The following is a 57,671-nucleotide window of genomic DNA, read 5'->3' on the forward strand; positions in this document are numbered from 1 at the left end:
CCTCTCAGGGTTAGTCGGGACCTAAGCCGAGGCCGATAGGCGTAGGCGATGGACAACAGGTAGATATTCCTGTACCACCTCATGATTGTTTGAGCGATGGGGGGACGCAGTAGGATAAGGAATGCGCACCGATGGACGTGTGCGCCCAAGCAGTGAGAAAGTCAGATAGGCAAATCCGTCTGGCAATTTCAAGCTGTGATGGGGAGGGAAATTGAGTACCGAAGTTCCGGATTTCACACTGCCAAGAAAAGCCTCTAGTTAGATCATAGGTGCCCGTACCGCAAACCGACACAGGTAGGCGAGGAGAGAATCCTAAGGTGAGCGGGAGAACTCTCGTTAAGGAACTCGGCAAAATGACCCCGTAACTTCGGGAGAAGGGGTGCTCCTTCATAGGAGGAGCCGCAGTGAATAGGCCCAAGCGACTGTTTAGCAAAAACACAGGTCTCTGCGAAGCCGAAAGGCGAAGTATAGGGGCTGACACCTGCCCGGTGCTGGAAGGTTAAGGGGACGAGTTAGCTCTTTGGAGCGAAGCTTTGAACCGAAGCCCCAGTAAACGGCGGCCGTAACTATAACGGTCCTAAGGTAGCGAAATTCCTTGTCGGGTAAGTTCCGACCCGCACGAAAGGTGCAACGACTTGGGCACTGTCTCAACGAGAGACCCGGTGAAATTATACTATGCGTGAAGATGCGCATTACCCGCGACAGGACGGAAAGACCCCGTGGAGCTTTACTGTAGCCTGATATTGAATGTTTGTGCAGCTTGTACAGGATAGGTGGGAGCCTTTGAAGCGTGAGCGCTAGCTTACGTGGAGGCACCCGTGGGATACCACCCTCGCTGTATGAACATTCTAACCCAGGACCGTGATCCGGTTCGGAGACAGTGTCAGGCGGGCAGTTTGACTGGGGCGGTCGCCTCCCAAAGAGTAACGGAGGCGCCCAAAGGTTCCCTCAGAATGGTTGGAAATCATTCGTAGAGTGTAAAGGCAGAAGGGAGCTTGACTGCGAGACCTACAAGTCGAGCAGGGACGAAAGTCGGGCTTAGTGATCCGGTGGTTCCGCATGGAAGGGCCATCGCTCAACGGATAAAAGCTACCCCGGGGATAACAGGCTTATCTCCCCCAAGAGTTCACATCGACGGGGAGGTTTGGCACCTCGATGTCGGCTCATCGCATCCTGGGGCTGTAGTCGGTCCCAAGGGTTGGGCTGTTCGCCCATTAAAGCGGTACGCGAGCTGGGTTCAGAACGTCGTGAGACAGTTCGGTCCCTATCCGTCGTGGGCGTTGGAAGTTTGAGAGGAGCTGTCCTTAGTACGAGAGGACCGGGATGGACACACCGCTGGTGTACCAGTTGTTCCGCCAGGAGCATGGCTGGGTAGCTACGTGTGGTAAGGATAAGTGCTGAAAGCATCTAAGCATGAAGCCCCCCTCAAGATGAAACTTCCCATCACTTCGAGTGAGTAAGATCCCTCAGAGACGATGAGGTTGATAGGTCCGAGGTGGAAGCGTGGCGACACGTGCAGCTGACGGATACTAATTGATCGAGGACTTATCTAAGTTCTTATATTGATGTCAAGTTACTCTTATTTAGTTTTTAGGGTACAAACCTAAATAACAAACAGACCAATTAGTCTGGTAGCGATAGCGAAGAGGCCACACCTGTTCCCATGCCGAACACAGAAGTTAAGCTCTTCAGCGCCGATGGTAGTTGGGGCTTTGCCCCTGCAAGAGTAGGACGCCGCCAGGCTGATTTTTGCTATCCAATTATTATTTTATATATTCCACAGTAGCTCAGTGGTAGAGCAATCGGCTGTTAACCGATCGGTCGTAGGTTCGAATCCTACCTGTGGAGCCATATGCTTCCATAGCTCAGTTCGGTAGAGCACTTCCATGGTAAGGAAGGGGTCAGCGGTTCAAGTCCGCTTGGAAGCTCTTTAGATAAACGCTTGTCCTGTATAGGATAGAGCGTTTTTTTGTGCTCTAATGTAATTAGCTCTCTGTGTTATGGCATAAAAACCACCCACGTTCATCAGGTATCTTCCATTAATGAACAAATTTCAATTCATTTATATGCATTTGGATTTTCTTCATCAAATCCTTCTCTTACTAAGCTACGGATTTCTTCTGTATCTCTATATATATTTTTTGGATTTCCTAAGTACTTACTTCGTGAGTTGTACGCCCATCAAACATCAGCTTCCTCTACTACAATTCATATAGAAATTTCACGCGTAATACATGTTAAATAGTCTTCTTATGCATTGAAAATCAAACTAGTGAACTTTCGAATTTTTTAAATTAGCTCTTATGTTAAAGAATGAAGATGAATATCGATAATATTACCGTTTTTTCAGAAAAATATTAAGTTAATTTTAAGTTAAATTTCTGTTTTAGTTTTATTAATTTCGAGGAGTTTATTCATGAGTAATTATTTTATTCGAGGCTTCTGTCCTATTCGTTAAAATAAAATTTTTTACCATTTTATTTGACAGAAAAATTAGATATTGGGTTAAAAATAGTTATAATTTATTATTTATATGATCGAAAAGTATCCTAATGAAATCTTTGTCTGTAAACATAAAATACTATATTTGGAAAAAATATGGAAATTGAGTCGTAAATACTATTTCCGTGTCGTTATATGCCGGTTATAGTGTAGGTGCAAGATATCAAGTGGTCAGCTAATTAGCGATTAGATTAAAAAAAAGGAGTGGTAGGTACCTAAATTGAAACGAAAAGAGTTCCAAACGATTTCAATCTTAATCAAGCATTACAGAACATTAAGTGTAATTGTCATTATTGGAAAATGGCGTTTTTAAAAGGTGCTTATATCAACTTTGTTTAGAAAAAGAGCCGGAGTGGAGGACAAAAGAAAACAATTTAAAATGATATAGAGGTGAAAACATGCTAGAAGAATTTTTAATCATTTTGCTATTAGCTTCATTAGCTATTTTCTTTGGAGTCAAAGATAAAATGATTAATGATAAAAATGTTGCAAGTATACCGGTCCGTATTAATGTAAATGGAATTAGAGGTAAATCTACTGTTACTAGACTAATAACAGGGGTTCTACAAGAAGCAGGTTATCATACTGTTGGCAAAACGACAGGAACTGATGCCAGGATGCTGTACTGGTTCGATTCCCAAGAGGCCCCTATTCAGAGAAGACTAGAAGGTCCAAATATCGGTGAACAAAGAAAAGTCATTTCTAAAGCTTCGGATTTAAAAGCTGATGCATTAGTAAGTGAGTGTATGGCAGTTAAACCTGATTATCAAATCGTTTTTCAAGATAAAATATTACAAGCAAACATCGGGTTAATTGTAAATGTTTTAGAAGATCATATGGACGTATTAGGACCGACATTAAAAGAAGTTGCAGACTCATTTTCTGAGGCAATCCCTCATAATGGTGATTTAATTATCAATGATAGTCCCTATGTACCTCACTTTAGACAGATGGCCAAACAACGAAATACAAAGGTGCATGTATGTGATACATCTATTATCTCGGAGGATTTTCTTAAAAAATTTGAGTATATGGTATTCCCAGAAAACGCAGCATTAGCAATTGCTGTGGCAGATGTTCTTGGTATTGATCATGAAACGGCTTATAGAGGAATGTTAAAGGCATGGCCAGATCCAGGTGCTATGCAGATTATTCCAATAGGTGATAAGAATAAACCTAGTTTCTTAGTAAATGGATTTAGTGCGAACGATCCAATGTCTACACTCAATATTTGGGAGCGTGTGAAGCAACTAAGTTATCCTACAGATGATCCCGTTGTTATCATGAATACCCGCTCGGATCGTTTAAATCGTACGGAACAATTTATCAAACAAGTGCTACCAAATATACAGGCAGAAACATTAGTTGTAATGGGGGATAGTACGGGACTTATTGTAGAGGAGTATAAAAAAGGAACATTTCCTGTTAAGAACCTTTTAGATCTAGAAAAGACAAGCACCGAAGAAATTGTACGGGTACTTCAGCCATACTTATCAGACAAGACGATCTATGGTATTGGAAATATCCATGGCGGGGCTGATGAATTAGTAACTCGTCTAGAACAAATGAAAATCGTAAAAGAATCTGCTTAGAGAAAGGAATTGAAAAATGTTTGTATTTGATACGGGAGATGTTTATTTAGCTATAGCTGCCGGAGTAATTCTGAGCTTGTTTTATACAGAAAGGACAGGAATTATTCCAGCTGGATTAATTGTTCCGGGTTATATTGCCATGATGGTTAACGCCCCTGTGAGTATTGTTGTTACATTTATGATTGCTTTTTTGACCTATTTAATAGTTATGAAAGTAATTGGGAAATTTACGATTCTATACGGAAGAAGAAAATTTACAGCTATGATTATCATGGGAATCATAATGAAAGCAATTTTCGATTTTGGTCTACCCGGTTATGCAATTCCTGAAGCAGTAGGTGGGTTGGTTGCTATAGGGATTATCGTTCCTGGATTAATTGCAAATACAATAGAAAAGCAAGGAGTCATACCAACAGTTGGAAGTACAGTATTGCTTAGTGGATTTACCTTAGGAACAGTTGTATTAACAAACTATATTTAAGGAGGAAAATGAAATGGAAGCTATTTTAGACAAACCAAAAAAGAAACAAAAGTCAGGACTGACACTAAAAGAATGGGTTTTAAGAACAACTAAAATGCATAAGAAAAGAACAAGTATGGATACAGTTATGGGATTAATTATAACTTCGGTTGTCTTTCTCTTATCGTTAGTGTGATATAAATGCAAAAGAAAGAACGTTTCTTAGAACATAAACGTTTTTACATGATTACTTTCGGTTTAGTGTTATTAGTATCTATTATAATCATTGGTGTTATAAACACGGGAAATGAAAATGAAGGCCAATCTACAGATGATGATGATTTCATTCTTCATAATTCGACTTCAGAGGAGAACGGTTCATATGGCGTGTCGTCTGACAGTTCGATTGCAACGGAGGTTGGGATGAAAGTAATGGAACAAGGTGGTAATGCTGTGGATGCTGCTATCGCAATTAGTTTTGTCTTAGGTGTAGCAGAACCTTATGGGTCTGGAATTGGTGGCGGCGGAACGATGTTGATTCACCCTAATAATAATCAAGATCCAATAGTCTATGATTACCGTGAAACTGCTCCAGACGATAGCTTGTCGTCAAGTGGTATTGGGGTACCTGGCTTTATTAATGGAATGTACCGCGTACATGAAGATTTTGGGACTAAAAATATGGAACAGCTCATTAACCCTTCCATTCATTTCGCTGAAAATGGCGTTACAGTTAGTGAAACCTTGCACAATGCATTAGAAGACGATGAAAGTCGTTTATCCGATTTAGATCATTTATTTCCAGATGGAGAACCGATTAAAGAGGGAGATTTATTAGTACAGGAACAACTAGCAGAAACATTAGAAGATATTCAAAGAGATGGTCCCAGCGCTTTCTACCAAGGAGATATTGCTAATGAAATTAATGAAGAAGAGGATGATATCGAAGAGGAAGACTTAGAGACATATAAAACAGAGGTAAAAGATCCTATTCAAGGGAAATTTGGTGGATATGATGTGTTGGCACCTCCCCCACCATCAGGTGGAGTCATGTTAATTCAGATGTTAGAAATGGCGGAGTCATTAAATATTGAAGAAACAAAAGGTTATCCGTTGGCTTTCTCTTTAAAAATGGGGTTAATCAATCGGATAAGTTACGGTGATCGCTTAGAAAACATCGGTGATCCTAACTTTATAGATATGCCGATGAAAGAATTAATTTCAAAAGATCACATTGATCATCTCGCCTCTAAAATTCAAGGACTTGAATTGTCGGAAGAGTATCGTAGAGATTTAGAGTCAGATGCTGATAAAGAGAATCATGCGAACACGACACATTTTGTTGTGGTAGACAAAAATGGGATGATGGTTTCCGTAACCAATACACTAAGTGATTTATTTGGATCAGGAGAATATGTTGATGGATTTTTCTTAAATAATCAATTGAAAAATTTTAGTAATAAAGAGGATTCACCAAACCTACCTGAGTCAGGTAAGCGTCCATTTAGTTACACATCGCCAACCATATTAACTAAAGACGACTCACCTGTGATAGGCATTGGAAGTGCTGGTGGAAGAAAAATCACAACAATGATTGCTCAACAATTAGTAAAAACAATCAAATTTAATGAACCAATCCAAGCGTCGGTGAATAGTCCGAGAACGTTTTTAGAATTTAATGAGGATGTGTTGCAAGTCGAACAAGATTCTATATTTTTAAAGAATCCTGAAGATGTAGGTCTTGATGTGCAATCTATTGACGACATGGCTTATCATGGGAGCGTTCAGGGATTAATTATTGATGGTGAGAATGGAAAAATACATGGCTTTAGTGACAATAATAGAGACGGCAAATGGATGTCTAAATAAGTCATGGAGCTTAATTATTTAAAAGTATAAAAAGACGTGCTCCATACAAAAAGAGCACGTCTTTTTATAATTTAAAGCACATAACGCTTTTTCAACTAGAAAACACTTCTAATAAATGACTGATTATTCATTCATTTTATGGTAGAGTTATAATAACCTGCTTTTTAATGGATTGGAGAGTGAACCAGTTGCTAGAAATATATGATAGAGAAAATATTACCTGTGTTGAAATGACTGCTCCTAAAATGAGTAAAGTATTTATATTTTTAGTTGATGGAATGTTAGTCGATACTGGACCACAACGATTTGAACCGGAGCTAATTGATTTTTATCATAACATAAGTTTTGATTCTGTAGTTCTAACGCATAATCATGAGGATCACACTGGTACAGCTCCCTGGATACAAGAGAACTTAAATGTACCAATCTATTTGCATCCTAAAGGAATCGAGCTCTGTTTTGAAGATACGCCTTACCCTAAATATCGTCAATTAACATGGGGAGGACGGGAGCCTTTTAAACCTGAAGCCGTAAAAAATACGGTTCAATCCCGCAATAAAGAATGGGAAGTAATCTATACGCCAGGGCATGCAAATGATCATATTTGCTTGCTGGATAAACAATCAGGAACGCTGTTCTCTGGTGATTTGTTTGTAACGCCAAAAACGAAAGTAATTATGAAGGATGAATCGATTCCTCAGATCATGAATTCAATTCGAACCATCTTAACTTATGATATTGGCTCCATATTTTGTTGTCATGCTGGATATGTTCCAGATGGAAAAGAGAAATTAAAGCAAAAATTAGCTCACCTTGAAAACCTCTATGAAGAAATAAAATATTTACATCAAAAAGGCTGTTCTATTAATGAAATACATTCGAAATTATTTCCAAAGAGTTATTCGATAATATCTGTATCTAATGGAGAATGGGATTCTTTGCACATTGTTACTTCTATTGTGAATGATCTAAGGCAATAAAATAACAAAGCCCCAGACTAGGGGCTTTGTTCAACTATATCCTTTTATGCTTCTTCATTATTACTTTCGTTCTTCTCTTCTGTTGTATTACCTTCTGCATTATTGGATTCATCTACGGCTGCAGCTTCATTATCTGGTTGATGATTAATTTTTGATGCTAAAGTTTGTATTGGAGCTTCAGTATCATTTGTATTATTTCCACCTGTAATACGATTCAACATCGCATTTAGATCCAATCCTGTCATTTGTTTTAAGCTATCTTGCATATTGGTCATCATTGATGTAACAGAATTTGGAATACGGTCCATACCTTTACCATCACCATTGTCTAATATGCGGATAGAGTCCACATTAGAAATTGGCTCTGATACTGCACGAGCAAATTCTGGAAGCATTTCAATAACCATTTCAAGTAACATAACTTCTTTATGTTCATCAATTGCTTTCGCGCGCTCTCGTATAGCTTGCACTTCAGCTTGGCTCTTCTTGGCAATAACTTCTGCATCTGCTTCCCCTGCACGTTTTTTCGCTTCAGCAGCAGCTTCCGCACGTTTTACTTCTTCATAGTAATCTGCTTCAGCAGCAGCTCTACGTACTTCTACTTCTTTTTGTTCTAAATCTACTTTACGTTGTCTCTCTAATAATTGTATGTCTAATTCTTCTTGTTTTTTCTGACGATCAACTTTAAGTCGTTCATTCTCAACTTCTAGGGAGCGCTCTGCTTGTTCTAAGGAGTAAGCAGCTTCTGTTTTCGCACGCTCTCTATCTGTTTCAGCTTTAATTCTCGTATCAGTAAGTTCTTTAGCCTTTCGAGATTCAGAGATACTGATTTCTTTTTCGTAACGTTCAATTTCCACCTGTTCATTCATTTGCGCCTTATGAATTTCTGTTTCTCTTCTATTGGTAGCTTCTGCGATTTCTGCATGCTTTCTAATTTGTGCCGTTTCCGGTCTACCTAAGTTAGTTAAGTAGTCACTGTTATCTACATCACGTAAATCAGTTAAGCCTAAACTAGTGATACGGAATCCCATATCATCTAATTGCTTTTGGGCGATTTCCGTAACTTGTTGGTTAAAGCTCTCTCGATCATTATTAATATCTTCCACCGTTAACTTCGCTAGAATAGCTCTCAAGTTTGCAGCGAGAACTTCTGTAATTTCCTCATCGATTTCATCTTGGTCTTTACCTAGAAATTGTTCTGCATATCTGGCTATACCTTCTAAAGAATCTGCTACTTTTAACATAGCTACAGCCTCTGCTTCAATAGGAACTCCTTTTAATGTATGTACGGTTGGGCTGGTTATTTGTAATTGAAATGCTGTTAAAGGTACTGGTGTAGATGTTTGGAACATTCTTAGGCGGTGTCCACCACCACGAATGACTTTCATATATCTACCTTCATCATCTTGAAAGATGTTTCTTTCTTTTTCTGGGTCTCCGAGCTTTGGACCTGTAATAATTAAAGCAACATTTGAAGGAACAGTCTTATAGCGAAGTTTCATATAAACAAACCACACAATACCTCCAATGATTGCTAAACCTAGTAATGCTAACAAAATCGTAATGATTAACATAGATTCCATCAAATCACTCCTAAAAAAATATATAGTATCTAACTAGTACTATTGGCACCTCTCTTTCTGTTCAGTTACTAACATTCACAATATCAAATGAATTCAATTATTTCTATAAATTATTAGAATTTATTTGAAAAATTTTGCTTATCTGATCTACTGTTGTTTTAGATGGTTATTATCACCGTAAATATGATTTTGTTGATAAATCTCTAGTCGTTTTGAAGCAAATGGCTCTGTAACGGTGAATGTTTTTGCTATTGATAAAGCATTCATGTTTTTTTGATGTTGTAACATAAATGTCGGTATACAAAAATGATAAGAAAAATTATTTGCTTGATGTTCTTGGAGTTCGAAAAACAAAGGGTGCATGGATAACTGATTCCCACAATGTCTTAAGTAATGACACACCTCATGACCAAATTCTTGCCATTGTTGTTCCTTCGTACCTCTACGAAGAATAATTTCATCATTAAATCGAAAAGAAACGTTTCCATAACTTACTTGAATACCTAAACGCTCTGCGATAGTGATCATATTTAACTGAGAAGGAGAAGATATTTTGATTGATTTATAAAGGTGCTGAATATAATCTTCTAGGTGTGAGTAATGCATGATTACCTCCAATTAGAGAACGTATGTTCTGTTTTATGGTATAAAAAAAGGTGCTTTTTCTTTTGGCACCTTTCAAGTATTACCTGAATTTGGTAATTATAGTATAAAGTCCTTCCGGGAAAATTGCAATAGAGGCGTATACGTTATTTTCTCTTTTGACTCTTTTTAAATTTGATGTAGTCATAAACATCTTGGATATCTTCCGAGGAAAAGCTAGCTAAATCATTAAACATTAAATCAGCTTCTGGGAAATCTTCTTGAATTTTTTCAAGGAAATGCTGCTTTTCATCGACAGTGTTTCGTTCAACTTCATCTGTTCGACCTAATAAGAAGTCAGTAGACACTTCAAAAATAGAGGCAAACTGACTTAGCTCTTCTCCGCGAACTGGTCTATCTCCTGCTTCAATTCGATTCATTACACTAACATTGATTTGAGCGATTTTTGCTAATTCTTTTTGGCTCCATTGTTTTGCTTCGCGTAATTGAATGATACGATCTCCGATACCCATTATTTTATACCACCTATACTTTCTGATTTGGAAATAATTATATCATAACACATAAAAAACAGCTAATTTGTTTCTTATTTAGAAATTTAGTTGTTGACATTTTTAATATAGAAATGTACTATGAATTTATAATTTCTAAAACAGAAATAACGAAGGGAGGATAAACATGCGATTAAAAGATATCCTCATTCGAGAAGATCAATTGCCTTATTCCACTAAAGAAGAGGACAAGCCTTTTATTATTGTCTATTCAAATGGCAAAACAAAGATGTCGTATTTACCGGATCATGGAGAGACAAAGATCATTACCCATCAAGGACAGGTGAAACGTGTTCGTTTTGATGAGGGAGAAGAATTTAAATAGTAAGTTGTGCTACCAGCTAACTGGAGGACATGAGTTAACGTTACTAACGTTGCTCATGTCCTTTTTCATTTTAAAGGAGGGATTATTATCATGAGGAAAAAACATGAAAATAAGAATTGGATAGATAGTTTATTAGCAGAGTACGAACATGGAAAGAAAGCATTGGAGAACATGAAGAAAGAATTAGATCCAGAAATTGAAATGGATCAAAAGGATATCAACGTACTTGATGAAATGATCAAGGATATGTCCTATGCCATGAATTGGATGCATATCGGTCGTGAACCGGACAGCTATGGGGGCATAGATAAACGCTCCGCGTATCAACGAAGGGTAATTTACGACATGGATTTATTACCATCATTAGAAATAGAACCAACAGAGAGAAAGCTTACGGAAAATGAGAAAGTGATGATTACGGAAATTTTATTGGTGCTATCTCCACGAGAAAGGCAGTGCTATCTGTTGCATATGGCGCAAGGATGGAGTATGGGGGAGATATCAGAGGAACTTAATATTGGGAAGTCTTCGGTACAACAATTTATTCAACGAGCGAAAAAGAAAGTCGCTTGTCGTACGAAAGACATACAAGCCCACCTATAGGATGAAGGGGAAATAAAAAAATGATTTGCTCTTCAAAATTAGATACTTATAGGAGGAATTTTAAATGGCAGAGATGTTACAAGGAAAAAACAAGGTATTATTATTTCGTTTACTAAATGAAAGTACAAATGAGGCTGCAAAGCTAGTGTTCCAAACTGAACATACATTTTCGTATTCCCGAGCGCTTGATCGTATTATCACAAAAGATGGAACGATTGTAAAAGTTGGGGAGCTTGAGTCTGAGGTGAGTATTGAAGCAATTCAGTCTAAAGATGATCCAGTACGCGAAATGTTAGAAAGTGCAGTGAAGAAAGGTGAAAAAATTGAGTTGTGGGAAGTAACAGTAGATGAATCTTTAAAAGAGGGAGATAAATATCCAGCTGTATATGCTCAAGGATACTTAGATTCGTGGGAGAGTGCTGCCAATGCTGAAGAACAAGCAACAGTATCGAGTAACTTCATTGTAGAACTAGAGCCTCAAGTTGGAATGGCAACATTAACTACTGAACAAGAAGAAGCAGTTCAGTACGTATTTCAAGATACTGTAGTAGAAGAAGGATCCGTAAATGAGTAAAAAATAATTGAGGGCACAATATGTGCTCTCAAATTCTTGTAAAAGGTGGTATTTCGTATGGAATTTAAAGTTAATAATAAAGAGTATGTATTGAAATTTGGTATAAAGTTCATTAGACAACTAGATGAAGTTTATAAAGTTGACTATCAAGGGTTGGAATTTGGAATGGGAGTGAATTTAGCTTATATCAATTTAGTACAAAAAAATCCTACTGTTTTAGTAGAAGTTATTAAAGCTGGGATTTCACATCACACTAATACTCCGAAACAATCGACAATTGAATCAGCTATTGAGGAATATGCAGAAATACATGATGGTTTGTCTACATTGTTCACTGAATTATTGGGTGAACTGGGAAAGTCGGTAATGGTCAAAGACACACTCAAAGACTTTCAGGAAAAAGCGGTAAAAAACAAGTAAGCGAAACATCAAGAGAAACGTATGAAACAATTATTATTAACTGTTTTCGATACCTTGGTTTTACATCATTAGCCGATATTGATTGTTTAACGATGTATGAATATACACTTAGGATGCGATCGTACTATTTAACTAGAGTGGATAAAGAGTATGATATGCATCTTCAAGCATGGTTAAACCATCAAGTTAAAGCCAAAAGAACAAAAGGATCCTCCAAAAACCCGAAACAGGAATATGTGTATAAAGGTTTTGGTGATTTCTTTAATTATGAAAAAAGGTTAGAAAAGGTTGATATCAGTCATAAAGATGTTACTACTGAGCAAAAGAAAATGGCAGTAGTCGCTGAGAGAGTTAATAAAAGAGAGGAGGTGCAATAAATGTCCGTTAATTTATCTATAGATCATTATTTAGAAATTACCGGAGTGAAAAGTTATGTGAACCAATTTAAAAATATGACTAACGAAGTTGGTACCCTAGGTAATCAACTTATTGATACTGGCAGTTCAGTAAAAGTACTTGTTGATAACTTAAGTGCAGCCAGTGGAGGAATTGGTCCGTTTAAGCAATTACAGGATTACCTACAATCTGACACAGTACAAAGTTTCGCAGGTGTGTTTACAGGATTGGTTGGTGCAGTTGATAATACTACTGCCGCAATCCAGTCGATGCAAGATGTAGCTCAGAGTATTCCTAATGCATTTAATTCGATTCAATCTACTGGGAAGAAGTTGTGGGGTGTATTAAAAGCAAATCCTATTCTTACAATTGTTTCTGTGATAGCTGGATTAATAGGTGTTCTTTTTCAATTATATCAAACCAATGAAACGGTTCGAGGAGCAATTGACTCTGCGTGGGCAGCTATTCAGTCGGTATTTACAGGTACGGTCGATTCCATGAGTAATATTGATATATCAGGTATTATTTCTACCATTGTCACTACTTTAACTACCATGCTCCCAGTTATGCTAGAAACAGGAATTAGTTTTTTACAAGGTTTTATTAACGGAGTGCTACAGCAAGCGCCTCTATTAATAGAGATGGTGATGAGCTTAATTCAAACCATTTTAAATACATTTACCACCATGATACCTTTGCTGATTGAAGTATTTTCAGGAGTGGTAACAACACTTATTGATTCTATTGTGATGATGTTACCATTACTAATTACGACGATAATTACGTTAATAACAACTATTACTGAAACAATCATCTTATATCTCCCTATGATTTTAAATATGGGAATTCAATTAATAAATGCAATTATTAATGGTTTAATAGTGGCTTTACCAATGATCATCCAAGCTGGTATTAGTATATTAACCTCATTAATAAACGGGATAACGACTGTTATACCACAATTATTAAATGTTGGTATGCAGCTTATAACTTCACTTGTTAATACTGTAGTCCAATTACTACCAAGTTTAATTCAAACAGGTATTCAGTTGTTAATGTCTTTAATACAAGGTGTATTACAAGTGCTTCCGTCCTTAATTAGTATGGGAATTCAACTAATTATACAATTAGCTAATTCAATTTTATCGATGCTACCTCAACTACTAAGTGCGGGTATACAAATCGTACTATCATTATTAAAAGGTATTGGTAGTTTACTTGTTCAAGTGTTATCGATTGGAAGGGATCTAGTTACTCGAGTGCTGAGCGGAATTGCTGAAAAAATAACGGGACTAGCTACCGCTGGAAAAAACATGGTATTTAAAGCAATTGAAGGTGTGAAAGAAGCATCGGATAGGTTTGTAACAGCAGGTAAGGATCTTATTTCTGGAATGATTACAGGTATAAAAGATAAAGCGAAAGATTTGGTTAGTACTGCGGTTCAAGCAGCCAAAGATGCAGTGAACGGTGTATTAAGTTTCTTAGGAATAAAATCTCCATCAAGGTTATTTATGGGCATTGGTGATGACACAATGGAAGGGTTTATTGTAGGAGTCAACCAAATGTCAGGTAAGCTAAGTAAAGCAATGGTAAATGTAACAAACGGTGCAACAAAGGCATTTCATGCAGAGATGAGCCCTAACTTGGATTTAGCGGGAGAAGTAAATAATGTACATCAATTTTCTAATCCTCAAAGTGTAGCAGTCCAATCGAATATCGAACAAGCTAATCAACCAGCGTATATTAATCTAAGGATTGGTAATAGCGATTTTCAATCCTTTGTGGAAGATATCTCAAATGTACAAGAAAGAAAAGCTTTTCGAACTAGAAGAGTATAAAAAGGGGGAAAGTATATGTATTTATTTACTGATACAACTCCTAGAGAGGAGCCTTTTATAGGCTCCTTTTCTCTACAAACCATTTTCAATAACATGAATATAGATCAATTATTATCAGATACACAAGGACGGTTTATAACTACTTCTATTTCAGGAAGAAATCTGACTTCAAAGTCTATAGAAACAAATGAGTTTTTAGGAATGCATGGTTTAAGAGAAGGAGATTTTAAATACGAACCAAGAGAAATAGTTGTAAGCTTTTTATTGGAAGATAAAACAAACTCAGGATTTCGCAATAAAATCAAACAACTCTATTCTATTCTGCAAGGTCAAAAAAGAAAGTTAAGATTTACTGATGAAAATGCCTATTATCTTGCTACATTTAAAGAAGCGGATATACCAGAGGAGAATTCAAATTCCATAGAAGGAAGTTTAATTTTCTTGTGTACAGATCCAGCGAAATATTTTGAACGTGTAGATATAGATATCAATCGGGGCAGTGATTTATATTCTATTGATTCAATAGAGCCAACATCTTGGGGAATAAAGGTTAATTTTACTGAGAATGTTAGCTATTTTTCATTCAATGAAAGTAAAGGACTGTATCTTTATTTAAACTATGAATTTATTGAAGGAGATGAATTGTCCATAGAATATGATAAAAGAAAAGTCTTACTGAATAGTGAACACGACTTAAGAAATACTGTTAGTGTACAATCGCATTTTCAGCAATTAGTACCTGGAGATACAGAAATTATTACAAGCCACGATTGTACATTAATTTATAATAAAAAAGATTATTCATAGAAAGGGGGGGGAGTCTATGAGTGAATTATTCATTTTTGATCAAAATGATCATTTAAAAACTATTATTTCAGAAGATACAGGTTTACTTCAAACTCGTTTCAGAGAGGAAGTTAATAAAATTCCGGATACACCATTTCAATTTGAAGTTGAAGCGAACGAAGGCATAACGAGATATATAAAAGAAGAAAATCAAGTCGTATTTCGTGATCAGAACGGTGATTATCGTTTATTTACTATAAAAGAGATAGATGATACTACAGAAATGGGAGTCTCCATTACTACTGCGACTTGTTCTTCTGCAATTATGGAACTAAATGAACATATTATAGAAAAGTTGAATCTAAAAAATCAGTCACTTACTGTAGCGCTTGAAAAGGTTTTTGAAGATACAAGATGGCAGTTCCAAGTTCATTCTATCACTACTGTTGCTAATTTAGACATTGAATATCAATCTTCATTAGAAGCTATGTTGATGATTGCTAATATATGGGGGATTGAATTTAAAGATACTATAAGTATTGATGAAAATAATAAGATTACTAGAAATATATCATTTCAGTATCGCCTAGGTGAAGATAATGGGCTTAGGTTCGAAATAGACTATAATGCTACCAATGTGAATCGGACCATTATTAGCTATCCGAAAACTGCCCTTTATGGACAAGGGGGAACGGTAGATGAGAAGATCATTGACTTTTCTAATGTAGAATGGAAAGTTGAAAAAGGTAATCCTGTCGATAAACCTATAGGTCAAAAGTGGGTAGGTGACCCACATGCTCTTAGTGAGTACGGTTTAGATAAAGATGGTATATTAATGCATAGACAAGGTGTTTTTAATGATACTGAAATTGAAAATCCTGAAGAATTGTTAGAAAAAACATGGGAAGCATTAATTCTAGTCCAACAACCAGAAGTGAATTATCAACTTAATGTAGACACTGCTGATGAATCCATCCGATTGGGCGATACCGCTATATGTATTGATCGTAATTTTGCAAGACCAATTGAAATACAAACAAGAATCATTGCTTTGGAATACGATGTCATTAGTCCTTCGAATACGGTTCAAATTGAAATGGGACAATTTTTAAACTTATACGATGACAGAATTGATAAAGTTATTGAAGATATAGACAGAAATCGAGAAAAGTGGGAAAGTGTTGGTACGATATCCAAAGATAGCTATCCAGATAATAAACCATCACCTCCAACGAATGTGGAAGCTTATGGAGCATTTAAGACTATTCAAATATATTGGGATTATACAGATGAAATATATGTTGACGCTTATGAGGTATATGGCTCACAAGTAAAAGAATTTGAACCAGATTCTCAACATTTATTGTGGAAAGGGAGTGTTTCTGCCTTTTCTCATATAGTTGAGACAGATCAGAAATGGTACTATTACGTTCGGGCTATTAATCATCATGGTACTGCTAGTGATTGGTCAGAACAAACGGAAGCAATCACGCATCGAGTAATTAGTGAAGATATACTATTTGGTGAAGGGCTAGCAGAAAGGATGCGTGAACTCCATAATATTAGTGATATTATCGGAGCTGGTGGAGTAAGTTTTGAACAGATATCCCAAGAAGCTAAAAATCTTGTTACTCAACAAGCAAAGCAATATACAGACAGTGAAATTACTCAAACTCGTGATGAAGTAATGGCGAATGTAAGTAACTTATCGAATGACTTGGAATATGTAGAAGGTCAACTAGTGGATAAAGTGAATATTAATGATGTTTATACGATTTCCGACATTGACAATATGATAAGTAATAAAGTGAGTTTAACGAGATATGAAACAGATCATGAGGGTGTTGTACAAGATTTAGAGCAACACTTTTCACTTATTGAACAAAATGAAATAGAAATTCGAAATAGAGTAGAGCAAACTATATTTAACAATGAGACTGGCGTTCTTAGGCAGTCTATTAGTGATGTGCAGCAATTAGCAGAAGGTATCGAAACAACAGTATCTAGTATTGAATTGGATGTAGCTGATAATCAGAATCGATTGAATCAAGCAGAATCGACTATTAGTCAATTATCAAATGAAATTGATTTGAAAGTAGACGTAGATAATATAGTTTCACAAATTAACCTCAGTCAAGAAGGAGTAAAAATAAAAGGTAATCTTATACATCTTGACGGTACCACATTAATTAATAATGGGGTTATCCAGAATGCTCATATTGCTAATGGAACTATTGAAAGAGCAAAACTCGGTACTGCTGTAATTGGTACTGGCCAAATTGAAAATGGTGCAATTACAAATGCAAAAATAGCTAATGCAACGATAGATAGTGCAAAAATAGCTAATATATCTGCTACAAAGATAACATCAGGGGAATTGAATGCAAATAATGTGCAAATTATGGGTGGAAGCGGTAATGATTATACAAGAATTCAAGGTAATTTATTAGAATCTAGAGGTAAGCATCAGAGAACTTGGAGAGATACAACGGTAACACATGATATTAAATTAAGGTTGGAAAATGGGTACTTTAGGGCGCGTAACGATACAGAAAATTGGTCACTGTATTTTAGTGACTGGGGGATTTCTACTTATGCTGATGCTTATGGAGACGATAAAGATGCATCTGGATTTATCGAATTTCACAGTGCTGAATATTCTCCCACTAAGTCTAAATCAGGACTTACTTTATATTCCATGGCAGGAAATATAGGATTAAGAACTGATAAGGGAAGTATACATTTGGATCCTAACAATCTTGTAATAGTAACAGGAACGAGTTTGAGATCAGCAGTTATTGGAGTACCTGATGATGTTGGACAGAATTTATATCTTGGAGTAAGTGGTACTGACAATGGAGAAGTCAGGGTTACGAATAAATTATTCTACAATAATGGGAACCCGAGTTATTATCCAATTCGAGCATCCTCATTTAAAGATCCAAGTGGAAAAACTGCATATATTAATGGTTCTGGGGGAGGAACTTTAAGTTCCGGAAGATATTTAAGTGCTGGTGGTTTACGTACAAATGCAACCAATCTATATCTGGGGGTACCGAGTGGAAGTGCTGACGGAAAAGTTAGGGTTACAAATAATAATGGATACAATAGTGGCAAGGGGATTGGGTATAGGCCAATACAGGCTTCTAAGTTTGAGACAGCTTCCAGTATTGTGCATAAGACTAATATTGAGGAGTTTAAGGGCAATGCATTAAAAGTTATTGAAGGTCTTAATGTAGTTAATTATGATTTTAAAGAAGATATTGAAAATAATATTCTTAATAATAGACAAATTGGACTTATAGCCGAACATAGTCCTAAGGTAGCTACAAATGATTTCTCCGCTATAGATATTTATAGCTTATTAATGTACTGTGTAAAAGCAATTCAAGAATTAAATCAGAAAATGTGAGATTGATTTTATAATAAAATATATTTGGAGTTGATTTTGATGTTAAGAATACAGAATAAGTATCTAAAAGGAACAGCGGAATTTCTTCAGAATAATTTATCATTAAAAGGTAAACAAAATATACATCGTATGCGACTAGTAAATGCCATGCTTGCTCATAACGAAAAAATTGCTGAAGAAGAACTTACTCTAATTAAAGAATACGCAGAAAAAAATGACGATGGAGAAATTATTAAGAGTGAATCAGATAGTGTGTTAATTAGTGATATGAATGCATTTAATCAACAATATAAAGATCTATTAGAAGAGTTTTATATATTGAACGACCCTAACTTAGAAGAGGCGATTCTTACAATAGCTGATTCTCTAAATAATTATGAAGAGTCATTATCGGGCAAAGAAGCCGAGATGCATTATTATTTATATAATGCTTTTAATGGAGAAATAAGTGGATTTAATGAGGAGGTTGCTTCTATTGAGTGAAATATATGAAAAGATTAAAGGTACAGCGGAAGAAATAAGAAATTATTTTATTGCTACTAGCCACCCTAGCATCATTGGAGATGGTATTAATGATGATACATTGGGAATTCAAGAACTATTAAATTATGCTAAAACATCTGAAGGGATTAGAATTGTTTTTCCTCCTGGCCACTACAGACTTACTGCACCTTTGAGGATATATAGTAATACTTTTATCGATGCGCAAAAAGGTGTGTATTTTAGTAAAGAGCACAACGGAGCTATATTGCTGAACTTGTTATCCACTGATGAAATGGAAGAGTACGGTGGAAATAGTAATATTACGATTAAAGGCGGCGAATGGAATGCGAATTATCCTAACTATACTGGAGGAACAAGTTTTGTTCTTGCTCATGCTAAGGGAATTCTTATAGAAGATGTTTCTCTGTTGAACCATGGAGGAGGTCACGCAATTGAATTTAACGCTATTTGTAATGGTATGGTATGGAACAGTAGGTTCTTAGGATTTGATGATCTAAATGGAAGCAGAACATACTCTGAAGCTATACAATTAGATTTGGCAAAGAGTCGAGGGGTTTTTCCTTGGGGAGGATCGAGTTATGATCATACTCCATGTAAGAACATTATAATCGAAAACAACTTATTTGATCGCTCCAATCAATTGGGAGGATGGGGGAGAGCGGTAGGTTCGCATTCTGCTACCTATGGTAAATGGCATGAAAATGTAATTATAAAAAATAATATAGTTAATAATTGTCTGCAGTGGGCGTTTAGAGCCTACTCTTGGAGAGATGTATTTATTGAAGGAAATAAAATCTATAACTGTGGTGGAGGTATAGGTTTAGATTTAAATAACGCAGATGACGAAGATAGTCACGATGAAGATGGTAATTATACTGGTAAAAGTAATCATTGTGAAAGATTTTCAGTGAAAGGAAATTTAATTGATGGTGGTGGTGGATATGCGTCAGCAATTAGTGCTGACGGTAATGCCACTGCTAGGATTCGAGCAGTAACTATACAAAGTAATTCAGTGAATAATTACAACAATAGAGCAGTGTATTTACGACTGTTGGATGAGGTATTAATTAATAATAATATTTTTAATAATATTTCTGGCAACGGACTAACGTTGAGTGAAACGTGGATGGTTACAGTTAGTGGAAATTTGTTTAGATCAATAAGATTAAATGGAATTACGTGTTTTACAGGAAATAGAGCAATAATTATTTCGAGTAATAATTTTAATTATGTGCGAGAGCATGGCGTATGGGTAAGTGGCAGTGATTCGGTAAGTATAAGTTGTAATAACTTTATTGGCATAGGATATCTGGAAAAAGGTTCTACATTTCAAGGGATTCGTATAACTTCAGGTTCCGATCGGATTACAGTAACTGGTAATACATTTAGACAATGGAGTGATACCTACGCAATGAATTTTGCCATTTATGTTACATCTACGGTAACGGAATCTATATTGTCTGTTAACAATATGGCGGGTATTCGGATGCAAATTCCTGCCGGTATATTCGAATATGGAAATTTAAATTAAGATAAATGTTAATTACCATAAAAGAGTAGAAGCGATATAAACATCGTCAAACTGTTAGTTTATGAAGATAGGGGGTAAGAATGCTTTATAAAGAGGTGGAGCCTATGAGTAAAAAGCAACAAGATATATTGGAAATAGAAAACGATATAAAAAAATTAAAAGATGATGTTAATAAATTACAAATGAACGATGCTAAACAAGACGAAAAAATCGTTAATCTACAATCGACTCTAGCTTCTATACAGGATGATACAAAATGGATTCGGCGTATGATCACAAAAGCAATTGTTACCGCAGTTATTACAGGAATAATTAGCGGAGCAATTGCTTTGTTTTTAGCAAAATTTTAGGTGGGGTGATATGAATGGATAAAGCAACTGTTACACGAACACTCGTATTGTTTATTGCGTTAATCAATCAAATTTTAGTTACGTTTGATCTTAATCCGATCCCAGGTAATGAAACAATTTGGTATGAAATCATTACAACTATATTAGTGTTTGGAGCTGCTACATGGTCTTGGTTCAAAAACAACTACATTACCTTACGAGGTAGGAAGCAAAAAGATATCCTCAAGGAACACCACTTAACTGGTTAAAAAAGAAGCGATCAAAAAATGATTGCTTCTTTTTTATATAAAAATTCATGAAAAAGGGGAGATTTTAATGGTAAATATTTATTTAGATCCAGGACATGGTGGAAATGATCCAGGTGCAGTTGGAAATGGGCTTCAAGAAAAGAATGTTACGTTAGCCATTGCCTTAAAGGTGAGAAATTACCTCAATACCAATTATAGCGGACACTCCATTCGAATGAGTAGAACGACAGATACAGCTGTTTCTTTAGCTCAACGTACAAATGATGCAAATAATTGGGGAGCGGATTATTTTGTATCGATTCATATTAATGCTGGTGGTGGTACAGGATATGAAGATTATATCCATAGTAATCTTTCGGATAGTTCAACAATAGCGCAATATCGAAATGTAATGCATGAAGAAATTATGAAGCAGGTAGATTATAGAGATAGAGGGAAGAAAAAAGCGAATTTCCATGTATTGCGTGAGTCTGCTATGCCATCTATCTTAACAGAGAACGGCTTTATTGATACGGTAGCAGATGCAAATAAATTAAAATCAGATGCTTATTTGAATCGCATTGCATTAGGTCATGCCAATGGAATTGCTCGTGTATTTAATCTCCCGTCTGCTGGTGGACAAGATACCTATACGGTCCAACCTGGAGATACACTATGGAGTATTTCACAAGCATTCGATATGACTGTACAAGAACTAAAAGACCTAAATGGTTTAACCGATGATACAATCTATCCTGGACAAGTTCTTATCGTCAGCGGTAACGGTTTTGAGCAAGGGCCGGTGTATCATATTGTCCAAGCTGGAGAGACTTTATGGGGGATTGCTCAAGAATACGAAACAACTGTAGAAGCAATTAAGTCTTTAAATGGTTTAACCAGTGATACGATCCAACCTGGTCAACGTTTACAAGTGAAGTAAAGATGGATTTACAAAAATTAGACCCTGCGCAGTAAGCCTGCAGGGTCTATTCTATATTATTTAGTTAATGCTTTCTCTAATGCCTCGATATTTTTCTCCATTAAGCTAAAGTAATCCTCACCGTTATCGATGTCCTCTTGCGTGATTGTTTCCATATTTCTAAGTGTAATACTATCTGCACCAATTTCAGATTGAATAATTTCACTTACTTTACTACTTACATTATTTTCGAAAGCTACATATTGTAAGCCATGTTCTTCAGCGGCATTGATGATCTGTACCAACTCGGATTGAGAAGGCTCTTGTGTTGGGGACAGCCCATGTATGCTTATTTGTTCCAAACCATATCGTTCTTCCCAATATCCATATGCAGCATGTGAAACAATTAAGTGATTAAGATCTGCATTGTCAAATGTTTGTTGTAAGTCTTGATCAACTTGCTCTAATTGACTTTTTACTTCCTCAAAATTTGCAGTGAAATATTCTTCTTGTTCGGGTTGTAAGTCAATTAAGGTGTTTTTAATATTTTCAGCTAGTTGAATACTTAATACAGGGTCAATAAATACATGGGGATCTCCTACTCCGCTTTCACCATCATGATTATCAATTAGAAGCTGAACCGGCTCTGATTCTGCAACAACTTCATTATTGTCATCAGATAAGACGGCTTTTACTTCCACGGATTCATCAAGAGTACCACTATATTGAGCGGATGATTGCCCATCGATTTCTGCCCACTCTCCAGAAGAATCGGCACGGGAATACCATTTCCAGTTGTCAACATCGGTATTTTCATCCGTATGTGCTTCTAATTCAACTGTATCACCTGAGTGATAGTGATCATTTACACCGTCGATGTGAATGGAAGATGAATTTTCATTATGATGATCATGCTCATGGTCATCACTTTCATGTTCGTGAGAAGATTCTTCATCTCCATGATTATGTTCACCTCGTAAGTGCACATTTTCCCCTAAAGGAACGACAGTAACATCTTCATCTGCTAATATTTCCTCTGCTTTCTCAGCAAAGGGTTCCATACCAACACCGGAATATAGAAATGCATCTTGATCTGCTAATTCTACCAATTCTCTAGAGCTTGGTTCGTATGTATGCGCATCTGCGTTCGGTGGATAGATGCTTTCTACATCTACATATTCACCGCCAATTTTTGAGATAAAATCTTCTAAAGCAAATATAGTTGTAGATATCGTTAATGTATCTTGATTATTCTCGTTATCAGCATCTTCATTTTGACATGCTGATAAAAAAATAAAGGTCGCTAATAATAAAAATAGAACACGTTTCACAATGTTACCTCCCAATCTGTAATAAGAAATCATAAGTTAATATTCCATATCATTATTAAAATAGTCATTAGAAAACATACGTAATGATTACGAATCGTAATTGTTACGATTTAAAATTTACACCTATTTAAGATATATGTCAAGGTCAAACTTTTATATAGAAGAAGTACAATTCTGTTCAAAGGTCATAGATCATGTGATAGAAGAAGGGTTAAGATTTTACAATATGGATAGATATAAAAAAACCGGTAGAAATTATCTACCGGTTTTCTAACGTAATATTAGTTAGGCAAGCCAAGAATTGTTTTTGGCTCTAGGAATTCTTCAATTCCGTAGTCACCCCATTCACGGCCAATACCAGATTGACCAAATCCGCCGAATGGAGCAGAGAAGTCTGCTTTACCATCATTAACTGTAATTCGTCCAGCTCTTATACCTTTAGCTGCTTTTGTTAAAGTTTCTGGATTTTCGCCAACTACATATCCAGCAAGTCCGTATATTGTGTCATTTGCAATTTCGATTGCTTCATCTAAATCGTTATACGTGATTACAGATAAAACTGGTCCGAAAATCTCTTCTTGTGCAATCGTATCATCACGATTTACATCGGTAAATACCGTAAGTTTAGAATAAAAACCAGTTTCTAAACCATCTGGTTTACCAGTGCCGCCTGCTACTAAGGTTGCTCCACTATCGATTCCTTTTTGGATATAATCCTGAACGGTGTTCCATTGTTCTTCGGAAACCTGTGGACCGGTAAAGGTGTTTTTATCTTGAGGGTCACCAACAGGGAATTCCGGTAATAATTCTTTAATTGCTTCAATGAACTCATCGTGCATGGAAGCAGGTACGAGTGCGCGTGTTCCTGCTGTACAAACTTGTCCAGTATTCGCTGCGATATTTGTAATTGCATTTCTTGCTGCATATTTCACATCTGCATCATCTAATATAATAATTGGTGATTTACCACCTAATTCAAGTGATACTTTGGTAATATCTTGAGCTGCATTTTCCATGATTTTTGTGCCAACTCCACCAGAACCAGTGAAGGAAACAAAATCGATATCTGGATGGGAACTAATTGCATTCCCGATTTTACTACCAGAACCATTGACTAAGTTAAATACACCTTTTGGTACTCCAGCTGCTTCAAATACTTCTGCAACTAGCATTGCTGCATATGGAGTTTGGGAAGCTGGTTTTAAAATGACCGTACTACCAGCGGCAATTGCACTAGCCAGTTTGGTCGATAACTGATTTGTTGGGAAGTTCCAAGGTGTAATTAAACCAGAAACGCCAATGGCATCTTTTTGAATAAATGATCCTTCGCGTTGTTCGGTGAATTCAAAATCGCGAAGTATTTTTGCAGTTTCACGGAAGTGACGTAGGCCCATTTCGTATTGCGTCTTTTCAGTAAACGTCACTGGTGAACCTAGTTCTTGCGTAATCACTTTTATAAAATCGTCTTTGCGTTTTTCATATTCATCTGCAATACGATCTAATAATTTCACTCTTTCTTCCCGAGTTGTATTAGAGAAAGAAGGGAACGCTTTTCTTGCAGCTTGTACAGCTTTATCTAAATCTTCTTCTGTACCTGCGCTTATCGTACCCATTTTTTCTTCTGTTGCTGGATTTATAACGTCAATTGTTTCATTACCAGTGGATTCTACCCACTCGCCATTTATAAAGTGTTTTACATTGTTATACATATCGTTACAAGCTCCTTTGTCTTGAGATTGTGTACATAAATAGATGTTCCCGATATGTATAATGATAAACATCTTATAAAGAAAAAGCGGAGTATAACAAGCTGGGGGGTAAAAAAGGGTGATCATTAGGGGGAGCATACTAAATGAAGACTCCTTGAAAACCTTAAGTCGATTTTCTGCTTTCGCGGTCTTTCTTTTTGTCCGGTAGCAAGAAGGTATAGGTGAGGCCCCAGATGTATGAACATCTGGGGCCCTACTCGCCATCCGTTGGATATGCGTTCTATATATGTCTAAAGTGTTTTTTTAAAATTTGATTTTACAACTTTCTGCTGAACTATCCACCTATGATATGAAAGCCTGAATCCACATGAAGAACTTCCCCAGTGATCCCACGAGCCATTTCACTAACTAAAAATAGCGTTGCGTCGCCAACTTCATCTTGATCTACATTTCTACGTAGTGGAGCTTTTTCTACTATAACATTTGCTTTTTCATTAAAGTTAGAGACTCCTTTTGCAGAAAGTGTACGAATTGGTCCGGCAGAAACTGCGTTAACTCGGATACCGTATTTACCCATGTCTTCAGCTAGGTAGCGGACACTTGCTTCTAAAGATGCTTTTGCAACTCCCATGACATTATATCCAGGAATAACTCGTTCTGCCCCTAGATAAGTCTGTGTTACGATTCCTCCACCTTCTGTCATTAGTTCTTTAGCAGCTTTTGTAACAGCGACTAAAGAGTACGCACTGATTTCTTGTGCAAGTAAGAACCCATCTCTTGATGTATTTGCATATTCTCCTTGTAGTTCATCTCGGTTTGCGAACGCAACAGAATGAACAACACCGTGAATAACGCCTACTTTTTCTCCGATTTCATTGAAAGCTTGTTGGATACTTTCATCGTCAGCTACATCGCAAGATACAATTAATTTAGCTTGTATTTCATGTTTATCTAATAGTTTCACTAGTTTTTGATAAGAACGTTCTTGTCTATTTGTAAAAATTAAATTAGCGCCAGCATTGTGTAAAGATTTCGTTATTCCCCAAGCGATACTACGTTCATTTGCAACACCCATAACTACAATATTTTTACCTTCTAATAGTTTCGTCATAATTTACCTCCAAATGATTCATTATTTATTTATTATAACTTATTAGTACCTGGTAATGAAACCAAAACATAAAAACGATAAATTTGAGGTTGGTAAGGAAGCTGAAAAGTGTGATTATTCCAGTAATGAAGCGGTTTATAAGAAAAATAAAAAAAACCAAAAAAAATTTCAAATTACTCTTTACAAACAGGGGGATCCTCGATATAATAAAATTCGTCAGTTTGCGAGACATACTTTCAAAAGCGTGTCGAAAAGCATCATGGCCCGTTGGTCAAGCGGTTAAGACACCGCCCTTTCACGGCGGTAACACGGGTTCGAATCCCGTACGGGTCACCAATCATATGGAGGATTAGCTCAGCTGGGAGAGCACCTGCCTTACAAGCAGGGGGTCGCAGGTTCGAGCCCTGCATCCTCCACCATTGATTTTTATTTAATGATTGATATATATTCTTGCAAGATAAAGTGAAGTTTGATACCATGTTTTTTGCATTATATTTTTCATATTGCCGGCCTAGCTCAACTGGTAGAGCAACGAGCGAATCTTCTGCCGAGTTAGCGTCGAGTAACCCCGAAGCACAAACCGCTTTGAGTAAGCTATTAGATGCAGGGGTCATTACTTAAATTGATCAATGATGTGCTGCATCACTGAGTAATCTTGCAACACGACGAGCATTCTTTTGATCTTTTGATTAACTCATCGAAATAACTAAGATGCTATAATATTATATTGCCGGCCTAGCTCAACTGGTAGAGCAACTGACTTGTAATCAGTAGGTTGGGGGTTCAAGTCCTCTGGCCGGCACCACTCATAATTTTAATTGTATAATCTTTTTATTATGGTTAACAATATCTACGGAGGGGTAGCGAAGTGGCTAAACGCGGCGGACTGTAAATCCGCTCCCTCGGGTTCGGCAGTTCGAATCTGCCCCCCTCCACCATTTTTTGTTGTTGGGCCATAGCCAAGCGGTAAGGCATCGGGTTTTGATCCCGTGTACCCTAGGTTCGAATCCTAGTGGCCCAGCCATACTTTATTCAAGGTCTTTTTTTTATGTCTTTTTTATAAACGTATAATAATGAAAGACTCATTTAATACGAGCCATTAGCTCAGTCGGTAGAGCATCTGACTTTTAATCAGAGGGTCGAAGGTTCGAATCCTTCATGGCTCATCACAAGGAACAAACAGGAACGATTAGTCGGACCTGTTTGTTTTTTTCATATAGAGAAAAACAGTGTAAAAATACTTTACAGAAGATAAGGAAAAAATGGAAAGTTCATTACTTACCAAATCTGGGAACTTCTAAATGAAAAGTCATTATAATTCGTGTTATAATTTACGTAGTTTAAATTGGGAAACGATCCATTAAAATATTTAGTTCAATGAATTTCAACAGATTAAAGGATGAGCGAGGAATGAAATCTTCTAGAATTCCAGGTTTTTATAATATGTCTGTAGATCAAAGACGTAAATTATTAAAGGATAATTATGATCTAACAGATGAGCAGATGAGCAACCTGACAGATAATCCGTCACTTTCTTTAGACAAAGCGGATAACATGATAGAGAATGTTATTGGAACATTTGAACTCCCGTTAGGTATGGGGTTGAACTTTGTCATAAACGGGAACGAGTATACCGTACCTATGGCAATTGAAGAAGCTTCTGTCGTAGCGTCTGCCAGTCATATAGCAAAAATTGTTAGAAGTGCTGGTGGATTTGAAGCGGAGTCTAGGGAAAGATTAATGATAGGGCAGATACAAGTAGTAGGATGTTCTAACTTTCATGAAGCAAAGCAAGATCTACTTGATCAAAAAGATACTTTAATGAACGCGGCTAATGATGCCTATCCGAGTATTGTTAAGCGCGGTGGTGGGACAAGAGATCTTGATGTTCGTATCTTAAATGAAGATGCAAATTCAACATACTCTCAAATGCTTGTTATGCATATATATGTCGATACTTGCGATGCAATGGGGGCGAATATGATCAACACAATGGCAGAAGCCATCGCTCCTATTGTTGAAGAAATAACTGGCGGAAAAGTTTACCTTCGAATTTTGTCTAACTACGCTGATCGAAGTTTAGCAAGCGCCAAGTGTGTTATTCCTCCTCATCTTTTAGCGACTGGTGATTTCACTGGTGAAGAAGTTAGAGACGGTGTTATACATGCATATGAATTTGCAGCTTCTGATCCATATCGAGCTGTGACCCATAACAAAGGTATCATGAACGGCATAGATCCAATTGTGATAGCCACGGGGAATGATTGGCGTGCTGTTGAAGCAGGTGCTCATGCATATGCGGCCAAGGACGGTCAATATGGATCAATGACTAGATGGTCTAGAGATGAAGCAGGCAATTTAGTTGGTGAAATAGAATTACCAATGTCTGTTGGAATTGTAGGGGGAGCTACGAGGGTACACCCATTAGCTGAGCTCTCTCTTTCTATAATGAATATTGAATCTGCAGCTGAATTGGCGGAAGTTATCGTTTCTGTTGGGTTAGCGCAGAATCTCGGTGCTTTGAAAGCTTTAGCAACCGACGGAATACAAAAAGGGCATATGGCTCTTCATTCCCGTTCTGTTGCAATTGCTGGAGGGGCTTCAGGGGAGATGATTGATGTGATAGCAAAGAAATTAATAGATCAAAAAGAAATCCGTGTCGGAAAAGCTAAAGAATTGGTGGAACAGTATAAACAATGAGTTTAGAAAAAGTAACAGCCTCAGAGAAAACAGCTATTGGTGTAGCTCATAGTAAACTTATTTTAATTGGAGAGCACGCAGTTGTACACGGACAACCAGCGATTGCAATTCCATTTCCTTTAATAGGTGTAGAAACCGTTATTGAGTACGTCCCTGGTACGGTGAAAGTGGACAGCTCTTTTTATCATGGGCCATTACATCATGCTCCTGACTATCTTCAGGGTATAGCTAATTGTGTTGATGAAACACTTGCATATCTTGAGATTCCTAATGAGGACTTGTTGATCCGTATTAATTCCTCGATCCCACCAGGAAAAGGTCTTGGTTCTAGTGCTTCAGTAGCGATATCTGTGATACGCTCTTTGTTTGATTATGCAGATCGTTCCTATACGACAGAAGAACTACTGCGTCTAGCGAATGTGGCAGAAACCTATGCTCACGGTGATCCAAGCGGATTAGACACGCTTACGATCACATCTAATTTACCTGTATGGTTTGAAAAGGACCATCCGGTTGATTATATCGAGCTTGGAGAAGATCTTCATTTTATTGTCGCTGATTCTGGTCGAGTTGGGGATACAAGAACCTCGGTTGAATCTGTAGCCCAATTGTTAAGAATGGCTCCAAAACGTATACACGCGAAGATAGAACGAATCGGAGAGCTAACACACCATGCAAAAGACGCATTGGAAAAAGCAAGTAAGCAATTTTTAGGACAATTGCTGAATGAAGCGCAAAAAGAACTTGAAGCTCTTGGTGTTAGTGATGCCGGATTAAACAAATTAATTCATCTTGCACGTGAAGAGGGAGCTTTAGGTGCGAAGCTAACTGGCGGTGGAAATGGTGGGTGCATAATTGCATTAGCGCAAAATGAGGTGCACTCAAAACAATTAGCTGATAAACTTCGTAAATTCGGTGCTAATTCAGTTTGGCCATTTGTATTGAAGAAGCAAAGTAAGTCTTAAACGAGAAGATTGAAGGAGTAATTCAATGAAAGCAACAGCAAAGGCGCATACAAATATCGCATTGATAAAATATTGGGGAAAGCGAAATGAACCAATTATATTACCAACAAATAGTAACCTATCTCTTACGTTAGATGGGTTTTCTACTGTAACGACCGTCCATTTTCAAGAAGAATTAAGTTCCGATGAGTTTTTCTTGAATGATAGGCTTGTAGAAGACGCAGCAAGCCAACGTGTAACAGGATTCTTAGATAAGGTCAGAGCAATGGCGGGTAAAGAAATGTATGCTCGAATTCATTCTTTAAACCATGTTCCGACTGCGGCAGGATTTGCATCCTCAGCTTCAGGTTTTGCTGCATTAGCTGCAGCTAGCACAAAAGCCATAGGGTTAGAATTAAATGATACGGAATTATCTATATTAACAAGACAAGGTTCCGGCTCAGCGTGTCGCTCTATCTATGGTGGCTTTGTCGAATGGCAGATGGGTGAAAAAGAAGACGGTTCTGATTCTTATGCAGTACCTATTGCTTCAAAGGATCATTGGGACATCCGTGTAGCTGCTGTAGTCCTTTCTGCTACGGAGAAGAAAGTATCAAGTCGAGATGGAATGAGAAGAACTGTGGAAACATCTCCTTTCTATGATGGCTGGTTAAAACAAACACCGAAGGATTTAGAGGAAATAAAGACGGCAATTCATGATAAAGACTTTGAAAAGACAGGAAGTATTGCGGAAGCGAATTGTATGAGAATGCATGCAACAACATTAGGCGCAAATCCTCCTTTTACGTATTGGCAAGACACAACGATGCGTGTCATGCAAAATGTACAACAGATGAGAGAAGAAGGAATTCCTGCTTACTTTACCATTGATGCTGGCCCAAATGTTAAAGTGTTATATTTACCAAAAGATGAGTCGAAAGTGAAGCAAAGACTTGAACAGATTATGGGTGTCGAGGATGTAATCGTTAGTAAGCCAGGAAAAGGAATAAGCTATTTGTAGGGGTTGGAAAAGTTGAGTAAGAGACAATTGACCGTTAAAGTGCCAGGCAAACTAATGATTGCTGGAGAGTTCGCTGTATTAGAACCTTATCAAAAACTTGCAGTAATGGCAGTTAATCGATACGTGTATGCAACCATAACAGACGCAGAAAATTATACATTGTCTCTAGAAGACTTTGGGTTACATGATATTGCTTGGTCTTACCAAACGGGAACTGTAAATATAGAATCGGACGATGAGCGATTTTCTTTTGTGAAGGATGCTATCTACATTACATGTACGTATTTAGAAGAAAAAAGCATAGGAATCCCTTCTTTTCATTTGTCTACTCGAAGTGAGTTGGATGATGCTTCCGGTGTGAAATACGGTCTAGGGTCAAGTGCCGCTATTGTAACATCTGTTGTATCGGCAATTCTTCGTTTTGTTGCTCCACGTTACGCAACGAAGGAAATTATTTTTCGGTTAGCGGCGTTGTCTCATGTCTGTACACAAGGTAATGGATCTGGTGCCGATATTGCAGCTTCCACATATGGTGGTTTTCGACAATATAGTTCGTTTCAAGCAGATTGGTTATTGAATACATATAAGAATGCTTCAACGATATCTGAAGTTGTAGATATGGAGTGGAAGTATTATCAATCAGAAAATATTCGCATACCTGATTTTCTAAACGTCTGTGTAGGTTGGACAGGTACTGCTGCATCAACAAAGAACCTTGTCCAACAGATTCGTTTATTAAAAGTAAGTGATTCAGATGCATATGAACATTTTCTACAAAGTAGTAAAGAAGCGGTCGGCCTATTTTTAGATGGAATGAATAGCGAGAACCTTTCTATGTTAATGGACGGAGTAAGAAAAAATAGACAAGCATTAGCACACGTAGGACAAAAAGCTAAAACACCAATTGAAACATCGATGCTGACAAAATTATGTGACCTTGCTGAACAGTTAGGTGGTGCTGGGAAACCATCAGGTGCTGGTGGAGGCGATTGTGGTATTGCATTTATGTACTCTAAAGATCAAGCAGAGAATCTTTTTCATGCTTGGGCAGAAGTCGGAATCAAGCCCCTAACATTACAGCCTTCATTAGAAGGTGAGCAAGTTGTAATCGAAGAGGAATAAAAAAATTTAAAAAAGACATTCCAACGATAGTATGTGGATGTCTTTTTACCCTTTTTTTATCTCTTTATGATATTTTTTCATAATCATTCATTAGTTGGTCTAATCTCGTGCTTGTTGATATTACAGTATCTGAGGTAAGATCGTATTTCCCGTATAAATCTAGCATTTCTCTTCTACATTGCTCGATTTCCTCAAATAATGTGTGTTTATCCACAAAATTGCCCTCCTTTTTAGTATAATACTTACTATATACCCTTTTTTTGAAATTCATAAACAATTAGTTTAAATTTTTTATAAAAAAATGAAACCTATTGCAGGTGGAATTCGTACAATGAGTACCGCATGGATAGCGGAGGTAGTCAAATGGATCAATTTATCATAGAAAAGATAAAACAAGTAAAAAAAGGAGATCAATCCGCATTTGCTGAAGTGGTTTCCTTTTACCAAAATAAAATATTTCAGCATTGTTATCGTATGCTTGGTAACAAACATGAAGCGGAGGACATAGCGCAGGAGGCTTTTATTAGAGCGTATATAAATATCGATTCGTTTGATGAAAAACGCAAATTTTCAACCTGGTTGTATCGTATTGCAACGAATCTAACGATTGATCGTATACGAAAGAGAAAGCCAGACTACTATTTAGATGCCGAGGTTAAAGGGACAGAAGGGTTAGATATGTATTCCCAATTGGCAAGCACAGAACGCCTTCCAGGTGAAGAAGTAGAGAGTAGAGAACTACAACGATATATACACCACGAGATATCACAATTACCAGCAAAGTATCGAAGTATTATCATGCTTCGTTATTTAGAGGAATTCTCTTTACAAGAAATAAGTGAAATACTCGACATCCCTTTAGGGACAGTGAAAACGAGAATTCATCGGGGAAGGGAAGCCTTACGAAAAAGGCTTCGACATGTGTAAAGGAGCGTGTTCGACGTGAGTTGCAGTAAAGATTATTTAAATTTAATGCATATATATTTAGATGGGGATATCACAAGAGAAGATGAATCGAAGTTGAGTAGGCATCTAGAAGATTGTGAATCATGTCAAAAACATTTTCATGAACTAAATCGTACGATAACGTTAATGCGTAGTGCCGAACGAGTAGAAGCACCAGATGGATTTACCGAAAATGTGATGGCGAATCTACCATCGGAGAAGAAGACAGTAAAGTATCGACGTTGGTTCAAACTTCACCCAATGTGGACAGCTGCTGCTATTTTTCTTGTCTTGATGGCTGGAGGTATGATATCTACTTGGACACATTCCTCTGATCAGCTTGTCGTCTCTGCTCAAAATGAATTAATTGTTGATGGAGATACGGTGATTGTACCAGCAGGTGTTACTGTTCCAGGTGATGTATTAGTGAAAAATGGCGATTTATTGTTGTTAGGAACAGTAGATGGGGACGTTACTATTTTTAATGGGAAAATTCTCGACAATGATTCGGAAATGAATGGAGAAGGATTAATGGCCTCAGTCGGAGGAGTCAATGGTGAGTTAGAGACAATTGATCGAATGTTTGAGTGGATTTGGTACAATATTAAAAACTTCTTCAAAGGTGTATTCTCCTTTTAAATGATATATGTAGGTTAAAATAGTATCTAAGTATCAATATGTATTTAGGTACTATTTTGTTTGGATTTTTATTGTGGTAGGATATTTGTGTGAAATCCCAACGTAGCTGTTCTGATTACCATTACGGACCGACGACTCGACGGGGATTTTGAGCAGAAATCGGTGGATTTAAACTTTCGAGACGAGAAAATCGTTATTCTATTCACTAAAATATTTATGTTATATAGACATACATACTTAATCACTAATGATCTTTGAATTTTTTTCAAACTTGATCTGAAAAGAAATTTTCGTAGGGAAACAAACTCGAGTTGTTTCTAATTATTTGTATTAATGAGAACTTGATAATTATATAATTGACTGATTTTTAAATAAAATTCCAGATAAATGAATTACTACCCCCAGTAATAAAAAAGCAAGCTCGAAATCACTTACGCAAGGGTCTAAATGATCTGTTTTATGTTATAATTAATAACGTTCGATACATGAAATTTGTAAAAAAGGAAAAGAATGTAAAGTAGGCTTTTTTAGACATAGATAAATTAAACTGGCAAAGGATGTGTGGGCATGCTTGATGGGGGATTTGACATATTAAATCTGTTACGTATTGGCGTAGATATAGCTCTCGTCTGGTATGTATTATATAAATTAATAATGCTAATCAGAGGCACAAAAGCAATTCAATTATTAAAAGGGATTGCCGTAGTGATTATTGTATGGGGAGTGAGTATACTTCTTAACCTCCAAACAATCCAGTTTTTCACAAATCAAATTATTAGTTGGGGACTTATCGTAATTATAATACTTTTCCAGCCAGAATTAAGGCGAGCGCTCGAGCAACTGGGTAGAGGAAATTTATTTGTTCGAAGTGCTAAGTCGCAAGAAGAGATCATTCAAAATGATATAAATGCCATTTTACAATCCTGTAATTATATGGCAAAACGAAGAATCGGGGCGCTTATATCGATAGAGAAAGAAACAGGGATTGGTGATTATGCGGAGACAGGGATCCCGATAAATGGTAAGCTTTCTCATCAGTTACTTACAAATATTTTTACTCCGAATACGCCATTACATGATGGTGCGGTAATTATAAAAGAAGGAGAAATTTCCGCTGCAGCTTGTTACTTGCCACTATCGGAGAGTCCTTTTATTTCAAAGGAGCTAGGTACGAGACACCGTGCAGCAATGGGAATTAGTGAAGTGACTGACGCATTAACGATTGTTGTTTCGGAGGAAACAGGTGCAATCTCGTTTACAAAAAACGGGGAGCTACATCGAGATGTCGATCAAGAAAAATTAGGAGATGTGTTGGCTACACATTTGTCGTTAGCTCCAAAATCCTCTGAAAGAAAATCGTGGAAACGGAGGACCGATAAAAATGGATAATTGGTTTCGCAGTAAATGGTTTGTTCGCTTGTTTTCATTAGCTTTTGCGATATTCTTGTATGCGTTTGTAAATGTTTCTGATGATAATGAACCAGGAAATTCAGATTCAACCTACTCAGGTCTCGGAGAACAATCGGAATTATTAAGTGATGTGCCGGTAGAGATTGAAATTGACCGAGAGAAATATGTAGTAAGTGGTGTTCCTGAAAGTGTTCAAGTTAGTTTACAAGGTACTTCTGGAAGCGTTACACCATTAGTTCTTCAGCGTAACTTTGAGGTGTTTGTAGATCTTGAAGGTTTAGGGGAAGGAACTCATGTCGTTGAACTTGAGCATACGATCAATAAAAATGATGTAAAAGTGTATATCGAACCGAAAACGATAGAGGTAACGATAGAAGAACGAGCCTCTGAAGAATTCACGGTTGTGGCGGATTTTATTAATGAAGACAAAATGGCCAATGGTTTTGAAATGACCGATTCAAGAATAGAACCTTCTACTGTCACAATTACGAGTTCTCGAAGTGTGATAGATGCGATTGGAACTGTCAAAGTTTATGTGAATCTTGAAGGTGTGGACGGTCCGATTAATAGCCGAGAGCTCCCTGTAAATGTATATGATTTACAAGGAAACGAGCTTGATGTACGTCTAGATCCTGAGAATGTACAAGTCTCCGTAGATGTTAATAATCCTAGTAAGACTGTATCATTATCTGTTGCGACAGCGGGAGAACTACCGGAAGGCTATTCATTAAATTCAATTTCTGCTAATGTAGATGAAGTTGAAATTTATTCAACCAGCAGTCGTCTGGATGAAATTTCCGAAATTACTACCGAAGAAGTCGACTTATCAGAAATAGACGAATCAGGTACCATCGAAGTGCCATTACAATTACCAGAAGGTGTTTATGCACCAGAAATGGAAATGGTAGAAGTAACTGTTGATGTAGAAACGTCGAGAGTATTTGAAAATATTCCGATAGAGGATGAGGGTCTAAGTAGTGGATTGGCTTTTAATTTTCTCGAACCCTCCTCTGGGGAATTAAATATAACTACATCCGGAGATGCGGCAATTATAAATGAATTATCAATAGAAGATTTTCGGGCATTTATTGAATTGACAGATCTAAGTCCTGGGCCACATCAATTGCCTATAACGATTGAGGCTCCTAATGAAGATGGAATCAATGTCTCCACAGAGGTTGAAGAGGTTAGTGTAGAGATTAGTGGGTCAGAACAAGCTAATCAATCTGAGCAACCAGAACAGCCAGAACAATCTGAGGAAGATGAAGACCAAAATCAAGATTAACTAATGTATGTATTGGTAACTAAAGGAGAGGTATTAAATGGGTAAATTTTTTGGAACAGATGGCGTGAGAGGAGTAGCAAACGAAGGTCTAACACCTGAGCTTGCATTTAAGCTCGGACGTTTTGGTGGATATGTACTTACTAAAGATAGTGAAAGACCACGTATATTAATTGGACGAGACACACGTGTTTCTGGACATATGCTAGAAGGTGCTCTTTTAGCTGGTCTGTTATCCATTGGTGCGGAGGTAATGCGATTAGGAGTCATTTCTACTCCAGGGGTCGCGTATTTGACGAAGGCAACTAGTGCACAAGCTGGTGTGATGATTTCTGCTTCTCATAATCCAGTAGAAGACAATGGAATTAAATTCTTTGGGCCAGATGGCTTTAAACTAACAGACGCACAAGAAAATGAGATTGAATCGCTAATGGAGGGCGAGGATAATTTACCTCGACCAACAGGAGCAGATATCGGGGTTGTCAATGATTACTTTGAAGGCGGACAGAAGTATTTATCTTATCTTAAAGATACGATTGATAATGACTTCGAAGGAATTCATATTGCGATTGATTGTGCTAACGGCGCAACATCTAGTCTGGCGACGCATCTTTTTGCTGACCTAGAAGCAGACATTTACTCTATTGGTTCATCTCCAGATGGATTAAATATAAATGATGGTTTTGGATCTACGCATCCAGAGAAACTACAAGAATTCGTTGTAGAAAAAAATGCAGATATTGGTCTTGCTTTTGATGGAGATGGAGATCGACTTATCGCTGTTGATGAAAAGGGTAATTTAGTTGATGGGGATAAAATCATGTTTATCTGTGCTAAGTACATGCATGAGATAGGGATGCTGCGAAAAGATACAGTGGTATCTACAGTAATGAGTAATCTCGGCTTTTACAAAGCGTTAGAAAATATTGGTCTAAACAGTAATAAGACCTCTGTCGGTGACAGATATGTAATGGAAGAAATGCGCCAAAACGGATATAACTTGGGTGGCGAACAATCTGGTCATATAATATTCCTAGATTATATTACTACTGGTGACGGTATGTTATCAGCTATTCAACTTGTTAATGTGATGCGTGAAACAGGAAAACCTTTATCCGAACTTGCTGATGAAATGGTTGTTTTCCCTCAAGTGTTAAAGAATGTTCGTGTAATGGATAAGAACCAAGCTTTAAGTAGCTCAGTTCTATTAGATGAAGTAGACGCAGTAGAAAAAGAACTTGGTGAAGATGGTCGCGTGTTAGTTAGACCTTCTGGTACAGAACCATTAGTAAGAGTGATGGTGGAAGCCAAGACAAAAGAAGAATGTGAACAATATGCTGACCGAATTGTCTCGGTAATTGAACAGCACTTAGGAGCATAGATGAAAAAGACAGCGGAGAATGAATTCGCTGTCTTTTTTGTTTTTGGTCTTAGAAAACCCCTGGCTATGCCAGGGGTTCCAGAAAGCTTCTAGCGTGGGGTCAAAAAAAGCCTCTCTTCATGGTAAGATAAGGTTGGTTTCCCGACCACCAAATCTCACCATAGAAGGAGGCGTGTCCAATGAAGGACAAGAATAGTTTAGCACACACGCAATGGAGATGTAAGTATCATTTAGTTTTTTCCCCAAAATATAGATGGAAAATATAAAAAGAGTATAGGAGAAATTATTAGAGAACTCTGCGAAAGAAAAGATGTTGAAATACACGAAGCAAATGCATGCAGAGACCACGTCCATATGTTGGTGAGTATACCACCAAAACTGAGTGTATCTCAATTTATGGGTTACTTAAAAGGAAAAAGTAGTTTAATGATCTTTGACCGTCACGCCAACTTAAAGTATAGATATGGCAATCGAAAGTTCTGGTGTCGAGGCTACTTTGTAGATACGGTGGGAAGGAATAAAAATCAAATCCAAGAATATATACGAAATCAGCTTAAAGAGGATTATATGAGTGATCAGTTAACTTTATTTGAAGAATTTGATCCGTTCACCGGAAAGAAAAATAAAAAGAAATAAGAGATTCTTTTAGAATCAGTGAGTGAGTGTGGTGCAGAAGGGGAAACCATTCAGTGGGCCTTTTAGGCCGAGGCCGGCAACAGAGGCTTCCAGCCGCAGAGCAAACCACCAGTTCACACTGGTGGTTTTGATTTGGTCTTAGATTAAATATCCTACTAGAGGCGGAGGATGGTAGCACCTTTAGACTGTTACGATGTACGCTCTTCATGATAAAATTAGAAGTATAAAAATAATCAGATAAATAAGAGGTGTAATGAGATGATTGAATTTCCAAAACCAACAGTAGAACAGTTTTTCCGCACATATACCATCAGCCATTTTAATGTTAGTAAAGACGAAAATAAGTTAGTCTTCGCAACAAATATAAATGGAACGATGAATTTATGGGCTATGGATCTAAAGGAAGGGAGTAAATTCCCTTATCAGTTTGCACAAAAAGGAGAGTCTTCTAACTTTACAGCGTTTGACCCAGAAGGGAAATTTGTATTAACAGATTTTGATAGTGACGGTGATGAAAATTATCAAATTTATGCACTTCCCTATGAAGGCGGGATTCCTAAACCATTAATCACAGGAAAGCCAGAGGATAAATATTTATTTAGTCACCTCAGTGAAGATGGGAAACGCGTCTATTATAATACGTCTGTGGATAATCCGTCTTTTTTTAATACACGTGTAAAAGATTTGGAAAATGATTCAGATACATTAATTTATGAAGGTGAGAAAGGGCTCACGCATTTGGCAGTTGTTTCTGAGAATGAAGAGGCTCAAGTCTATATTCGTATGTTTGCAAATACGTATAACAATATATTTGTACAAAAGGGTGAGGAGACAGTATTTTTAACTCCAGACCCAGAGAAAGTTCATGTTTCATTTGAGCCGGTATTTACCGACGATAATACGGTGTATTTTCTAACTGATTATGATAGTAATTATCAATATATAGCTAAGTTTGATTTAAATACGAAGAAGTTTGAAAAAGTATTCGAGTTAGAAGAAGAATCTTTAAGTACGTTGGAATATCATAAAGAAACCAATACATTATATATTGTTTCTGAAAAAGGTGTGGTAGATAAATTATACCAATACAGCTTGGATAACAAACAATTGATTGAAATGGATACGCCTTTTGAAATTGTAGAGCAATTGAAAGTTATGAAATCTGGAAACGTGTATGTCTTAGGGCGCACAGCAACACTTCCATTAAATATTTTTGTCTCAAGTAATGGGAAAGAGTGGGAACAACTTACAACAAACCGAGTGCTTGGAATGGATGAGTCGCAATTAGTTGACCCTGAAGTAATTACGTATCCTTCTTTTGATGGAATGGAAATAGAAGCATTGTTCTTTAAGGCAAAACCAGAAAATGCTAATGGATACACGGTATTTTGGCCCCATGGTGGACCTCAAGCATCTGAACGTAAGTTTTTCCGTGCAATGTTCCAAAGTATTCTCTACCGCGGTTATAATATCTTCGCACCAAACTTCCGTGGAAGTACGGGCTACGGGTCAGAATTTGTAAAAATGGTGGAAAGAGATTGGGGCTATGGACCACGATTAGACAATGTAGAAGGAGTCAAGTGGTTATTCGATCAAGGTATTAGCGATCCCGATCATTTATTCTTAGTAGGTGGAAGTTATGGCGGGTACATGGCATTACTTTTACATGGTAGACATCCAGAATATTTTAAAGCGGTTATCGATATATTTGGACCAAGTAACTTATTCTCATTTGTGGAGTCCGTACCAGCGGAATGGAAACCGATTATGGACCGTTGGGTAGGAGATCCGGAACGCGACAAAGAGCGTTTCATTCGAGATTCTCCAGATACGTATTTAGATTCGATGACAAAACCAATGCTGGTGATCCAAGGTGCAAAAGACCCGCGTGTGGTAAAAGCAGAATCTGATCAAATCGTAGAGAAGTTGAAAGCAAAAGGAAGAGATGTGGAATATTACGTATTAGAAGATGAAGGACATGGATTTTCGAAAAAAGAAAATGAAATAAAAGTATACACATGGATGCTCGATTTTCTCGATAAGCATCAAGGATAAAAAATGAACAAATAAGTTGTAGCTAGAAATGTGAGATACCTTTACAGAACTGGTACTAGGGTTCATTATGAAAGAACCCACATTTCAAAGCTGCAACTTTTTTGTTTGAATTACTAGAACCATTTGCCCCAAATCCGGACCCGGAATCCGTGATTCCAAAACTAGGAAGGTTCTATTGACCAAAAGAAGAGAGAAATCTGTGAAAAATGGTGAATAGAGAGCTTCTATTGACCAAAAGAAGAGAGAAAGCCGTAATAAATGGGTAATAGAGCGCTCCTATTGACCAAAACCCGAGAGAATTCCGCGGAAAATGGTGAATAGAGGGCTCCTATTACCCAAAACAAGAGAGAAATCCGTAAAAAATGGTGAATAGAGCCGTTCTAAAACCCAAATAATCCTTGAAATCAAACAAAATAGGTAATAGAACATTTAAAAAAGCTACAATGATGAATACTTAATTTTTAACCACAAAAAATATCTTGAAACCGGAGAACCTCATTACGTCCTTTTGGGAGGTTTCTTTATTTACTGGCGTTTCAAGGCATGTGTCGTAACCTTTACGACATAAATTCATAAACTGGTTGCAGGAAATGAAGAAAACAGTTGACCGATTTTCTATCTTTCCGTTAGAATATAAAGAGTTCTTGTTTTTCCTAAGTAATGAAAGTCCGAAAGCAAGGGCAACTATCATGGAAAGGAGCTTTTAGAGCAAATTTTAGGGACTATAATCAAAAGCGCCAGGACTATTCTTCGGACGGATAGGAAGGATAGTTGACGAGGTAGGAGGTTATCGAATTTTCGGCGGGTGCCTCCCGGCTGTCATCACAGTCGAAACTTTATCACTAAAACAGTAGGGTGACCTATTGCACAAAAGGATAAAGAAAGATGTCTTATCAAATAATAAAATACACGAGAAAGGGGCAACAAGAGGCCCCTATGTAATAAAGTTGGTGTTCGCAAGGGTTTTCAAAAAAATTACTCTATTGAACACTCACTTAAAGTCGGTCTTTTTGTCTGCCCCTTTAATTCAAGGAGGACATCGACATGTGCGGAATCGTCGGTTATATTGGACAAAATGATACAAAAGAAATTTTACTAACAGGTTTAGAAAAGCTAGAATATCGAGGATATGACTCTGCAGGAATTGCAACGCTAAATGATAATGGCGTTCATGTAACAAAAGTAAAAGGTCGTATTGCTACATTGCGTGAGGATGTAGATACGACAATTGATTCTACAATGGGGATTGGGCACACACGTTGGGCAACACATGGTGTACCAAGCGTAATGAATGCTCATCCACATCAAAGTACTTCTGAAAGATTTACTATTGTTCATAACGGTGTTATTGAAAATTATAATGATATTAAAAATGAGTACCTTGCAGATGTATCATTTATAAGTGAAACAGATACAGAAGTAATCGTACAATTAATCGAAAAACTTCATGAAAAATATCAAGATACAAAAAAAGCTTTTAGCGAAGCAATGAGCCTGCTTAAAGGTTCTTACGCAATTGGATTAATTGATGCGGAAGATAGCGAGACACTTTACGTTTCTAAAAATAAGAGCCCACTATTGGTTGGTTTAGGTGATGGTTTTAATCTTGTAGCAAGTGATGCAATGGCTACATTAAGAGAAACAGACCAATACTTGGAAATTTTTGATAAAGAAATCGTACTTGTAAGCCGCAACTATGTAGAAGTACAAACACTTGATGGTCAAGTGGTAGAGCGTAAGCCTTTCACTGCTGAAATAGATGCAAGTGATACAGAAAAAGGAACTTACCCTCACTTCATGCTAAAAGAAATTGATGAGCAGCCAATTGTAATGCGTAAAATCATCCAAGAGTATCAAAATGACAATGGTCAGTTGAAACTTGATCAAGATATTCGAACAGCTATGAAAGATGCAGATCGAATCTATATCATTGCAGCAGGAACAAGTTACCATGCTGGATTAGTTGGTAAAGAATTTATTGAAAAACTAGCGAATATTCCAGTTGAAGTTCATGTAGCAAGTGAATTCTCATATAACATGCCATTACTATCTGAAAAACCATTATTTGTATTTATCTCACAAAGTGGAGAAACAGCAGATAGTCGTGCCGTATTAGTAAAAATCAAGGAATTAGGACACCCAGCACTTACACTAACAAATGTGCCAGGTTCTACTCTTTCTCGTGAAGCAAACTATACCATGCATTTACATGCAGGACCTGAAATTGCTGTTGCTTCAACAAAAGCATATACAGCGCAAATCGCGGTACTTGCTATATTAGCAGTAGATACAGCAAGAGTGAAGGGTCTTGAATTAGACTTTGAACCACTTCAAGAGCTTGCAATTGTTGCAAATGCGATGGAAGTACTAACAGATCAAAAAGAAGAATTAGAACAATTAGCAAGAGATTATTTCGGAACAACACGCAATGCGTTCTTTATCGGACGTAGCACAGACTACCATGTTGCACAAGAAGCAGCGTTAAAGCTAAAAGAAATCTCTTATATCCAAGCAGAAGGTTTTGCTGGTGGAGAATTAAAACATGGTACGATCGCGCTAATTGAAGAAGGAACACCAGTTATTGCGTTAACCACTCAAGAAAATGTAAATTACTCTATTCGCGGAAATGTGCAGGAAGTTGTTGCTCGTGGAGCAAATGCGATGGTCGTAAGCATGAAAGGTCTAGAGCAAGATGAGGATGCATTCGTAATCCCTCATGTGCATGAGCTATTAACACCATTAGCAAGTGTTATCCCAATGCAATTACTAGCGTACTATGCTGCACTTCACCGTGACTGTGACGTTGATAAGCCAAGAAACTTGGCTAAGTCGGTGACAGTTGAGTAATTGAGGTTTAAACTGAACAGTTACAAAAAAGTCGAAAACCTGACAAAAAAATAGAAACCGATTTGAGTAAAAATATTTTTAAAGAACAACAGGATTAGCTTGTTGTTCTTTTTTTTGAGGTTACATTTTGAAAATTTCTGATCAAATAAAGAAGGTTCCGCTATTAGGATTGATTGCCTTTAAGAGAGGTCTTTATCACCACGAATGATTTATTACAAAAGGACTTTTTATTCAAACACCAAAAATTCCCCCGATAAATTTTCTTAATATTAATTCATTTTACTCTTGTAACTTAGGGTTATGAAGGACCTTTGGAGTAGTGGTTTTATAAAAAAATTAACAAATTACATGATATCTAATCCCTTATACCCTATTTATTTATACCGTATTATCCCAACAGGAATTCCATCCAACATACCGAATCTTGAATAGATAAAGGTTAGATTAATAAAGTTATGGAGGGATTCAATTGGGGAAACAAGTATTAAATTTTAACAAAAGGAAGGCAGTGTTAGTAAAGAGCGGTTACCTATTGCTCATTTTTGCACTAATCCTATCTATTTTTAATCCTTTTCTTAGTGTAGAACATAATGTAAAAGCTGATAGTAAAACATCAGCGGAAGATATTCTGGCATCCTTGTCTGAAGAACAAAGAGAAGCGTTAAAGAATTTAGAAGCAAGTCCAACTGAAGGGTTAATAGGGTTTGAAGAGAAGGATTTGTCTGTTGAAGAAGAAACGACTGTTATTGTAGAGTTTCAATCGAAACCAGAAGAAGTTGCTGTCCTAAGCTCTGCATTAAAAGGTGAAAAACTGTCTAATCAGAAAGCGAAGAATCAAGTATTAAAAGAGCATCAATCATTTGAAAAGTATGCAGAGGAGCATGAAGCTCAAATCGAAAGAACCTACCAATCTACATTTAATGGTGTTGCGGTGACTATTCCTGCAAATGAAATTGAAGGATTGTTAGAAATGGATGTTATTAAAGCGGTTTACAAGAGCAACACTTATTCCGTTGAACCGATTAAAAGTGACATTCAGGAAGAGGAACAGGAAGGCGGACATATGGCCGATAGTATACCTTTTTTAGGAGTCGATAAGCTTCATGATGAAGGTATAACTGGTGAAGGTGTCAAAGTAGGGGTTATAGATACAGGAATCGACTACAATCACCCTGATTTACAAGGTGCCTTTGCAGGTGGATATGATTTAGTGGATAATGATTCAGATCCGATGGAAACGACATATGAGGACTGGGAAGAGTCTGGTCGTCCGCTGGTGGATCCTAATTTGAATGTTTATTATACCTCCCATGGTACACATGTGTCTGGTACGATTGCGGCACAGGCAGAGAACGATGGAGGTTTTAAGGTTAAAGGGGTAGCTCCTGATGCCGAACTTTATGGGTATCGCGTTTTAGGGCCTTATGGGGCTGGTACGACAGAAACGATTCTCGCTGGAATAGAACGGGCAGTAAATGATGGGATGGACGTCATCAACCTTTCCTTGGGGTCACGGGTTAACGATCCTTTAGACCCAACAAGTATTGCAATTAATAATGCGGTATTAAACGGTGTAGTTGCTGTTTTATCAGCGGGAAATAATGGTCCCAACCCTTATTCTGTTGGTACACCGGCTGCAGCTGCTTTTGCCCTTACGGTAGGCGCGAGCTCCACCTCTATTTCATCGGTAAACTTTACGGCAAAAGACGTAAATAATCAAGGAATTACAATTAATCTAAAGGAATTTGCGAATAATTTTGTCACGGATTTGCGCTCCTTTGAAAACGAGCAGGTGGAAGTCGTTGACATGGGGGTTGGAAGAAGAAGTGATTATGAAGGCAAAGATGTGCGCGGGAAAGCAGTATTAGTCAATCGTGGAAGTATTGGTACGCAAGATAAGATTGTATTTGCTAAAGAAAATGGAGCGAAAGCGGTATTTGTCTATCATGACGATCCGGAAATGGAAGAATTTTACTATTACACAGGAGAAGATCATCGGTTTGTTCCAACCTTCTACATGACGAACGAGGATGGAATCGAATTATTGGAGCTTCTTGATTCTGGTCAAACACAGCTAGAGCTCTCTGACTATTCCGTTTATGAAACAGAAGAGGATATGCTGGGCGACTTTAGTTCAAGAGGTCCAACTAGAAGGAACATAGATATTAAACCAGAAGTAACAGCACCGGGGGTCAGTATTCTCTCCACTGTACCAGCATATTCTGTGTTCGTAGATGCATCTTCTGACTATCAATTTGCTTATGATCGTCATTCTGGGACATCTATGGCGGCACCTCATGTAGCAGGAGTCGTTGCACTTATGCTTCAGGAAAACCCAGATTTTAAGCCAGAGGATATCAAGACGATTTTGATGAACACTGCGGTAGAGCTAAATGGTGAAAATAGTGTGTTCGATGTAGGTGCTGGGAGAATTGATCCATATGAGGCTGTACATTCAGATGTAGAATTAAAGGTGATGGATGAGACGCCAATATTAGATAATGGGGAACTGGTTTCTTTAGAGGAAATTACCGGTGGAATAAGCTTCGGATCTTATTTTACTGATGAAGGAAATGTTCGAGATCAAAGGTCAATCACCATTGAAAATACACATAATAAAAATAAGAATTTCGATGTCTCTGTAGATTTTACGGAGTCTTCCCTAGATGCAGCCAAAAATGGAGTTCAAATTTCAGTCGACAAAAGCGTGAAAGTCAAAAAAAATTCCGACACGAAATCAAATGTTTTCTTAACTGTACCGAAAACAGCTGAAATTGGAATTTATGAAGGCTATATTACTTTTGAAAATAAAAAAGATGCAGAAGAAACATATCGAATTCCATTTGCCTTTAGGACAATGGAGGGTGGCTTCAACTTTACAGAGCTGTCATCACCAGCTATTTCACCTCCATATCTCCATGTGAAACATAAATATGATTCTGTATCTACTGTAGATTTAATCTTTAGCTTCAAGTCTCCGATGAAAAAAATCGATCTGATTTTATCGGATGCGGAAACGGGTGAAGATTTAGGATTCCTGGCAACCGTAACCTTAGAAAATAACTACGACGGTATTAATTATCTTACCCCTAAAATCTTTAATGGGGAGTATTATGCTTTTACAGGAGATGAAAATAACCCAATTGCTTCAGAGACTACCCAGGCTCAGTCTGGTGCCTATACGATTAAAGTCGTCGGTACAAGTCAGCGAGATCTTGTATTCACTGAGGAAAAGCATGTATTGATTGATGCCCAGGACCCGTCTTTCAAAACCTCTTTAGAAGATCTGGACTCACCTGTAATTGAATATGCAGAAAATCAAAGCGAATTTACATTCGATGTCGAGGCGCATGATCCAGAAATCGATAAGATGATGGAATTAGGAATGGATGCCGATCAATCTCTAAATACGGTTGATTATTCCATCAATAATAATTTCAACCCAGAGCTACCTGTTGGAAAAGATGGCAAACTCGATTTGACGGTACCTTTAGATGAGTCTGATCCGTTTATGAGTTATGCTGTGAATGCAAATGACACGGCAAATAATCACAGTGAAAAAAGAACCTATTACTTCATTAAGGAAGACTTGCCATACGGATACTTTGAATCAAATGCATCCAGTTTGAAAACTGGTGAAGAATTTACAGCAACATTGGTGTTGGAAAATGTGGAGAATTTGAAGGAAGGAAACTGGTCCATTTCAAACTTTACAGAATCCTTTGAATTAGTGGATGCAAAAGCGAATGATAGTCTGACGGAAGATGAAAATCCAATCGTAAATACTGAATTACAAGGTAGCACATTAAATATCACGATGAATACAGACAAGCCTCTAAGCGGCAAGGTAAAAGCAGTAGACCTGAATATTAAGGTGAGTGATTCCAGTTTCCAGGTACTCGGGGAGATGGAGCCAACCCTAGAATATACGGACAGTGATAGTACCAAACATACCATTCCACACGCTGCGGAAGCGGTCAAGATTTCCCCTACTTTCTCTGAGATATATGGGAAATTAGATTCAGCTGCGTTAGGGTATGGCACGAATTGGACAAATGTAGATAAATCACTCATTCTTCGGGACCAAGACGGAAATGAGTATGATGGAACAGATGGTATCGACCGATATGGATGGTTCCGAGTTTCCGATTTGCCGGTCAAAACAGAACCATTCGAATTTGAATTGATTGTTCCAGGACACTTTACTTTGGAAAAAACATTCAATCTTGGTTTAGAAACAGACGATGAACCACTTGGTCAATTACTATTTTTATCCATTTTGAAAATGACACCAGGAGATGTCAATCAGGACGATGTGATCGATATCGAAGACGCAATCCTAATCAAAGAACATTGGAACTCCAGTCATCGGAATACGGATATCAATTTCGATGGAACGGTGGATAGTGAAGATATAAATTTTGTAGTTTCAAACTACCTGACGAAAAACCCTGATGTGAAAGATGCACCAGAACCTCAATCAGAAAGTAATGGCATAACACTTGAAGATATTTTAGAGGAGTTGGGACTAGAGGAATTAGAATAAAAAGGAAGAGAAGATAAAGAGATAAACACCAATATCACCTTTAATTAAAAATGGTAGAAAACTATTGGAGGAGGAAGAAGCGATGTCGTATGACGTTGCTTCTTCCATTTTTTCGAAGACATTGAAAGAAAATGTCGACGAAAAACGCTCGCAACAAACAAAATTCGTGCAAATTCCCCCGAATTCAGCAAGGAATTATACCTATTTCTAAAGAACGGCTTTTGTTAATTTTTACTTATATTAACTGAATTCTCTTATATTTAATGGCTTTAATTGGATAATTTATAAGGAAAATCGTCTTAAATTATAGCTAAATCCCCCCAATGACAGGTTCAGATCCTCTATGTATAATGAGGGAAAATAGAATGAAATGGGGATGAGAAAATGAACAGGGGAAAATTTTCAAAGGTTGCTTTGTGCATTGTCCTGCTATTTGGGGCAGTAGCACCTATAGGCACACAGTCTATTGGACATGCACAACCTCAATCTAGTGCTGGGGACATCTTATCCAATCTCTCACAAGAACAGAGAGAAGCATTGGATAACTTGGAAGCAAACCGATCCTTAAGAGGTTTGCAGCTTTCAAGAGACATAGATTTAAAGAGTGATGAAGAGGTAACAGTAATAGTAGAGTTTGATCAACTCCCTGCGAAGGCGGAACAGTTCCAAAAATCGCTTGAAGGGGAAAAAACCTCATTAGATACATTGGAGAAAAAAGTCGAAGAGTCTCACAAGAAATTTAAAAAAGACATAGATACGAATATTAAAAAGAAGGCAAAATCTACAGATGATCCATATGAAATTAAGTATGAATATAAAACGGCTTTAAATGGAGTAGCCATTACACTTGCTGCAAATGAAATTGAAACCCTTCTTGAATCTGATGTGGTTAAAGCAGTATACAATGAGCATGAAGTACAATTATCCCCCCCTCCAAAAACCAATGAAGAAGAAGGTTCAACAACAAAAGTGGAGAGTATTCCTTTCTTGAATATTGACAAGTTGCATGAAGAAGGAATTACCGGTGCTGGGTTTGCACCTTCTCAATTAAAGTATGGTGAGTGGTTAAAGATTGAAAACACAGGAGACATGGATGCATTCCTGAAAGCTACGTATAATCAGTCTCTAAGTGCAGATGTTCCATTAAATGCTTATAAAGTGGGGTATATTGCATATAAATTCTCTGAAGGAGAAGAAATGACAGAAGATATATTAGAAGAATCAAGAATCTATCTAGATAAGTTGTTCAATGGTACGACAAATGAAGTCACTTCTCATAAGATTGCTTCAGGGGTTGAAATGATCGTTGGGTTTGTAGAGGACGAAGAGGCTCAAGCAGCTGCAAAAAGCAGTAACAAAAAAGCGAAGATGGTATTAGGTGACGGTTCAAAAGAAGGCGAAAAACATGAATTCTGGCAATTAAACGATGACCAATACATCGATCTTTCTTTCGCGATTAAGCTTGACGAAAAAGCTGGAAACGAATATCAGGGGGTAACGTATAGTTCAAACTTAAATGTAATAGCAAAACAAACCGATGATGGGGCAAAATACTAGTTACCACTATATAAATTTGTAATAATCAAGCTCGTTTTAGCGGGATGGAAAAGAAATAGATTGCTGGTTTCTTTTCCATCCCGCATGGTTTTTTCTAAACTGAAGTGAGATTGAAACAGAGGTATTCTTAAAACAAAGCAAAATCTGATACAATGCTAAATGTACAGAGTAATATCATGTATAATGATTGGTAAGGAAATCCTGGTAAGTTATCTTTTACTTGCAAAATATAGGAGATAAAATGTTTATGAAGAAATGTTTCTATAGGACTTTTATTTTTGTTTTCCTCATCATTATAAGTGGATGTCAGATAAATAAAGAGGGATACAACGAACAAAAAGAGGAACAGGTGGTGGAAGAAACGATGAAATCCTACAGTAAAATAGATCCATCCATTGACCTATCAAGTAACGAGACAATCTCCGTCATTGTACAGTTTACTACCAAACCTGCTAAAGTAGCGGTTTTAGAAGCAGAGGCAAAGGGTATTGATTTAACCCTGGAAGAAGCTAAACAACAAGTAGAAGAAAGTTATCAAACCTTTCAAAAGGAAATTCATACTTTTTTAGATGAAAATCAAGTTTCCTATCGTATTAAACATCGATACAAGCACGCATTAAACGGTGTATCAATGGAACTTCCCGCAAACGAAATCAAACGTCTGATAGAATCTTCCGTTATTCAAAAGGTTTTTCCAAACGAAGAGATTCAATTGGATCCTCCTATCCAGCCATCTGATCAAATGTAAGTGCTATTTTTTCCTTCTGACTGAAGGTTATTATAGCTTTACATTTTAATGAAGACATAGTATGATTGAAAACACAAAATTAGATTTCAATGAAATTGACTATATATTAATAAGAGGTGCTTTTTGGTGAGTGCGGTAGGTATTTAAATAGGTAAAATTAATGGAATAAACATGGGAGCAGAAGGGAATTATTTTCATAATGTCCTTATAGTTTGCTATGTCTTTATTCCGAATCCTATGAAGATACCTACAGTACTACTTTATAAAGCGTGTAAATGGTAAGGAATAGGCTATGTTAGTATAGTTTATTTTATACACATGCCTTGTAAACGTAATGAAAACTGCGGTATCCCCGCAGTTTTTTTGTGTTTATTTGATTCAATTTCATAATTAATATATTTGGTGTAAAATTCGTATGTTGCGTTGTTTGATTTCCATTGTAGACGGCGCTTCCGCAGGCACGACTTTAGCTAACTTGAAAAGAAGAACACTTTTCAAGTGGATCTTCAGCTCGTGCGGTTCCTGCAGGAGTCGTCGTCTTCCATCAATCAAAGCCAAGTTATTGTTAGACTGAATTTAGCAATTATGAAAATGACTCAAATTTGAAATTTATAACATTCTATAGTTGAGTTATCATTGAAATCTAATGCGTAGGTATCTTCATTCTCGAACTAAAATATAAGAATGAGGAGATTACAAAATGAATAATGCAACTTTCGATAAGTTACAATACAATGAATTAAAACAAATAATTAATTCTTACTGTGTTAGTGGATTAGGTAAACAATTGCTAGATAAATTAGAACCAAGTTCAAATATAAACGTAGTTAAGAATCGTTTGAATGAAACAACAGAAGCGCGAAAAATCATAGATGCTAAGGGGCATATCCCATTTTTAGGAGTATCTAACATTGATAGCATCATTCAAAATATTGAAAAGGATATAATTCTTGATCCGAGTGATCTGATAAGTGTGTCAGACTTTTTAAGAGGTTGTAGAAAAATTAAATCGTTTATGATGGAAAAAGAATTTTTTGCTCCAGTACTAGCATCTTATGCTAATTCAATGACTGAATTTCAGCATGTCGAGGAAGAAATTGATTTCTCGATCAAAGGCAATAGTGTTAACTCAGCTGCAAGTAGAGAATTAAAGAGAATTCGAAACAAAATTGATATAGCAGAAGAAAGAATAAAAGATCGCTTAAATAAATTTTTAAATAATGATACGAACAAGAAGTATATTCAAGAGGCCTTTATTAGTAAAAAAGATGATCGTTATACGATTCCTATTAAGGCTTCTTATAAAAATCAAGTTTCAGGTACCATCATTGATGTATCATCTAAAGGTTCCACTGTGTTTATGGAGCCAAGTACAGTTACCAAGTTAGGTGGGGAACTTGCGAGTTTAAGAGCTGAAGAGGCAATAGAAGAATATCAAGTACTTGCTACTTTATCTGGGATGATTTTAGAGAATATTTATGAAATCAAGATTAACATGGAGCTTATAAGTCAATATGATATGGTCTTTGCAAAAGCCAAGTTCAGTAAGGAGATTGATGGTTCAGAGCCTAAATTAAACGATTATGGTTATATAAAATTGGTGGATTGCAAGCATCCGCTCTTAGTAGGAGAAGCTGTACCACTTAATTTTGAAATTGGCCAAGATTATCGTAGCCTAATTATCACGGGACCTAATGCTGGCGGTAAGACGATTGTATTAAAAACAATTGGATTACTGACTTTAGCAACCATGTCAGGTTTCCATATTGCTGCAAGTAAGGAAACGGAAATAGCCGTATTTGAAAACATCTATGCAGATATTGGGGACAATCAAAGTATAGAAAATGCGCTAAGTACATTTTCATCTCATATGAAAAACCTCTCAGAGATAATGCGGTTATCAAATAATAACACCCTTTTACTATTCGATGAAATCGGCAGTGGGACAGAACCGAATGAAGGGTCTGCACTTGCAATATCAATTCTAGAAGAATTTTATCACATGGGATGCATTACTGTAGCAACAACTCATTATGGTGAAATTAAGCGGTTCTCAGAAATACACGATGACTTTATGAACGCAGCAATGCGATTTGATAATGATACATTGGAGCCTTTGTATCAACTAGTAATAGGAAAATCAGGAGAAAGTAATGCACTTTGGATTTCTAGAAAAATGAATGTTCCAGAGAATATTTTACAAAGAGCGAGTCAGTATATGCAGAACAAAGGATATCAATTAGAGCGTGTCAATGAAAATAAAATACGGAAACCTAAAATCAAAAAAGAGAAAAGTGTTCAGTATAAGTATGAATATAGTAAAGGTGACCGTGTGAAGTTATTAGAACATGATGATATTGGGATTGTATATAAAGAGATGGATAGTTCCTATAATGTTGTTGTGTATTATAAAGGAGAATTTATTGACGTACATGTGAAGCGAATTTCTTTAGATATCTCGGCAAAGGAATTATATCCAGCAGGCTATGATTTAGAGACATTGTTTGTTGATCATAAAACAAAGAAAATGGAACATGATTTGGAACGAGGTTCAAAAAAAGCACTTCGAAAAGTAGAAAAAGAAATTAGAAAGAATAGAGAATGAGAATTATTTTTTAGCATTTTCAGGAGAGTATTGCATCATTGTAAACAAGGTCTATGTGCTCAGTAGCTTTTGACTATGCAAAACACCTTCGATTGTACGGTTTCGGAGGTGTTTTTATGTTATTTCAATGGTTGAGTTATTTTCATAATGTTATTTACTATATGTAACTATAAATTTTTCTATTATTCCGTCTATAATGCTTTATAATTAATTTAAATATATCGTTTTTGGGGTGAGGAAACGGATGGTGAATTAATTCATTATATACGAAGAGATCTTTCCAAATCTTTAATTTTAAAAAATACAAAACAATGCAATTCTAGTAGGGGGAAGTTATATGAAGGCATGTGTATTAAAAGCAAATGATTATGAACAAATGAAAAAATTATTTTTAGATGTATTTTCAAGTGAACCTTGGTTTGATAAGTGGGATGACATGCAATTAGATTTGTATATGAAGGACTTGACGGAAAATAATAACTCGCTCTCGATAGCTATGTATGATGAGACAGAAGAGCTTATTGGTTGCTCGTTAGGGTATGTATTTAACTGGTGGGAAGGCCGGGAATATTATATTAAAGAATTTTTCATTTCTAGAAATATACAAGGTCAAGGTGCAGGCAGTAATTTTTTCGAGTTAATGGATGACATTTTAAGAGATAAAGATATTAAACACATACTATTATCTACTGAAAAAACGGTTCCAGCGTATCGTTTTTATCAGAAAAATAAGTTTTCGGTCTTGGATGATTCCGTGTTTCTAGTAAAGAAAATTTCTGAATGAAATATATAGGTGCTTACTTAAGATTGTACATTTTTAATTGCCACATGCTGAGTTAGAGAAGTATGCATGTGGCAATTATCGTTAATAGCTAATACAGGAAAGTATATAATGTCTAATCGATCAAATAAGTACCTTCCAGTATTTAATATAGTTGATTTATTCAAAAATCCCGAGTAAAAATAAGGAAAGTTCTGGAACGAATGTAATAACAAGTAAGGCGAATATCATAACCAAAATAAATGGCGCTGTACTTTTGATTACTTCTACTAATGATACTTTACTGATCCCTGAAGCCACAAATAGATTCAGACCAAATGGTGGTGTAATCATTCCAATAGATAGAGCGACTATCATAATTATTCCAAAATGAATGGGGTCAATACCCAGTTGACTTACCATAGGAAGGAATAAAGGAACAAATATTAACACCGCAGCACTTGTATCCATGAACATTCCAACTAGTAATAAAATAACTATAACAAGGAATAAGAAAGCTACTTCTGTATTCGCATAATTAAGCAAAACAGATGCAAGATTAGTAGGTATTTGCTCAAAGGTCAGATACCAGCTAAACACATTAGAGGCTGCAATAACAAGCATAATCATAGAAGAAGTAATAACTGATTTCTTCGTAACATCGATCAAACTTCTTAACGTTAATTCCTTATAAACAAATAATCCAATAATTAGGCTATAAACGATCGCAACAGCAGCAGCTTCTGTAGGCGTGAAGACGCCAAAATAGATGCCTCCTAAAACAATAACCGGAAGTAATATCCCCCATATGGCAGAGATAAATGATTTTCCAACTGCTCCTAGGCTCGCCCTGCCTTCTGGTTTAAATCCTTCCTTTTTTGAGATGATATAACTTACAATAATAAGTACCAATCCTATAAAAACTCCTGGAACGATTCCAGCAAGAAACAAATTACTGATGGACACCTCAGCGGATGAACCATACACTAAAAGTGTGATACTTGGTGGGATAATAATTCCTAAGGTACCGGCAGTCGTCATTAAACCTATTGCAAATTTTCGTGAATAGCCAGCATCATTTAATGAAGGAATCATTATACCACCGATTGCAGCTACCGTGGCCGGGCTTGATCCTGATAGTGCTGCAAATAGCATGGAAGACATTACACCTGCAATGGGTAATCCACCAGTTGACCAGCCGACTAACTTTTTAGCAAAATCTATTAATCTTTTCGACGTGCCCCCGGCTAACATCAAATCTCCAGCAAAGATAAAAAAAGGTATGGCCATGAGAGTAAACGAGTCTATTCCTGCAAAAATGGTTCTGGAGAATACATCAATTGAAACTCCTTCTTGCATCATGGCAACAAAACTGGACAAACCTATTGCTACAGCAATCGGTGCACCAATAATCAAAAGAAGGATGAAAATAACAATAATCATTCTTTGATTCCCCCTTCTATAATTGGAGGTTTTTTATTAGGATCATTCTTTCTCATATTGGTAACATCTTGTATAAGTAATTGTAGAAAACGAATGAACATTAACAACCCGCCTACAGGAAGTGCTAAATATGGTATGGACATTGGAATACCTACAGCCGGTGTTACATTTCCAAATTCGATAACATTGGAGACCGTAACGGATCCAGACCAGATAAGAATAACGCTGAAAGTCATCCCTATAAAACTTGCAAAGATGGAACATATTCTCTTTAGTATATAAGGTAGATAGGTTACCACCGCATCCACTGTCGCATGCGCTTTCTCTCTTACTGCTATACTGCTCCCCACTAAAACAAACCAAATGATGATATATCTTGAAACCTCTTCTGACCAGACTAAAGAAATATTAAATACATACCTGAGAACAACTTGAAGGAAGACTAGTAAAGAAGCAATGAGAAGGGAAATCACGGCCGAATATTCTTCCAAATTATTTAATAATTTATTTAGTTTCATAAAAATACTCCTTTAGAATCTATTTAAGAAAAAAGAGAGAACGGCCTAGACCGCTCTTTAATATGATGATTATTGATTGATGGCATCCAATAATTTCTCACTATCTTCTATCTTATTAAATTCATCATATACACTTGACATTGCTTCTTTAAAAGCTTCTTTCTGCTCAGGGCTCAGTTCGTTGATCTGAATATCTGTTTCGTTTAACTCTTTTAAATAAGCATCTTCATCACTTTTTGCTTCTTCCCATTGCCACTCTGTTACTTCCATTGAAACTTCATCAACAGCAGTTTTTAAATCCTCTGGCAGATCTTGATAGAAACTATTGCTTATCACAAGCGGATATGCCATGTAACCATGGCTACTCAGTGTTAGATAATCCTGTACTTCGTAGAATTTTTTACTAACGATATTTGACAATGGATTTTCCTGGCCATCTACTGTACCGGTTTGTAAAGCTGTATAAAGCTCAGAAAAGTCAATGGACACGCCACCTGCATTTACAGCTTGAAACTGTGAGATTAATAACGGACTTTGCGATACTCTCATTTTTAGTTCATTCATGTCGTCAGGTGTTTCAATTGGATGTACGGAGTTTGTCAAATGCTTAAACCCTCCGTCCCAGAAACCTAGTAGATGCATGCCTTGCGACTCCAATTTCTCACCTAGAATATCTCCTAGTTCACCATTCGTAGCCTCAAAGGCATGCTCTCTGTCCTCAAATAAAAAAGGTAGATCAAACACTTCAAATTCTTTTACAAAAGTAGGTAATACCCCTGTAAAAGGAGCATTCATATGCACAGTACCGGACTGCATCTGTTCAATTATTTCACGATCACTTCCAAGTTGAGAATCTGGATAGATCTCAACCTTGATTTTTCCATCTGTTCTTTCTTCAATGAGCTCACCAAATTTTTCTGCTGCTTTTCCTTTCGCTGTAGATGGGCTTACAACATGAGCAAATTTAATGGTATATTCTTGATCATCGCCTTCACCAGAAGCTGAATCACCATCTCCACATCCTGCCAAAAACAAAACGATCACCAAACAGCTAACCATCCAATTAATAACAACTTTCTTCATCATGAATCCCCCCATTTTTATTAAAATCCTAAACCTACAAATTAATAATGCAGCATGCTTGCTTGTAGGTATTCCAACTAAGTACTAATTGCTTTGAAAACTCCCCTTCAATTAGCTAAGTTCAAACAGCACCCCTTAAAAAGTGTAAATAGTTCGACTTTTGTAAGCGAATACATTTTGCTGGTTTGAGTAGCAAGGATGCTAAATAAACCACACGTTAATTAAACTTTTTTCCATGCTTGTAGACTTTTATCATGCTTTCTTTTCTAATCCCAATCATAGAGCATGCATTTTTCCATGTCTTATTAATCCAAGAAACAAATTCTCAATTTCGGAAATAAAATGAAAAATACAAAAATTAACTTCTTGTCCAAAATAGATGGATTATTGTATGAACTTTTAGTTTGAAATCGATTTTTGAATCTATTACTATATATAGCTATTTCAAAATAAAAGATGTACGTAAAAAAATATAGTTAATTTTATAATAGCATGTTAGATACGGAAACGATTATTGAAAGATGTTAAATACAGTTGCAGAGGATATTTGGAAAGGTAATAATAAGGATAATATTAACGTAATGAATATTGGAGTCAATTTTAAATTGGTTTTAGAGAGGGTTAATTACTAAAGTACTAGTTAGATTGAGAGGGGCATAATAATGGAAAAAGATCTTCATACCGTACACATTATCTTCGGAGAATCTCCTGCTGGCTCGCTCAAAGTAGGATTAAATCAACGTGAGAATAAAGTGATCGGCTTCCCAGACTTCCTTGCTATTGGACCTATCTATCGTCTTCATGAAGAAAGCGGTTTTAATGAAAGATATGAGTGGTTGATCAGCAGATTGAATTTCGAAAATAACTATTTAGAAGAATACTTTGTTCGATTTAAGACTTCGATAAAAGAGATTCATTCTATATCTAACGAAGTTCCGATTGTGGTATGGACTGCAGAAAATGCTAACGAGCAAATTGGTTTACGTTTTTTCACATATCTATTAGGAGATAAACCAAACGACGTTTACATTTTAAATACGACATTAGGATTTCACGAGCTATACGATCCTGACGATGTTGAATATGTTATTCGTCATTCGGGAGAGATTAACTCAACACAATTTAGAACTATTTTTGAAGAACAGCTAGGGAAACCCTTGACCATGGAAGAGAGAAAGCAATATGTAAACGAATGGATGACGCTTTCCGATTCCAAAAAAGTACTTCGTATTTGGAAAAGTTCAAAGGTAAAA

46 protein-coding genes, 8 tRNA genes, 2 rRNA genes and 1 pseudogene (2 of these 57 only partly in view) are annotated in these 57,671 nt (G+C 36.8%); 47 read left to right on the forward strand and 10 right to left on the reverse strand.

Features of this window, described 5'->3' with window-relative positions; translation table 11 throughout:
* From OB_RS01180 to OB_RS01215, 9 genes are all read left to right on the forward strand, one after another.
* Nucleotides 1-1,553: ribosomal RNA gene (locus OB_RS01180) — 23S ribosomal RNA — on the forward strand; it begins 1,369 nt to the left of the window's first position.
* A 74-nt stretch (nucleotides 1,554-1,627) separates the two neighbouring features.
* Nucleotides 1,628-1,743: ribosomal RNA gene (gene rrf, locus OB_RS01185) — 5S ribosomal RNA — on the forward strand.
* A 33-nt stretch (nucleotides 1,744-1,776) separates the two neighbouring features.
* Nucleotides 1,777-1,851: transfer RNA gene (locus tag OB_RS01190), tRNA-Asn, on the forward strand.
* A 3-nt stretch (nucleotides 1,852-1,854) separates the two neighbouring features.
* Nucleotides 1,855-1,928: transfer RNA gene (locus tag OB_RS01195), tRNA-Thr, on the forward strand.
* 972 nt (nucleotides 1,929-2,900) lie between these two features.
* Nucleotides 2,901-4,094, forward strand: coding sequence for a poly-gamma-glutamate synthase PgsB (pgsB, locus tag OB_RS01200; RefSeq protein ID WP_011064602.1), 1,194 nt, complete (start codon nucleotides 2,901-2,903; stop codon nucleotides 4,092-4,094).
* A gap of 16 nt (nucleotides 4,095-4,110) precedes the next feature.
* Entirely contained in the window at nucleotides 4,111-4,575 is a 465-nt protein-coding gene (gene pgsC, locus OB_RS01205) for a poly-gamma-glutamate biosynthesis protein PgsC (protein ID WP_011064603.1), read from the forward strand.
* Between the two features lie 13 nt (nucleotides 4,576-4,588).
* Complete coding sequence (locus tag OB_RS18350; RefSeq protein WP_160162341.1) at nucleotides 4,589-4,750, forward strand: hypothetical protein; 162 nt, start codon at nucleotides 4,589-4,591, stop codon at nucleotides 4,748-4,750.
* Nucleotides 4,751-4,755: 5 nt separating this feature from the next.
* The gene (ggt, locus tag OB_RS01210; protein ID WP_041544066.1) at nucleotides 4,756-6,423 is read left to right on the forward strand and encodes a gamma-glutamyltransferase; all 1,668 of its coding nucleotides are present in this window, start codon (nucleotides 4,756-4,758) and stop codon (nucleotides 6,421-6,423) included.
* A 188-nt stretch (nucleotides 6,424-6,611) separates the two neighbouring features.
* The gene (locus OB_RS01215; RefSeq protein WP_011064605.1) at nucleotides 6,612-7,403 is read left to right on the forward strand and encodes an MBL fold metallo-hydrolase; all 792 of its coding nucleotides are present in this window, start codon (nucleotides 6,612-6,614) and stop codon (nucleotides 7,401-7,403) included.
* Between the two features lie 44 nt (nucleotides 7,404-7,447).
* Here the strand turns inward: OB_RS01215 and OB_RS01220 are convergent, their stop codons facing one another.
* The 3 genes from OB_RS01220 to OB_RS01230 form a co-directional block, all read right to left on the reverse strand.
* Entirely contained in the window at nucleotides 7,448-8,986 is a 1,539-nt protein-coding gene (locus OB_RS01220) for a flotillin family protein (RefSeq protein WP_011064606.1), read from the reverse strand.
* Nucleotides 8,987-9,133: 147 nt separating this feature from the next.
* A complete protein-coding gene (locus OB_RS01225; protein WP_011064607.1) occupies nucleotides 9,134-9,592 on the reverse strand; it encodes an ImmA/IrrE family metallo-endopeptidase in 459 nt (152 codons plus the stop codon).
* Between the two features lie 143 nt (nucleotides 9,593-9,735).
* The gene (locus tag OB_RS01230) at nucleotides 9,736-10,101 is read right to left on the reverse strand and encodes a helix-turn-helix domain-containing protein (RefSeq protein WP_011064608.1); all 366 of its coding nucleotides are present in this window, start codon (nucleotides 10,099-10,101) and stop codon (nucleotides 9,736-9,738) included.
* Between the two features lie 166 nt (nucleotides 10,102-10,267).
* Between OB_RS01230 and OB_RS01235 the strand changes: the two genes are divergently transcribed.
* The 13 genes from OB_RS01235 to OB_RS01295 all read left to right on the forward strand — a co-directional run bounded on the left by OB_RS01235 (nucleotide 10,268) and on the right by OB_RS01295 (nucleotide 22,046).
* Entirely contained in the window at nucleotides 10,268-10,465 is a 198-nt protein-coding gene (locus tag OB_RS01235) for an XtrA/YqaO family protein (RefSeq protein WP_011064609.1), read from the forward strand.
* A gap of 90 nt (nucleotides 10,466-10,555) precedes the next feature.
* Nucleotides 10,556-11,068: a sigma factor-like helix-turn-helix DNA-binding protein gene (locus OB_RS01240; RefSeq protein ID WP_011064610.1), complete on the forward strand. Its 513-nt coding sequence runs from the start codon at nucleotides 10,556-10,558 to the stop codon at nucleotides 11,066-11,068.
* A gap of 64 nt (nucleotides 11,069-11,132) precedes the next feature.
* A complete protein-coding gene (locus tag OB_RS01245) occupies nucleotides 11,133-11,642 on the forward strand; it encodes a phage major tail protein, TP901-1 family (protein WP_011064611.1) in 510 nt (169 codons plus the stop codon).
* A gap of 57 nt (nucleotides 11,643-11,699) precedes the next feature.
* Entirely contained in the window at nucleotides 11,700-12,062 is a 363-nt protein-coding gene (locus OB_RS01250) for a tail assembly chaperone (RefSeq protein ID WP_011064612.1), read from the forward strand.
* Between the two features lie 137 nt (nucleotides 12,063-12,199).
* Nucleotides 12,200-12,439 carry a hypothetical protein gene (locus OB_RS01255; RefSeq protein WP_231846977.1) on the forward strand — a complete coding sequence of 80 codons (240 nt, stop codon included), beginning with the start codon at nucleotides 12,200-12,202 and terminating at the stop codon, nucleotides 12,437-12,439.
* Nucleotides 12,440-14,296, forward strand: coding sequence for a phage tail protein (locus OB_RS01260; protein WP_011064614.1), 1,857 nt, complete (start codon nucleotides 12,440-12,442; stop codon nucleotides 14,294-14,296). It begins immediately after the preceding gene.
* Between the two features lie 15 nt (nucleotides 14,297-14,311).
* On the forward strand, nucleotides 14,312-15,103 hold the full coding sequence (locus tag OB_RS01265) for a distal tail protein Dit (RefSeq protein ID WP_011064615.1): 792 nt from the start codon (nucleotides 14,312-14,314) through the stop codon (nucleotides 15,101-15,103).
* A gap of 16 nt (nucleotides 15,104-15,119) precedes the next feature.
* Entirely contained in the window at nucleotides 15,120-18,494 is a 3,375-nt protein-coding gene (locus tag OB_RS01270; protein WP_011064616.1) for a phage tail protein, read from the forward strand.
* Nucleotides 18,495-18,533: 39 nt separating this feature from the next.
* Nucleotides 18,534-18,977 (forward strand): hypothetical protein, encoded by a 444-nt coding sequence (locus OB_RS01275; protein ID WP_011064617.1) that lies wholly within the window; start codon nucleotides 18,534-18,536, stop codon nucleotides 18,975-18,977.
* On the forward strand, nucleotides 18,970-20,529 hold the full coding sequence (locus tag OB_RS01280) for a right-handed parallel beta-helix repeat-containing protein (protein WP_011064618.1): 1,560 nt from the start codon (nucleotides 18,970-18,972) through the stop codon (nucleotides 20,527-20,529). Before OB_RS01275 ends, OB_RS01280 begins: the two co-directional genes overlap by 8 nt.
* Before the next feature lie 104 nt (nucleotides 20,530-20,633).
* Complete coding sequence (locus OB_RS01285) at nucleotides 20,634-20,879, forward strand: hemolysin XhlA family protein (protein WP_231846978.1); 246 nt, start codon at nucleotides 20,634-20,636, stop codon at nucleotides 20,877-20,879.
* A 14-nt stretch (nucleotides 20,880-20,893) separates the two neighbouring features.
* On the forward strand, nucleotides 20,894-21,127 hold the full coding sequence (locus OB_RS01290; protein WP_011064620.1) for a phage holin: 234 nt from the start codon (nucleotides 20,894-20,896) through the stop codon (nucleotides 21,125-21,127).
* Between the two features lie 67 nt (nucleotides 21,128-21,194).
* The gene (locus OB_RS01295; RefSeq protein ID WP_011064621.1) at nucleotides 21,195-22,046 is read left to right on the forward strand and encodes an N-acetylmuramoyl-L-alanine amidase family protein; all 852 of its coding nucleotides are present in this window, start codon (nucleotides 21,195-21,197) and stop codon (nucleotides 22,044-22,046) included.
* Between the two features lie 56 nt (nucleotides 22,047-22,102).
* On the opposite strand, the gene OB_RS01300 is transcribed toward OB_RS01295, so the two are convergent.
* From OB_RS01300 to fabI, 3 genes are all read right to left on the reverse strand, one after another.
* On the reverse strand, nucleotides 22,103-23,356 hold the full coding sequence (locus OB_RS01300; RefSeq protein ID WP_011064622.1) for a metal ABC transporter solute-binding protein, Zn/Mn family: 1,254 nt from the start codon (nucleotides 23,354-23,356) through the stop codon (nucleotides 22,103-22,105).
* Between the two features lie 281 nt (nucleotides 23,357-23,637).
* Entirely contained in the window at nucleotides 23,638-25,065 is a 1,428-nt protein-coding gene (locus tag OB_RS01305; RefSeq protein ID WP_041544068.1) for an aldehyde dehydrogenase family protein, read from the reverse strand.
* A gap of 334 nt (nucleotides 25,066-25,399) precedes the next feature.
* Nucleotides 25,400-26,176: an enoyl-ACP reductase FabI gene (fabI, locus tag OB_RS01310; RefSeq protein WP_011064624.1), complete on the reverse strand. Its 777-nt coding sequence runs from the start codon at nucleotides 26,174-26,176 to the stop codon at nucleotides 25,400-25,402.
* A 55-nt stretch (nucleotides 26,177-26,231) separates the two neighbouring features.
* Here fabI and OB_RS18020 point away from each other — a divergent pair, with 55 nt between their 5' ends.
* The 11 genes from OB_RS18020 to OB_RS01365 all read left to right on the forward strand — a co-directional run bounded on the left by OB_RS18020 (nucleotide 26,232) and on the right by OB_RS01365 (nucleotide 31,963).
* Nucleotides 26,232-26,459, forward strand: coding sequence for a hypothetical protein (locus tag OB_RS18020; RefSeq protein ID WP_081427484.1), 228 nt, complete (start codon nucleotides 26,232-26,234; stop codon nucleotides 26,457-26,459).
* Nucleotides 26,438-26,512 (forward strand) — tRNA-Glu (locus OB_RS01320). The genes OB_RS18020 and OB_RS01320 overlap by 22 nt, the downstream gene beginning before the upstream one ends.
* 7 nt (nucleotides 26,513-26,519) lie before the next feature.
* Nucleotides 26,520-26,595 (forward strand) — tRNA-Val (locus tag OB_RS01325).
* A gap of 310 nt (nucleotides 26,596-26,905) precedes the next feature.
* Nucleotides 26,906-26,981: transfer RNA gene (locus OB_RS01330), tRNA-Thr, on the forward strand.
* A 49-nt stretch (nucleotides 26,982-27,030) separates the two neighbouring features.
* Nucleotides 27,031-27,114 (forward strand) — tRNA-Tyr (locus OB_RS01335).
* An 11-nt stretch (nucleotides 27,115-27,125) separates the two neighbouring features.
* Nucleotides 27,126-27,200: transfer RNA gene (locus OB_RS01340), tRNA-Gln, on the forward strand.
* A gap of 69 nt (nucleotides 27,201-27,269) precedes the next feature.
* Nucleotides 27,270-27,342, forward strand: a tRNA-Lys gene (locus tag OB_RS01345).
* A gap of 244 nt (nucleotides 27,343-27,586) precedes the next feature.
* Nucleotides 27,587-28,876 (forward strand): hydroxymethylglutaryl-CoA reductase, degradative, encoded by a 1,290-nt coding sequence (locus tag OB_RS01350; protein ID WP_011064625.1) that lies wholly within the window; start codon nucleotides 27,587-27,589, stop codon nucleotides 28,874-28,876.
* The gene (gene mvk / locus OB_RS01355) at nucleotides 28,873-29,841 is read left to right on the forward strand and encodes a mevalonate kinase (protein WP_011064626.1); all 969 of its coding nucleotides are present in this window, start codon (nucleotides 28,873-28,875) and stop codon (nucleotides 29,839-29,841) included. Before OB_RS01350 ends, mvk begins: the two co-directional genes overlap by 4 nt.
* 25 nt (nucleotides 29,842-29,866) lie before the next feature.
* Nucleotides 29,867-30,841, forward strand: coding sequence for a diphosphomevalonate decarboxylase (gene mvaD, locus OB_RS01360; RefSeq protein ID WP_011064627.1), 975 nt, complete (start codon nucleotides 29,867-29,869; stop codon nucleotides 30,839-30,841).
* Nucleotides 30,842-30,853: 12 nt separating this feature from the next.
* Nucleotides 30,854-31,963 (forward strand): phosphomevalonate kinase, encoded by a 1,110-nt coding sequence (locus tag OB_RS01365; RefSeq protein WP_011064628.1) that lies wholly within the window; start codon nucleotides 30,854-30,856, stop codon nucleotides 31,961-31,963.
* A 64-nt stretch (nucleotides 31,964-32,027) separates the two neighbouring features.
* Here the strand turns inward: OB_RS01365 and OB_RS18025 are convergent, their stop codons facing one another.
* Complete coding sequence (locus OB_RS18025) at nucleotides 32,028-32,177, reverse strand: aspartyl-phosphate phosphatase Spo0E family protein (RefSeq protein ID WP_081427485.1); 150 nt, start codon at nucleotides 32,175-32,177, stop codon at nucleotides 32,028-32,030.
* A 149-nt stretch (nucleotides 32,178-32,326) separates the two neighbouring features.
* Between OB_RS18025 and sigW the strand changes: the two genes are divergently transcribed.
* The 13 genes and pseudogenes from sigW (at nucleotide 32,327) to OB_RS01430 (ending at nucleotide 53,398) form a co-directional block, all read left to right on the forward strand.
* A complete protein-coding gene (gene sigW, locus OB_RS01370) occupies nucleotides 32,327-32,890 on the forward strand; it encodes an RNA polymerase sigma factor SigW (protein WP_011064629.1) in 564 nt (187 codons plus the stop codon).
* A gap of 15 nt (nucleotides 32,891-32,905) precedes the next feature.
* The gene (gene rsiW / locus OB_RS01375; RefSeq protein ID WP_011064630.1) at nucleotides 32,906-33,547 is read left to right on the forward strand and encodes an anti-sigma-W factor RsiW; all 642 of its coding nucleotides are present in this window, start codon (nucleotides 32,906-32,908) and stop codon (nucleotides 33,545-33,547) included.
* Nucleotides 33,548-34,114: 567 nt separating this feature from the next.
* The gene (cdaA, locus tag OB_RS01380; protein WP_011064631.1) at nucleotides 34,115-34,936 is read left to right on the forward strand and encodes a diadenylate cyclase CdaA; all 822 of its coding nucleotides are present in this window, start codon (nucleotides 34,115-34,117) and stop codon (nucleotides 34,934-34,936) included.
* Complete coding sequence (locus OB_RS01385; protein ID WP_011064632.1) at nucleotides 34,929-36,242, forward strand: CdaR family protein; 1,314 nt, start codon at nucleotides 34,929-34,931, stop codon at nucleotides 36,240-36,242. Before cdaA ends, OB_RS01385 begins: the two co-directional genes overlap by 8 nt.
* Before the next feature lie 37 nt (nucleotides 36,243-36,279).
* Nucleotides 36,280-37,620: a phosphoglucosamine mutase gene (glmM, locus tag OB_RS01390; RefSeq protein WP_011064633.1), complete on the forward strand. Its 1,341-nt coding sequence runs from the start codon at nucleotides 36,280-36,282 to the stop codon at nucleotides 37,618-37,620.
* A gap of 179 nt (nucleotides 37,621-37,799) precedes the next feature.
* A pseudogene (tnpA, locus tag OB_RS01395) lies at nucleotides 37,800-38,256 on the forward strand (IS200/IS605 family transposase).
* Nucleotides 38,257-38,514: 258 nt separating this feature from the next.
* On the forward strand, nucleotides 38,515-40,311 hold the full coding sequence (locus OB_RS01400; protein ID WP_011064635.1) for a S9 family peptidase: 1,797 nt from the start codon (nucleotides 38,515-38,517) through the stop codon (nucleotides 40,309-40,311).
* A 1,044-nt stretch (nucleotides 40,312-41,355) separates the two neighbouring features.
* The gene (glmS, locus tag OB_RS01405) at nucleotides 41,356-43,158 is read left to right on the forward strand and encodes a glutamine--fructose-6-phosphate transaminase (isomerizing) (RefSeq protein WP_011064636.1); all 1,803 of its coding nucleotides are present in this window, start codon (nucleotides 41,356-41,358) and stop codon (nucleotides 43,156-43,158) included.
* A 469-nt stretch (nucleotides 43,159-43,627) separates the two neighbouring features.
* The gene (locus OB_RS01410; protein ID WP_011064637.1) at nucleotides 43,628-47,704 is read left to right on the forward strand and encodes a S8 family serine peptidase; all 4,077 of its coding nucleotides are present in this window, start codon (nucleotides 43,628-43,630) and stop codon (nucleotides 47,702-47,704) included.
* A gap of 384 nt (nucleotides 47,705-48,088) precedes the next feature.
* Nucleotides 48,089-49,261, forward strand: a complete 1,173-nt coding sequence (locus OB_RS01415) for a protease inhibitor I9 family protein (RefSeq protein ID WP_011064638.1) — start codon at nucleotides 48,089-48,091, stop codon at nucleotides 49,259-49,261.
* A gap of 247 nt (nucleotides 49,262-49,508) precedes the next feature.
* Nucleotides 49,509-50,009: a protease inhibitor I9 family protein gene (locus OB_RS01420; RefSeq protein ID WP_011064639.1), complete on the forward strand. Its 501-nt coding sequence runs from the start codon at nucleotides 49,509-49,511 to the stop codon at nucleotides 50,007-50,009.
* A 700-nt stretch (nucleotides 50,010-50,709) separates the two neighbouring features.
* Nucleotides 50,710-52,614, forward strand: a complete 1,905-nt coding sequence (locus OB_RS01425; RefSeq protein ID WP_011064640.1) for an endonuclease MutS2 — start codon at nucleotides 50,710-50,712, stop codon at nucleotides 52,612-52,614.
* Nucleotides 52,615-52,951: 337 nt separating this feature from the next.
* A complete protein-coding gene (locus OB_RS01430; protein WP_011064641.1) occupies nucleotides 52,952-53,398 on the forward strand; it encodes a GNAT family N-acetyltransferase in 447 nt (148 codons plus the stop codon).
* A 156-nt stretch (nucleotides 53,399-53,554) separates the two neighbouring features.
* On the opposite strand, the gene OB_RS01435 is transcribed toward OB_RS01430, so the two are convergent.
* From OB_RS01435 to OB_RS01445, 3 genes are all read right to left on the reverse strand, one after another.
* Complete coding sequence (locus OB_RS01435) at nucleotides 53,555-54,817, reverse strand: TRAP transporter large permease (protein ID WP_011064642.1); 1,263 nt, start codon at nucleotides 54,815-54,817, stop codon at nucleotides 53,555-53,557.
* Nucleotides 54,814-55,335: a TRAP transporter small permease gene (locus OB_RS01440; protein WP_011064643.1), complete on the reverse strand. Its 522-nt coding sequence runs from the start codon at nucleotides 55,333-55,335 to the stop codon at nucleotides 54,814-54,816. The genes OB_RS01435 and OB_RS01440 overlap by 4 nt, the downstream gene beginning before the upstream one ends.
* 69 nt (nucleotides 55,336-55,404) lie before the next feature.
* A complete protein-coding gene (locus OB_RS01445; RefSeq protein WP_011064644.1) occupies nucleotides 55,405-56,418 on the reverse strand; it encodes a TRAP transporter substrate-binding protein in 1,014 nt (337 codons plus the stop codon).
* 662 nt (nucleotides 56,419-57,080) lie between these two features.
* Here OB_RS01445 and OB_RS01450 point away from each other — a divergent pair.
* Nucleotides 57,081-57,671, forward strand: partial view of a DUF1835 domain-containing protein gene (locus OB_RS01450; RefSeq protein ID WP_011064645.1) — the 5' portion only. 243 nt of this gene lie beyond the right edge of the window; the window shows 591 of its 834 coding nt (coding positions 1-591); the start codon lies at nucleotides 57,081-57,083; the stop codon falls past the right edge of the window.

Origin of the sequence: Oceanobacillus iheyensis HTE831 (assembly GCF_000011245.1) — a bacterium.
GTDB classification, from domain to species: domain Bacteria; phylum Bacillota; class Bacilli; order Bacillales; family Amphibacillaceae; genus Oceanobacillus; species Oceanobacillus iheyensis.

Coding starts and splice junctions, on each gene's coding strand:
- OB_RS01270 (WP_011064616.1), top strand. CDS start 15,120: ATGAGTGAATTATTCATTTTTGATCAAAATGATCATTTAAAAACTATT.
- OB_RS01305 (WP_041544068.1), bottom strand. CDS start 25,065: ATGTATAACAATGTAAAACACTTTATAAATGGCGAGTGGGTAGAATCC.
- OB_RS01235 (WP_011064609.1), top strand. CDS start 10,268: ATGCGATTAAAAGATATCCTCATTCGAGAAGATCAATTGCCTTATTCC.
- OB_RS01425 (WP_011064640.1), top strand. CDS start 50,710: ATGAATAATGCAACTTTCGATAAGTTACAATACAATGAATTAAAACAA.
- OB_RS18020 (WP_081427484.1), top strand. CDS start 26,232: ATGAAACCAAAACATAAAAACGATAAATTTGAGGTTGGTAAGGAAGCT.
- mvk (WP_011064626.1), top strand. CDS start 28,873: ATGAGTTTAGAAAAAGTAACAGCCTCAGAGAAAACAGCTATTGGTGTA.
- cdaA (WP_011064631.1), top strand. CDS start 34,115: ATGCTTGATGGGGGATTTGACATATTAAATCTGTTACGTATTGGCGTA.
- mvaD (WP_011064627.1), top strand. CDS start 29,867: ATGAAAGCAACAGCAAAGGCGCATACAAATATCGCATTGATAAAATAT.
- OB_RS01440 (WP_011064643.1), bottom strand. CDS start 55,335: ATGAAACTAAATAAATTATTAAATAATTTGGAAGAATATTCGGCCGTG.
- OB_RS01400 (WP_011064635.1), top strand. CDS start 38,515: ATGATTGAATTTCCAAAACCAACAGTAGAACAGTTTTTCCGCACATAT.
- glmS (WP_011064636.1), top strand. CDS start 41,356: ATGTGCGGAATCGTCGGTTATATTGGACAAAATGATACAAAAGAAATT.
- OB_RS01415 (WP_011064638.1), top strand. CDS start 48,089: ATGAACAGGGGAAAATTTTCAAAGGTTGCTTTGTGCATTGTCCTGCTA.
- OB_RS01265 (WP_011064615.1), top strand. CDS start 14,312: ATGTATTTATTTACTGATACAACTCCTAGAGAGGAGCCTTTTATAGGC.
- OB_RS01350 (WP_011064625.1), top strand. CDS start 27,587: ATGAAATCTTCTAGAATTCCAGGTTTTTATAATATGTCTGTAGATCAA.
- OB_RS01275 (WP_011064617.1), top strand. CDS start 18,534: ATGTTAAGAATACAGAATAAGTATCTAAAAGGAACAGCGGAATTTCTT.
- OB_RS01240 (WP_011064610.1), top strand. CDS start 10,556: ATGAGGAAAAAACATGAAAATAAGAATTGGATAGATAGTTTATTAGCA.
- OB_RS01220 (WP_011064606.1), bottom strand. CDS start 8,986: ATGGAATCTATGTTAATCATTACGATTTTGTTAGCATTACTAGGTTTA.
- fabI (WP_011064624.1), bottom strand. CDS start 26,176: ATGACGAAACTATTAGAAGGTAAAAATATTGTAGTTATGGGTGTTGCA.
- ggt (WP_041544066.1), top strand. CDS start 4,756: ATGCAAAAGAAAGAACGTTTCTTAGAACATAAACGTTTTTACATGATT.
- glmM (WP_011064633.1), top strand. CDS start 36,280: ATGGGTAAATTTTTTGGAACAGATGGCGTGAGAGGAGTAGCAAACGAA.
- OB_RS01245 (WP_011064611.1), top strand. CDS start 11,133: ATGGCAGAGATGTTACAAGGAAAAAACAAGGTATTATTATTTCGTTTA.
- OB_RS01435 (WP_011064642.1), bottom strand. CDS start 54,817: ATGATTATTGTTATTTTCATCCTTCTTTTGATTATTGGTGCACCGATT.
- OB_RS01420 (WP_011064639.1), top strand. CDS start 49,509: ATGAAGAAATGTTTCTATAGGACTTTTATTTTTGTTTTCCTCATCATT.
- OB_RS01430 (WP_011064641.1), top strand. CDS start 52,952: ATGAAGGCATGTGTATTAAAAGCAAATGATTATGAACAAATGAAAAAA.
- OB_RS01385 (WP_011064632.1), top strand. CDS start 34,929: ATGGATAATTGGTTTCGCAGTAAATGGTTTGTTCGCTTGTTTTCATTA.
- OB_RS01225 (WP_011064607.1), bottom strand. CDS start 9,592: ATGCATTACTCACACCTAGAAGATTATATTCAGCACCTTTATAAATCA.
- pgsC (WP_011064603.1), top strand. CDS start 4,111: ATGTTTGTATTTGATACGGGAGATGTTTATTTAGCTATAGCTGCCGGA.
- OB_RS01285 (WP_231846978.1), top strand. CDS start 20,634: ATGAGTAAAAAGCAACAAGATATATTGGAAATAGAAAACGATATAAAA.
- OB_RS18350 (WP_160162341.1), top strand. CDS start 4,589: ATGGAAGCTATTTTAGACAAACCAAAAAAGAAACAAAAGTCAGGACTG.
- OB_RS01295 (WP_011064621.1), top strand. CDS start 21,195: ATGGTAAATATTTATTTAGATCCAGGACATGGTGGAAATGATCCAGGT.
- sigW (WP_011064629.1), top strand. CDS start 32,327: ATGGATCAATTTATCATAGAAAAGATAAAACAAGTAAAAAAAGGAGAT.
- OB_RS01260 (WP_011064614.1), top strand. CDS start 12,440: ATGTCCGTTAATTTATCTATAGATCATTATTTAGAAATTACCGGAGTG.
- OB_RS01250 (WP_011064612.1), top strand. CDS start 11,700: ATGGAATTTAAAGTTAATAATAAAGAGTATGTATTGAAATTTGGTATA.
- OB_RS01445 (WP_011064644.1), bottom strand. CDS start 56,418: ATGAAGAAAGTTGTTATTAATTGGATGGTTAGCTGTTTGGTGATCGTT.
- pgsB (WP_011064602.1), top strand. CDS start 2,901: ATGCTAGAAGAATTTTTAATCATTTTGCTATTAGCTTCATTAGCTATT.
- OB_RS01230 (WP_011064608.1), bottom strand. CDS start 10,101: ATGGGTATCGGAGATCGTATCATTCAATTACGCGAAGCAAAACAATGG.
- OB_RS01290 (WP_011064620.1), top strand. CDS start 20,894: ATGGATAAAGCAACTGTTACACGAACACTCGTATTGTTTATTGCGTTA.